Here is a 57,671-nt window from a genome sequence, read left to right on the forward strand (position 1 = left end):
GGGTGATCATCATCGCGTTCCTGATGTTCGAGCCTGACGGGCTCGCGCATCGCTGGCGACAGGTCAAGGCGTATTGGAAACTCTACCCGTTCTCGCATTGAGCGCGGGCAACTTCACTTAAACAATAAACAGGAGGAAACCCATGACGATGAAGTCCCTTTTGAGCACCGCATCGCTCGCGCTCGCGATCGCCGCATTTTCGGCCGGCGCGCAGGCGCAGATCGCGATCGGACACCTCGCCGACTATTCCGGCGGCACCTCCGACGTCGGCACGCCCTACGGCCAGGCCGTTGCCGACACCTTCGCCTGGGTCAACAAGAACGGCGGCGTCGGCGGCAAGCAGCTCAACGTCGACACCAACGACTATGGCTACCAGGTGCCGCGCGCAATCGCACTCTACAAGAAGTGGTCGGCGCCGGACAGCAAGGTCGCCGCGATCATGGGCTGGGGCACCGCCGACACCGAGGCGCTGACCGGCTTCCTCGCCCAGGACAAGATCCCCGACATGTCCGGCTCCTATGCCGCAGCACTCACCGATCCCGAAGGCGTCAGCGGCAAGGCCAAGCCCGCGCCCTACAATTTCTTCTATGGCCCGAGCTATTCGGACTCGCTGCGCGCCATGATGATGTGGGCGGCGGAGGACTGGAAGGCCAAGGGCAAGGGCGGCAAGCCGAAATTCGTGCACATGGGCGCCAACCACCCCTATCCGAACGCGCCGAAGGCTGCCGGCGAAGCCATGGCGCAAGAGCTCGGCTTCGAGGTGCTGCCGCCGCTGGTGTTCGCGCTCACACCGGGTGACTACAGCGCGCAATGCCTGAGCCTGAAATCCTCCGGCGCCAACTACGCCTATCTCGGCAACACCGCGGCTTCCAACATCTCCGTCCTGAAGGCCTGCAAGACGGCCGGCGTCGAGATCCAGTTCCTCGGCAATGTCTGGGGCATGGATGAGAACGCTGCCAAGACGGCCGGCGATGCCGCCAACGGCGTGATCTTCCCCTTGCGCACGGCGGTGAGCTGGGGCGGCGATGCGCCCGGCATGAAGACGGTCATGGAAATCTCGAAGATGTCCGACGCCAGCGGCAAGGTCTATCGTCCCGTCCACTACATCGCGGCCGTCTGCTCCGCGCTGTACATGAAGGAGGCGATCGACTGGGCTGCCAAGAATGGCGGCGCCACCGGCGACAACGTCGCCAAGGGCTTCTACCAGAAGAAGGATTGGGTGCCGGCCGGGATGGACGGCGTCTGCAATCCCTCGACCTGGACCGACAAGGACCATCGCGGCACGCTGAAGGTCGATCTCTATCGCACCAAGATCTCGGGCGCGACCGACGGCGACCTCAACGACCTCATGGCCAAGGGCACGATCAAGCTCGAGAAGGTCAAGACCGTCGAGCTGCCGCGCAAGCCGGAGCTGCTGGGCTGGTGAGCGCAAACTCGGACGTCATGGCCGGGCTTGTCCCGGCCATCCACGCTGACCTCACGGCACGAAGTACGTGGATGCCCGGGACAAGCCCGGGCATGACGACCGTAGCAATCTGGTAGACACACCAATGACCGACACCCTCGACGCATCCCGCACCAAGCCGGCCGCAGTGCCGCCCGCCGCCCTCCTCGCCGTGCGCAACATCGAGGTCGTCTATGACGACGTCATCCTGGTGCTGCGCGGCCTCAGCCTCGACGTTCCCAAGGGCGCGATCGTGGCGCTGCTGGGCGCCAACGGCGCCGGCAAGTCGACGACGCTGAAGGCGATCTCCGGGCTGCTCAAGACCGAGGACGGCGAGGTCACCCGAGGAGAGATCCTGTTCGAAAACGAGCGCATCAACGGCATCGACCCCGACAAGATCGTCCGCCGCGGCATCTTCCAGGTGATGGAGGGCCGACGCATCGTCGCCGACATGACGTCGCTGGAGAACCTCAAGCTCGGCGCCTTCACCCGCAGGGACCGCGAGGTCGATTCCGATCTCGACATGGTCTTCAACTATTTCCCACGCCTGAAGGAGCGCACCGGCCTCGCCGGCTATCTCTCCGGCGGCGAGCAGCAGATGCTGGCGATCGGCCGTGCGCTGATGGCGCGCCCGAAAATGATCCTGATGGACGAGCCCTCGATGGGTCTGTCGCCGCTGCTGGTGAAAGAGGTGTTCTCGATCATCAAGAAGATCAACCGCGACCTCGGCGTCACCATCCTCCTCGTGGAGCAGAACGCACGCGCCGCGCTGTCAGTGGCAAGCCACGGCTACATCATGGAGCAGGGCAAGGTCGTGCTCGACGGCACCGCCGACGAATTGCGCGATAACGAGGACGTCAAGGAATTCTATCTCGGCGGTGCCGGCGACCAGCGCAAGAGCTTCAAGAACCTCAAGAGCTTCAAGCGGCGCAAGCGCTGGCTTTAACCCTCGAGCACCTGCTCCGCTTCCGTGACCGCGCAGAGAACATGATAGAACGACGACGCAGGAATGGTGTCGATCAGCGATTTGCCGTCGCGGTCGAACTGGTCGTACCAGCCGCCCCTCACGGGATGGCTGAGATAATGCCGTTCGAGCCGCACCAGCGCCGCGCGCGCTTCATCCGCCGCGCCGGCCTCGCCGGATTCGGCCTGCGCGATCCAGGCTTTCGCGATCTCGGTCTGCGGCCACAGCCGGCGCGTGCTGCGGCGAATGTTGCCGATATCGTCCCCCTCGTCGATCATGCAGCCCGTGGCCTCGTCGCGATAGCGCATCGCGGTCGCGAGGAGCTCGGCGCGCCGCTGCCCGGTCGGGCAGCCCGTGATGCGTTCGAAGCCCTTCAGCAGCCAGACCCATTCGGCCTGGTGGCCCGGCTCGACGCTGACCGGCTCGATCTTCGACCAGTCCTCCTCGAAATACTCCGTCAGGATGCGCTTCTGCTTGTCGTAGAGATTGGCCAGGAACAACGCGAAGAATTCGCCGGCTCGGTTCTGGAACGACAGATCGTGGGTCGCGTCGAAACAAGCGATCATCGCCTCGAACAGATGCATGTGCGAGTTCTGCCGTCGCGGCAACGAGACCGGAAGGCCTTCGTGCACGCCGCCATGCGGCGAACGGAGATGGCCGTCGAGGAAAGCGAGCAGCGCGTCGATCTCGGCTCGAACCTGCGCGTCCCGGTCGAGCGCGTAGACGGTCGCGAGAGCAAACAGGATGAAAGCGTGATCATAGGCGTCGCGCCGGCCGTCCAGCACCGTCCCCTCCGGCGTCAGCCGGTGCACGAAGCCCGGCCGGCCGTCGGGCGCTTTGGCTTTGGCCAGCAGATGTTCCAGTCCCTTCAGCGCGATGGCGCGCCCCTCGGGATACCAGCCCAGCTGCGCCGCCTTGGCGTAGCAATAGATCTGGCGGGCCTGCACGAACACGCGCCGCGGCGCAGCCGCATCCGCGATACCGTCCGGGTGCAGCCGGTCGATGAAGCCGCCCGTGGCCCGATCCCAGCCGACCGTCGACCACAGCGGCAGCGCCTCGTCGATCATGCGGCCCTTCAGGCGCACGACGACATCCGCAGCCTCATCCGCCGCAATGCTTCCCTTGTCCGCCATCGGGTCCTCTCTCGGCCTCACCAATGGCGGTCTGATACCCATGCCGGTGGCGGCGCGCAACGGATGCCAACACGGAAAGAACAACCATGACCGCCCATTACGACGCCCGCGAGACGCGCGAGCCGGCAGCTCGCGAGGCCGATCTGTTCTCCCGCCTGCCGGAGGTCCTGCGAGCCGCGATGGCCGCCCCGGCTTACGCCGAGCGGCTGAGAGGTCTTGATCCCGCCGCCGTGACCTCCAGAGCGGCTCTGGCGGCCCTGCCTGTGTTGCGCAAGTCGGAACTGCCCGCCCTGCACAAGGCCTCTGCGCCCTTCGGGGGCTTCGTGACGGCGGCCCCCGGCTCATTCGCCCGCCTCTTCACCTCGCCCGGCCCGATCTTCGAGCCGGAGGGGCGGCAGGCCGACCCCTGGCGCGGCGCGAGAGCCCTGTTCGCGGCCGGGTTCCGGCCCGATGACATCGTCCTCAACACCTTCAGTTACCATCTCACCCCCGGCGGCTTCATCTTCGACGCATCGGCGCGTGCGCTCGGCTGCGCCGTGATTCCCGCAGGCCCCGGTAATACCGAGCAGCAGTTCGAGCTGATCGAGGCCTACCGCCCGGTTGGCTACAGCGGCACGCCGGACTTTCTGAAGATCTTGCTCGATGCCGCAGAGAGTTCGGGCCGCGACGTCTCCTCGATCAAGCGGGCGCTGGTTTCGGGTGCAGCGTTCCCGCCCTCGCTCCAGGCTGAGATCAAGGCGCGCGGCATCGACGCCTACCAGGCCTTTGGCACCGCCGATCTCGGCCTCATTGCGTTCGAGACCGGGGCGCGCGAGGGCATGGTCGTGAACGAGGACCTGATCATGGAGATCGTCAAGCCCGGCACCGGGGATCCCGTGGCGCCCGGCGACGTCGGCGAGATCGTGGTGACCTCGCTCGACCCGCATCATCCCTGGATCCGCCTTGCGCTCGGCGACCTCACCGCCGCTCTGCCAGGTCCAAGCCGATGCGGGCGCACCAATATGCGCATCAAGGGCTGGATGGGCCGCGCCGACCAGACCACCAAGGTCAAGGGCATGTTCGTCCGTCCCGAGCAGGTCGCCGAGATCGGCAAGCGTCATTCCTCGCTTGGAAGACTGCGCCTCGTCGTCACACGAGAGGGCGCGACCGACGCGATGACGTTGCGAGCGGAAACGGCGAGCGCGAGCGAAGCGCTGCGCGAAGAGATCGCTGGCACCTTGCGCGCCGTGACGAAGCTCGGTGGCGCCGTCGAATTGGTCGGCCCCGGCGCGCTGCCGAATGACGGCAAGTTAATCGCGGACGAGCGCTGACTATGGCCTTGATCCCGCAACAGCATATTCACCAAACCGAGACTCATTCCGGTGCGACCTATGTCAGTTCAGCGGTCGGGCCGTCGGCCGTTGCAGACCTTCGGTCCTGCCTCATTGTGCCGGCTCGATGCGATCTTATCGAAGAGTTTAAGGCCTATTGTGCGGCGGCATTCATCTGTTAAATGGGTGATCCCCGTCTCAAGGCAGTCGCGTTCAATAGTATGATCAGGTATAAGCAGTATCACATCCAGCGAGTCGAGCACGGCCATGGGCGCTGGACGGCCCGTATCACACGGGCCGACGGCCAGAACGTCCGCACTATCCTTCCGGCTTCCGAACATACCTATCTTGATACGAAGCCAACCATGTCCGCCGAAGAGGCCGAGGAGTTCGCCAAGGAAGGCATCGACTTCGGCGGGATCGTCTAGCTAGGCCTCGCCGCCAACTGCTTATCTTTGCACGCCTTACCACCAGAAGCCGGCACAGCGCGCCGCAAGATCGTTCAACCGTCGTCGCGGCAAGTCTCCCGCGATTGCCGCGGCGGAGGAACTTGGCAGAACTAGGCGTTCACGAGCAGCGCCAATCAAACGGAAACACGGGTAGTTCCGGAGGGACCTCCTAGGGTAGCTGCAAAATTCCGTCGAGCTTAGCTGCTTCTATAAAGTCAGATAGCACCATCCGACAATGCCTTATGATCTCGATTGCGCCGATTGGCAACACAACTCAAGGTCGCAAATACCTCCTGTGCCTGTGAGCCTGCCGGTACCCCGCGTCTCTGCGAGACGACATCGGTCAACGAGAGGCTCCATGAGACCGAGCCGTCAGCAACGGAGTGAGAAACGTGCGGAGGTTGGTCCCATCAAACAGATAGGCCGCGATGCCAGCCGCCTGCGCTGCAGAAAGGTCGCTCTGCTTGTCTCCCACCATGAAACTGGCATCAATTTCGACTGAGTACCGCTCAAGCAGAGCTGTTATCATGCCCGGTTGCGGCTTGCGGCAGTTGCAGAGGACACGGTAATGCTCGATCAGGCCATCTGGGTGATGCGGGCAGAATTCGAACGCATCGATGTGCGCACCAACAACAGCGAGTTCGCGCGACATCCATTCGTGCAGATTGCGAACGTGCCGCTCCTCGAAAAACCCCCTCGCGATTCCTGATTGGTTGGTTACCACAAACGCAAAATAACCGGCATCATTGACTGCTTTTACGGCCTGCTTTGCCCCTTGCACCCACCGGATCTTGGCCGGATCAAAAGCGTAGCCGTTGTCCTCATTGAGGACGCCATCACGATCAAAGAAAACTGCCGGACGCATTAAAGCTCGCTGATGTGAATTGAAGGTGCACCGGCGATATTCCATTAATCAATTTCCATTTTCAAGATGTGCATTGGCGGCCCTTGGACGATGGAAATCGTCGGCCCTTCTCGCGCCCGGTCCAGCAATTCAGATATACCTCAAGTGGGGTGCGCTGCTCCAACGTGCCTGAAGCGCCCGCGGCTTGTCGCAGGGTGCAGAATCGAAGTCACATTGAGAACGCTGTCGGTTTCCGCTGGTGCACGCCATGCAGAGGCGACAGAATCGGTCTCGAGCAATTATCTCTCGCTTCGAAGGAGAAGCCGTGAAGCTCTTTCTCCGGGGACGATGATCGCATCCCGGTCGCACGAAAGATGCCGTGCAAAAGGCCAGCTTTGAAGGTTCCATCCCCGCTGTGGTCAAAACTCACGTTTTCGTCTATTGCAAAATTCGGTTGTTGTATCGGGATTGACACATTTTCGGCTGCGGCGGTTTAGTTGCACTTATTGACATTTCCCAATTCCCGCTCGGGGAGTCCTTTTCATGGCCAACACTGCGCCCCTCACTACGATTGCAGACCACAGCTTGCTGCATGATCAGTGGCAACGCTTAGTCCCCTGGATCACATACACAGATGCCGACCGCAATGCTGCTGCTAAGTATTAATTCTGGGACGGTGGAACAGCAAATACGAGTGCTTATTTTTGGACACCAGACAATTCGCATTGGGCGGCCAACACGACCATCGAAGTGGCCGCAGCTAACGTTTCTGACGCTTGGGTGCACGCCGGCTCGAGTGGGGGCTCTGAGACGTTATGGGTCAGGGCTTATGACGGCGCCGCTTGGAGCAATTGGGACTGATTTACGCTCACCACCGTTCCGAATACGCCTCCGGTCGTAACAGTCAATGACCAGGTATTGCACGTAGACCGCTGGGCCCAAGTATCCAATTGGATCAACTATTCCGATGCCAATGGGGACATCGCGACAAAGTACCAGTTTTGGGATGGCGGCGCCGCGGCAACCAGTGCTTTCTTTTGGACCCCCACAACTCTCATTGGGCAGCAAACACAACGATCGAGGTGTCAGCTGCCGATCTCTCAAGCGTTTGGGTCAAAGGTGGCAGCGCAACTGGAAGCGAAACATCATGGGTGCGAGCGTTTGACGGATCACATTGGGGTAATTGGTATTCGTTCAACGTGAACTCAACCAATACGTCGCCCGTTACAACAATTAGCGACCATTCAGCTCCTCACATTGATCAATGGTTGAAGATCGATAGCTGGCTCACATCCACAGATGCAGACGGCGATGCAATCACGGCGTATCAATTTTGGGACAGCGGAGCGTCGGCAACAAGCGGGTATTTTTGGGACTCAACCGAATTCTCATTGGTCGGCAAATACGCTGATCGATGTTTCCGCCTCCGACGCTAACAACGTGTGGATGCGCGGCGGCGCCACAGTAGGCTCGGAAACCCTTTGGGTCCGTGCGTTCGACGGCTACTCATGGGGGCTTGGGATACGTTCACTTGACAACCACGGCGAACACGCCGCCAGTTGCCGCCATCGGCGATCAAAGTCTTCACGTCAATCAGTGGGCTAAGCCCCAGAGTTGGCTGAGCACCACCGATGCAGAAGGCGATGCGATCACCAATTACCAGTTTTGGGTCGGCGGCACCGGAGCAACGGGCTCCTACTTCTGATCTCCGAATAATTCTCATTGGACAGTACCACAATCGACGTTACAGGGTCTGAGCTCTCGGACTTCCGGGTTCGGGCTGGCTCATCCACTGGCGGCGAGACGATGTACGTAAGGGCCTTCGATGGCGCCGCTTGGAGCAGTTGGGACAGTTTCACATTCAACTCGACAAACGCGGCTCCAATGGTAACCATAAACGACCACAGCTTGACTGCCAATCAGTGGGCACAAGTCGTAAATTGGACGTCCGTGTCTGACGCCGACAGCAACGCGATAGCGAATTTCAATTTTGGGACGGTAACGCCGCCGCCAACAGTGGATATTTCTGGACACCGGAAAACTCGCACTGGGCTGCCAGCACCGCGATCGACGTCAACGCCTCTGAACTCAACGACGTATGGGTCCGCGCAGGGACGACGTCAGGTTCTGAAACCATGTTCGTTCGAGGGTTCGATGGCACGGATTGGAGTGCTTGGCACTCGTTTTCCATTGTCGTTTGATGCGGTGTTCAACATCCGTGGCCACTAGGCTGCCTTCGCAGATGGATGTGATGACAGCGTCGGCGGCACGATCTGAGTCGCGATTTTGGCCGACATTTGGTGCCTTATTTACTTCGTCACTTAGCGACCATTGGCGAGTCGCTATGACTGCCAGCAGCTTTAGGAGGATAAAGCCCTGTAGATCGCGTTCAAATCCGCCAACTTGCGACGATGCTAGCGCAACCGGTCAACTGGGTCTTTCGTGCAGGGACCGGTAGCTCATGGTCTCTGACTTACCATCGATGAGTGAGCCGTTCCAAGATAGACGCCGAGCGCTTTTTTGAGAATCTGGTTTGCCGGACGAATTTTGTAAATCCGAATGAAAGCAGCGGAAGGCGACAATCCCACAAGCTTGCGACCTGCCTCAAATATCCGCATCGGCCTCCCGAAAGTACGCATAACGGTATCCGGCTTCGTCATCGGTGATATGCCATCCGTCCCGCTCCTGTCTGCCTGAGAGCTTTATTTCCCCGGAGCACAACATTCCAGCGCCGCTTCTCTCGATCAGGATCGAGTATGTATCGATCTTCGCGCCCATAAAGAGTACGAACCATCGCAGGAGCCGGTAGGCCATTTCGTCGACCACTGTCGAGACTCGAAGCTGGAAAGTGCTCGGCCGGGAGCCAAGCTCGCTCAGTTGCGTAATGTCGATGACAGACATTGCCTCCTCCCAACAACGAATCATGCTCCCAAAGTCTGTCGCCATTCATCTAATATATGGTTAACGCTACCTTGCGGTCGTGCAAATCGACGCTTGACGAAGCGAAGGAGCTGATCGGCTGCTTGAGGCTGCCCTGCGAGATCGGCTGACGACCCAAAGGTGAGCCGAACGAAACTTAGCATCGCGAAGGTTGTGAAAAACGTTATGCGCGTCTGTACTTCGAGCACCTAGATATCTGTAGATCATCGTTTACCGGAGAACAGGCACCCTCGCCATGCCGCCGCAAAAGCGCGCGTCGAGGCGGCTTATGGCCTGCGCCCGCGCCCCTCCAAGCCGGCCTCAGGACGCAGAACTGATCAACGTCAAAATCCATTCGGCGACTCGGCGCTCTGGCTTTGACCAATATTGGAGACCGAAGAGCGGGGTTGCTCTTCGGCTCGAATAGATCCGATTGACGATCGTACTGGTCATATCGTTGGTCTGGAAGGGCCCGGCAAGGTGCCTTGCCAAACTCGGCGGAGCTTCGCGATAAGTTCTTCCGAAACGGATGGAGCATTCTTGACGACCTCGGCCGTTACGGCTGTAAATCATCACTCTGCGACCGTGCATATTGGGCAACCGACCGTGCCACACCTCCCCGTTCGGAAAGAAATACAAGTCGCCTTGCTTTCCAAATGCACCCGTAACGTTGGCGAAGGATTTGGCGCGGGAGAATGTTGTTTAAGATGTTCCAACGCAGGAAAAAGTTCAATCCGCTGCGTGAGGGGTCTTTTGCCAATCGAAAAGGGGTTTCAAACAGAGTACCCCACCGCGAGTCAATCGTGGATGTGTGCGTTCCGGGCACCAACGCCGTCGCCGCATTCTCTCCGGGTTCGACGTCTGTCAGCATGATGCATAGGTTCATCGCGTACGGACCATCACGACGATGTTCATGAGCCGGCGGCGGATCGATCTCGCCTGTCATGTAACGGATGTTGCAACTCCAATCCTGAAATCAGAGCAGCTCCAAGCTGTCACAGCGCTTCTCACGCGAGGGTGCGTGAGCATTTCGGTTGTCCACATCCAGCGCCAAGTGGCTTGGCTTGGTCAAAATTGTAGCGCCAATGGGACCATTAGATCGGTAAGCTTCGGTCAGACCATGAGCGGAGCGAGACGTCACATCCTGCTCGAATAACGCTGCCAGCTCCTGTCGCGCTCGCTCCACCTGCTTAGCCGGGAGGACGCCATCCAACATGACAAAGCCATCGCGCTCAAGCCGAGCAATATCGTTTAGAGTCTGTTCCACCATCATCCCCCACCTCGGCATAGGCCGCCGAAACTATCATAGTTACCAAATGCAGACCGTTGTAATCGCGCACCCATCGATGGCGGTCTCGCGACGTGAACCGGCGGCCATTCGTCAAGTCATTCTTGGTGCGAGGGGTCGCGCCAGCTCTCACGCTTGCGGGGCAACTCGTCATCGGTGACGACCCTTGTCCTCCCAGAGTGTGGCGCAATTGCCCGCGGATAGCGCGGCCGCTATCCGCGACGCCACGTTTACCTATGAAAACCCAGTGGTATGGGCATAGGCAGATTTCACGAGCCAATACCAAGCCGGCCCCGCCGGGGCATGAAGCGCAGAGCGACCTCCTCTCCCGTCTCGATGGATTCATAAAGCGCCGAGATAAGCTCAAGGCTTTTCCGACCTTCAAGCCCATCGACGAGGGCTGCGTGGCGATTAGCAAGGCACTCGACGACGTGCTGATAGTAGGCTTGATGGCCAAAGCCGTAGACGTTCGGTGGGTTCACCGAAAACTTCTCTTTAACCTCATTGTCGGAAGGCATCTCATTCGTGAAGCGCCAGTGACGAATCTGATTCATCGCAAAGCCACCGACTTCGACGACTCCCCCTTCGCCCATAATCGAAAGCGAGCCTTCGAGGTCAACCGGACGCGCTGCCGTTGTCGCCTCGATTATGCCCAAGGCGCCGCATCGGAACTTCAGGGTCGCAACCGCAGTATCCTCCGTCTCCGTGTTCACCAGTGCCGTTATACTTCGGGCGTGAACACTGACGACATCACCGAAGAACCACTCCAGCATGTCGATGTGATGACTGGCTTGGTTGGTGAGCACGCCACCATCATATGCCCAAGTGCCGCGCCAGGCATCCTGATCATAGTAGGCTTGGTCCCGGCACCAACGCACCCTTACGGTGCCCAGCACAAGCTTTCCGAACCGACCGGCATTAAGGGCTTCGTGCGCCTTCATGATCGGGACGTTGAACCTGTTTTGCTTGACGACAAAAAGCTTCACCCCGGCCTCGTCGCAGGCGCGGATCATGTCGTCGGCATCCTGAAGACGCAGGGCCATCGGCTTCTCCACGACCACATGTTTTCCAGCGCGCGCACACGCGATGGCATGTTGAGGATGCAGGCCGCTCGGGGTTAGTACCGTAACGGCGTCTATGTCCCCGCGAGACAACAGCTGGTCGGGATCGTAATGAGCCGAAACACCAAATTTGGCGGCAATCGCGTCAGCACGCGCGCGTTCCGTGTCACACACAGCCACCAGCTTGGCGCCTGCAATTTGATTACTGCCAAGCAGGTCGGAATGACGCTTTGCAATGCGTCCACATCCCAGCAGGCCAAACCTGATCACGGCAATCTCCCCCGGAATCGTGATCCAAAGGGATCACCCTGGGCACTCTATCCGTCAAAGGCGCGTGGAATCAAGAATTTGAAAAATCGTCAAAAGACAATCCGACGACCTTGGATGTATCAAGTCCTGCACAATTTCCACCAGATTTGTTTGACCATCGTCTGCGGTCCTGAGGTAGCGGGCTCGGCGTCCGCCGCGTATCTCCGAGCTCGCTCCTGCAAGAAGCGCAGCCACCAGGTCGTCAGGCCGCGGTCGACCCGAATTCCGGCACCGCATCTTTCAGGATGGTCCTGATGGTGGCACGGTCCTCGCGCGCGACGGCCTGCTCCAGCGCGGTGATCCATTTGCGCAGCGTCTGCATCGGTGGTTCGTTCGGCTGCGCGGCCATGATGCCGGCAACGCCGATCTCGCGGGTCGGCTCCTCGGAGGCGAACAGGATCTCGTGCAGCCGTTCACCCGGCCGCATGCCCGTGAACACGATCTCGATGTCATAGCCGGGCTGCAGGCCCGAGAGACGGATCATGCGCTCGGCGAGATCGACGATCTTCACCGGCTGACCCATGTTGAGCACATAGACCGCAACGTCGGGACGCTGCGTGCCGAGCGCGTGCGTGGCCGCGGTGATGACGAGATCGCAGGCCTCGCGGATGGTCATGAAGTAGCGGACCATGTCGGGATGCGTCACCGTCACGGGGCCGCCGGCCTCGATCTGGGCCTTGAACTTCGGCACCACCGAGCCGTTCGACGCCAGCACGTTGCCGAACCGGACCGAGATCAATCGCATCGGTGGCCTGGCACCGCCGCTGGCCGCTGCGATGTCGTGATCGAGCGCCTGGCAGTACATCTCGGCGAAACGCTTGGTCAGGCCGAGCATCGACACCGGCTCGATCGCCTTGTCGGTCGAGATCATCACCATGGCTTCGGCGCCGGCACTGTGCGCGGCATCGGCGACATTGATCGAGCCGAAGATGTTGGTCTTGACGCCCTCGCTCCAGTCGCGCTCGAGGATCGGCACATGCTTGAGCGCGGCGGCATGGAACACGATATCGGGCTTGAACTCCGCCATCAGGCGCATGATGCGATCGCGATCCCGAATGTCGGCGATCCGCCCCTCGATCTCGGCAACCGCACCCCGGGCGGCGAGCGCTTCCGTGATCGCATAGAGCGCCGGCTCCGAGTTTTCGACGATCAGGAGCCGCGCGGCGCCGAAGGCGACGACGCGCTCGCAGATCTCCGAACCGATCGAGCCGCCGCCGCCGGTGACGATCACCGCCTTGCCGTTGATCAGGGCCTCCAGGCGGGCATAGTCGATCGTCTCGCTCGGCCGCAGCAGGAGATCCTCGACCGCGACAGCCGTGAGCCGCGGCGTGTCGCCGCTCTCGAGCGAAGGCATCCGGTTGACGATCACACCCAGCTTGCGCGCCCGCATCAGGATCGATTCCGGATGCGCCTCCGGCTCGAACGCCGACGGCGTCATCACGAGGCGCGCGATCGGCTTGTTGCGCTTGGCGAAGTCCGCAATGACGTCCTCGATATCGTCGATGCCGCCCAGCACCGGCAGATTGCGGATGAACTGGCCCCGGTCCGAAAGCGACGGCGACAAGACGCCGACCGGCCAGATGCGCTTGATCGCCCCGCTCTCGATGCCGCGCAGCAGCACCTCCGCATCCGCGGCGCGGCCGATCAGCAGCGTCGGCGCGGCCTCATCGGTCCGCGCATGACGCCGCACCCGCGTATAGCGGAAATAGCGATAGGCCATGCGCAGCGCGCTGAGGAAGGAGATCTCCAGGAACCAGTAGAGGACGATCGTCACCTTGCCGAGGAAGAAGGCGCCGCGAACGTTGGGGGCAACAAAGATGTAGTCGAGGACGAGCAGGGCAACCGTCAGCACGGTCGCAGCGCGAATGATATTCAGCGCGTCGGGCAGCGAGATGAAGCGCCATTTCGTCGTGGTCAGGTTCAAGACGAAGAACACGACCACGCTGAAGGCCAGAAAATAGGGCAGGATCTGGAACAGCAGCGGCAAACGGTCGAAGAAGCCGTCGCCCCCTTCGAATCGCACGTAAAAGGCGGCGAAGAGCGCTGCCGTGGTCGCCAGCAAATCGTGGAGCGCGATCAGGAAATTGCGCAAAGTGAGATGCGAAAGACGCGTCATCCGCCGACCGATGAAAACCCAGTTAGATGCAACCTGCTTGCGCTGATAGCCTATCTGGATCAGACTTGCCAGCCGCGCGGCCGGTCAGGAACCGCTTCCCCCATCTTCGCCTCGCCCCGTTCGGCCCGGATCACCATGCCGCCGGCAACGCCCTGCAACGCACAAAATTTGATCGACCACCGAAGCTCAGTGGCAACTACTGAAGACTGTCCGCCTCTGCCAACACCGCAGAGAAGGGGACGCAAAATGACAGACGAAACGCCGCTTACACTAAACGCCTGCCGATCTTCAACACTGCATCGGCGACTCTATCGACTTGTTGCATAGTGAGGTTGGAGCCCGATGGAAGGCAAATTCCACGCTCGAAGACGTCATCCGAAACAGAACTATTGCCATGGCGGAAAAAATCACAAGATGCGAAGACCGGTTGAAGATGCATCGGCTTCCAAATTGGACGCGCCTCGATAAATTCATCTGACAAATGCTGAACGAGCGACTGGCCAGTTATCCGAGAGCCGGGGGCCAAGCATGCTGCCGAAATCCAATGTGTGGAAAAACTCCATTCGGGCTCAGGCATGAGTTCAATCCAGCTTTCATTCGCAAATGCCTCGCTATACCGCCGAAAGATGTTGCGACGTGCCTGGACGCGCTCACCGAGAACCTTGAGCTGCCCTCGTCCGACACCGGCAAGAATATTGCTCATCCTATAATTGTAGCCGATTACGCTATGCTGATAGTGGAGAGCGGGATCGCGGGCCTGCGTCGCAAGAAAACGAGCCCGGTCAGCCAACTTCTTTTCGGAAGTAACCAGCATGCCTCCGCCAGAGGTCGTAATGATCTTGTTGCCGTTGAACGAATAGATCCCCAGTCGTCCAAAAGTTCCTGAATGCCTGTCCCGATATTTCGCACCAAGCGACTCCGCCGCATCCTCCACCATCGGCACACCATACTTGTCGCAGAGCGCCATTAACGGCTCCATATCTGCGCTCTGACCGTACAGATTGACCACAATGACAGCCTTCGGCAGCCGACCATTCTTGCGCGCGCTCTCCAGCGCCCGTTCAAGCGCGATCGGCGACATATTCCAACTGTTTGGTTCGGAGTCGATCAACACCGGCTCGGCGTTCTGATAGACGATCGGATTTACGCTCGCTGCAAAAGTCAGCGAAGAGCAGAAGACACAATCGCCTGCACCGACGCCCAGGAGCACAAGGGACAGATGGATCGCGGCGGTACCAGAGCTCAAGGCAACGGCGCTGTTCGCTCCGACCAGTCCCGCAAGCTCCGTCTCAAAGGCATCGACGTTCGGCCCCAGAGGCGCAATCCAATTGGTCCGGAACGCCTCTTCCACATAGTTTCTCTCGGTATCTCCCATGTGCGGTGTTGACAGCAGTATCTGCTCGTCGATGCCTCGGCGCTCGATGAGATCGACGACCCGACCTGAAGCGTCGACCACGGGAAGATGGTCGATGGTGTGCTTCTGCATCAATTCGAGCGCATCTCGTCGGGTCCGGTTTTCTGAAACTACTACGGACTGCCGCGCCGAGATGCTTGCGAGCGTCTGGTCGAGCGACGCGCCCTCGAGCAGGAGCCTGCGCAGATCCCCATCGGTCACCGTCCGCTCGAATTTGCGGTCATCCTCGATCAATAGCAGCACGCCGAGACCGCTACGATCGAGCATATCGAGCGCATCGCGCAGGGTGGACTGGCGTGTAATGCAAATTCCCGAAATATCCATGCGACAGTCCTCAGCGGATCTTGCGGGCTGGCACGCCCGCATAAGTCGTTCCAGGGGGAACATCTACCGTGACGACCGCACCCGCGCCGATTGTCGCGTCGTCGCCAACCGTGACACCCGGGAGTATATTCGCTCCAGCGCCGATGAAAACCCGCAATCCGAGCCGCACATTGCCAGCCAGCGTTGCGCCTGGAGCAACATGACAGTGGCTCCGAACCACGCATTCATGATCTACTACCGCACCATGGTTGACGATGACGCCTTCGCCGATGGTCGCCGCGGGTGCAATGACGGCTCGAGCGGCAACGAACGTACCGTCTGCAATGCCAACGTCTCGGGCGATTGTCGCGCTCGGATGAATGACGGTCGAGGGCAATCCACCGCGCGCCTTCAGGGCTTCGAACATTCTGGCCCGGACGTCGTTGCGGCCGATCGAAACATGAAAGCGCTGCGCGGTCCTGTTTACGGTCGGATCGAACCGCTCCACCGTCAAACCCTGAAACCTCTTGCCTATCCGGTTGTCGGATTCGTCCGCTACGCAGACGTCAATCTGCGGTTCGCACGACTGTAGCGCATCGAGAACCACCATGCCGTGGCCACCCGCGCCGAGCAGAAGATAACGTTCAATAGACATTGGTTTTCGCCGAAGAAGCGCCGGCAAGATCGATCCCGGCTAGAAGATTGATAATGCGTTCGCCGGCTCGGCCATCGCCATAGACGTTCGTCCCGTCGAACCGCGATGATGAGAGCGCGGCCTCGATCGCACGATCGAGGTCGTCGCGATCGGCAGAGCAGTCGAAGACGTTCAAATTGCGTTGACGCAAATTCTGTCGTGATCCGACGTTAACGACCGGCGTTCCAAAACTAGCGGCCTCGATGATGCCAGCACTTGAATTACCGGCCATCAGATTCGCCGCGGCCAACCACGACAGGAACTCTTCTCTAGGCAAATTGGTTGCAAGATGAATTTCACCCGCGGCGGCGCGCTCTTCCAGCATCCGCCTCACGCCCGCACTTCCTGCATCCGAATTTGGCCTGAGCGCGATGATCTGAAAGCCCCTGGCCAGCATCGCATCGACGACGCTATTCGCATATTCCTCGGACGACGCAGTCTCCTGCAGCACCGGGTGGTAGACGAAGAGGCCGACCAAGCCGTGCGGATCGAACCCGATCCGCCGGCAGAGGTCCTCGCGCCTGGCCAGCGAGACATTGGCGACATCGTCAAGTCCAGGCGCACCAACGACAGAAATGCGATCGGGCGCCTCGCCCATGCGGACCAGCCGCTCCCTGCTTTCGTCGGTCGCTACGAAATGGAAATGGGCTAGCTTCGAAATTGAGTGTCGTACCGGCTCGTCAACAGTGCCAGACCGCTCGCCGCCATGAATATGGGCGACTGGAATGTTGAGATGTATCGCGGCCAGCGCGCCGGCCAGCATTTCTCCGCGGTCGCCCAGCACGAGAACCACGTCCGGGTGGATCACCTGAAGCGCACTAACGAACCCGATAAGCATACGTCCTATGTTGCTAGCCATCAGTGCGCCGGATGGTGGGCCCTCCTCGACGGCAACCCGCGCTGAGATCGGCAGGCCCGCCTCCTCGACATGCCTAACGGTGAAGCCATATTCCACCATCAGGTGCATTCCGGTAACGACAAGGGAGAGTTCAAAGGCGTCTGATCTGTGAATACGTTGCAGGGTCGACTGCATCAGGCCAAAATCCGCGCGGGTGCCGGTGATGTAGCACACTTTGCGGGGTCTCATGCGAGGTCCGACCAGACGAGCGTCTCGCCTGCCGCGATGGCGCGCGCTGTCTTCCTTCCAATGACTTTGTCGAGATTGATTGGTGGGATCCCGGTCCCAGGGCGCATCAGGGCGACGTCTTCTCGGACAATTGGGGCGCCCGCATCGATCGCGCGAACGGCGGTAACGCTCCGGCGCACCAGATCACGTACCGGCAATTCGGAGGCGGTTGGAGCCTTGGTAGCAGACCCCAGGGCTTGCTCGACGTCGCGGATTTGTCGCACCAACGCTGCAAGTTGATCAGGCTCGAGGGAGGCCTTGTGGTCGGGTCCTGGCAGCCCGGAATTCAGCGTGAAATGTTTTTCGATGACTCTCGCCCCCAGCGCAACCGCGCCGGTCGAGACCGCAAGGCCAAGAGTGTGATCAGAGTAGCCGACCGGCAGGCCGGTGGCTCGGGCCAGGGTGTTCATGGCCCGCAGATTAACGTCGGTGCAAGCGGTCGGATAGTTCGAGGTGCAATGGAGGATGGTCACGACGTCCCCCAGCGGCTCGGTAAAACCGTGGCTCTCTCGCGCCAAGCGAATGATTTCAACGGCGGCGACGACTTCATCAAGCGCGGCCATCCCCGTTGAAACGATCAAGGGAACCCCCTTAGAAGCCATGTGCCGGAGCAACGGTGGATTAGTGATTTCGCCGGAAGGGACTTTGATACGCTTGATGCCGAGAGCGACCAAGAAGTCGAGAGATTGGTCATCGAATGCCGTCGACATGAACTCGATGCCGAGGTCGGCGCAGCGTGCGAACAGGCGCCGGTGCAGACTTTCCGACATCTCGAGCGCCTTGAGCATGCCGTGCTGGTCACCGTCGCCGGTCGCCTGTTTCTGATACTCGGCCTTTTCGGCGCCCTTGCGCGTCAGCTTGTCGGCGGAAAAGGTCTGGAACTTGACCGCATCGGCGCCGCTTTTGGCGGCGGCTTCGACCAGCTCCACGGCCATTTTCTCGTCGCCGTTATGATTGACGCCGGCCTCGGCGATGATGAAGGTCTTCATGGCGATTTGCCGTAATGCTTTGCCAGGGCCTCGGCGGCGACCCAGTCTGCCTCGGTATCGATATCGACCGCCTCGCAAGGCTGGTCGCAGAGCACCCCGACCGTGCGGGGAGGGAAAAATCCCCCGTGCGCTTCTAGCACAGTCGAGCGGATCAGGTACATGTTGCCGGCGACATAGACCACCGGCGGTAGGTCCTGCGACCGCAAGGTGATTTGCTTTCCATCGGCGAAGGGTCGCAGTTTGCCGCCCTGCTCCCAATGGAAGGCATGATTCGGATGCGGATGGGCCGGCGCGACACCGATCACGGCATCGGCGTCGCCGCCATCGACATGGGCGAAAGCCTCGGTCCAGCGTGACGGCTCGCGGACCGGCGAGGTCGGCTGCAGCAACGCGACCACATCGAAGCTGCTTCCGATTCGCTGCTCCCGGGCCAGGATGTCGAGCACGACCGCCGCGGAGGTTGCCGTGTCGGAGGCAAGGGCCGCCGGCCGCAGGTATGGCACATCGACGCCTTCGGCCCGGCTCGCGTCAGCGATCTCTTCGGAATCGGTCGAGACGACAACCTTGTCGAACCGCTGCTGCCGTTGGGCAAAGCGGATCGACCAGGCAATAAGCGGCACGCCGAGAAAGCGTTTCGTGTTCTTGCCGGGCAAGCGCTTCGAACCACCGCGCGCCGGAATGATAGCCAGCGTCTTCAAGGGCGAACCACGCTATTGCGAGAGGAATTCTTTCAGCATTCGCAACCCGACCGTGCCGCTACGCTCGGGATGAAATTGGGTCGCGGTGACGTTGTCGCGTTTGACCATCGCGCTGATCCGGTGACCGCCATAGTCGCAATCGGCAAGCCGGTCATCGTCGTTCGCGGGCTGAGCGGCGAACGAATGTACGAAATAGACCGCAGGGCCTTCCGTTCCGAAGGGCTCAAGCAGGGTTTTTTCCCAGCTGCGGCCGGCCTGCGGCTCGATTAGATGATTCCAGCCGATATGTGGTACGCGCTGCGGGACGCCATCGGTATTGGTGTTGGGAATCATCCGCACGCGTCCAGGCAGAACGCCGAGGCCCGGCGTCTCGCCGAACTCCTCACTGGCCTCGAACAGGATCTGCATGCCGACACAGATGCCGAGCATCGGACGGCCGGACCTGACGAATTGATGGATGGCTTCGCCGTGGCCGAGACGGTTGACCGCACGCATGCATTCGGAGAAGGCCCCGACCCCGGGAACCACGAGCCGCTCGGCGGCCACGGCATCCTTGGGATCTTCGGTAACATGGACGTCGGCGCCCGCGTGCTCCAGCGCGCGGGCAACGTTCAGCATGTTGCACATGCCGTAGTCGAGTAATGTGATCTTCGTGGCCATTAAACCTGCCTGACAGCCAATCCGGCCTTCAACGCGGCAGCCCGGATGTCCCCCAATTGCACACGCTTATAGTGCAAGGTGTCGGCCATAGAAATCCCGTCGGGCCGGGCCGATTCGGCCACTTTCAGGAAGTCCTCGATGCTGCCCATGCCGCCGCTGGCGATCACGGGAACGGTCGCCAGCCTGCTGACCTGGCTGATCAAATCGATGTCGAATCCCTTTCGGGTGCCTTCCCTGTCAACCGAGGTCAACAGAATCTCGCCGGCCCCCATTTCCACGCCGCGCTGGACCCATTGCAGGACATCCAGCCCGGTCCGTTCCCGGCCATTGTCGGTGTAGGCCTCCCACTTGCCCGGGGCGACCTGCTTGGCCTCAATCGACAAAACCATGGCCTGGGAGCCGAAATGGCGCGCAACTTCGCCAATGAGCTCCGGACGGGCGATGGCCGCCGTGTTGATGGCGACCTTGTCGGCCCCCGACCTCAGGATGTGCCGGGCATCATCGACCGAGCGAATCCCGCCTCCGACGGTTATGGGAATAAAGACCTGATCGGCGGCGCGCCGGATGATGTCGCTCAGATTGTTCCGCCCGTACAGGCTGGCGACGATGTCCATGTAGACCAGTTCGTCGGCGCCGGCGCGGTAATAGTCGAGCGCGAACTCCTGCGGGTCTCCCATCACGCGCAAGCCCTCGAGCTGGACGCCCTTGATGAGGTTTTTCCCCTTGATGTCCAGCCGAGGAATGATTCTGAGGTTGCTCACGTCGGATTACCCGCCAGATCCGGACCTATTCTTCCCACACCGCATGACGCAATTGCCAGTTGTTGCCGACCCATTTCCACAGATTGGGGGAACGGAAACTGTCGGCAAGGCGGGCAAAATACTGTTCGGTCATGATCGGGCTCTCGAACATCTTGCTCGCCTCCGGGAACTCCTTTTCGGGGATGCTTAGATAGCGGAAGATCTCCTCAGCAAAGCGTGATGGATATTCGTGATCGAAACGCTTCACCAGTGCGACGCCCTCCTCGCGGTCGATGTCGCCAGATCGAATCTCCTGCGAGGCGTCGTAGCTCGCGCGGCCGATGCCGAACTTCACCCCGGTGGTGTAATAGTGGAAGTCATCGATGCGATCATCGATGCTGTTGTACTTGCTGTAGGTGCCCGGCGTTCGCTCCGGGGAAGCCTGGAAACCGCCGTGCTCGACGGCGTAATAGTAACAGCTCTGCGGATGCCACTTCAGATAATAGCCGAGATAATGCACCTCGACCTTCTGCCGCTCGATCTCGTTGGGATCGGCGGGCAGATAGGGCAGCAAGTCCTGGTGCTCGACCCCGAACTGGTTTTTCAGGTCGGCAATCGAAACCCCGCCGAGATAGATTTTCGACTGGTCGTCGGAGGTGAAATAGGACCAGTCGCGCTTGGCGGAATCGGTATCGCCGATCGGATTGCCGTACTCGGCTTCGTTCTCGCCGTAGATCACCAGCGGTATCTTGTGCAGCAGCGCCATCTTGGGCGCCAGCGATTTCTGTCCGAACATGAAGGCCTGGAACGGATGGAACAAGAGATCGACCGCCAACCGCGTCAGCAGCCGGTGCACGCGGCCGTTGGGCGTCATCAGCATGTTGTCGTGGCCGGCGTGAATCCAGCTCTGGAAGTTCTTCCAGCCCCAGTCGGTATAGATATGCGGCGCCCAGGTGACCGTGAGCGGGTGCATGCCGTATTTGGTGCGCAGAATGTGGGAGGCGTAAAAGCTGTCCTTGCCTCCCGATCCCGGCAGGATGCAATCATACTTGCCGTCGCGGCTGCGGTGCTGGTCGAGCAGATCGCGCAGCTGGCGCTCGCGTTCATCCCAATCGATGGTCGCATTCTTCTTCTCGGCAAAGCGGCAGGCGTCGCAGATGCCCTCGGCGTCAAAAAAGATGGTCTTCTTCTGGGTTTCCTTGGTGTGGGCGTACTCGACCGCCGAATTCGGGCGCTGGTTGGAAATAACACAACGCTTGCAGAACACGACTTTCTTTGGGAGGCCGAAGCGGGTGGTCAGATTGGTCGCGTCCGGCGCAAAGAGCGACTTGTCGATGTCTTGGGGGGCCTGAATCTTTTCCATGCGGGAAACCTCTAACTCGCCAGCGTCGTGACCGTCTGTCCGCAGCCAACGACCAGGCCGGCCGCAAGCTCGATCAGATTTCGGGATTGAGCCGCTTCTTAAGCTATCGGAGGCGGAAAAACCAATGATTATTGCACAGCAAAATAGCCGATTTTGCTCAATGATCTAGGGCTTTAGGCGGCCTTTCGGTCGGCCGGCGGCAGAAAGCCGGGTGCCCTGTACGGCCGACAGTGCCACCCCAGATTCAGGCGCGAGACGCCCCGGTCACCCGCCGATAGACCTCCAGGAGCTTGGCCGCGTTCTTGACGGCCTGGAAATTGGATACGGCCATCTGGTAGGCCGCCTCGCCCATCCGCGCCGCCAGCGCCCGGTCGGACGCAACCGCGGCGATGGCATCCGCCAATGCTTGAGCATCATGCGGTGGAACCGCCAAGCCGGTCACGCCGTGGACCAACGTGTCCGCCAGCGGCTTCCTGACCGCCGCGATGCTGGGAACCCGCAGAAAGGCGGCCTCGAAGATCGGGCGACCCGGCGCATCGTAGTGCGACGGAAAACATAGAACGTCCATGCAGGCATAGGCCTGCGCAATATTCGCCATAAAGCCGACCATGTGCACGCGGTCAGCCAATCCATGCTCCTCGATTTTGGACTTGACCTCGGTCCCTACGTCCTGTCCGATTCCAAGTCGGTTCAGAATACGGGCCTTCAGCGTGTTGGAGCCGCTCGCATCACCGCCGACGATGACGAACTCGACATTGAGGCCGCGATCCCGCGTCAGGCGCGCGGCCTCGATCAGTTCGAAAATGCCTTTTACACGCAACAGATTGCCGACGAACCCAACCTTGAACGAGTCCGGTTTCAGCTTGAGCTGGTCTGCAAGCGTGGCAGCCGACTTCTCGGGAGCGTCCAGCGACAGCGAATTGTGAATGACATCGACCGGCAGATCCGGCGGCAGGCTGGCCCGCACGTTTTCATCGATGGCAATGACGGCGCTCGCCCGATCCCGCAACATCCGGGAGATCCAGCGAGTTCGGCGGGATTCGCGGTCATCCCTGACCACCGAACGCACGTGCACGACGACCGGCACCTTGAACAGCCGGCTGGCAAACAGCCACGGCAGCAAGCCGGTGATCTCGTTGATGTGAATCAGATCGACGGACTTCCATTGACGGCGGGCCCGCAGAAGCCCTGCGATTGTCGACGGCACGAAAGCGATCTCACGAAGCAACACCAGCCAGCGCAGTCCGCGATAGTAGCCGTACCGCGTGTTGTCGAACTGGCTGATCCCGGCCGTCTCAATCATGTCCCCGAGCTTCGACAGAAAGGCATGAACGCTGCCGCGCGGCGCGACGAATACTGGTTCAACGGCGCCCGTCGGCAACGCGCGCACGACCTCATAAAGGCTGCGGCAACCGCCGGCAAAGGCGCCCGTCATGTGAATATAGAGAACCCTCATGACTCGTTTTTCGCCATCGCCATCCCGCGCGCAGACGACCCGCGACAGGCGGCCCGATCAGCGTACCGTTTCGCAAACCCGAGCCTGTTCTGGAGGTCTTTCACGTTATCCGATCAATCGCCGCGACGAATTCACCAGCCGCTTGGCGAACGCAAACACGTCGCGGTTGTTTTTATAGTCCAGGAAGGTCTTGCGCGGCAGCGCCATGATCGCTTCGAACTGCTGCGCATCCAGATTGAGCTTCTTGATGACATATTGACGATCTTCCTCCAGAAGATCGGCGGGATAAACCGGCGCCTTCATGGCCTCGACCGCGTCGGGCCGCGTCATCTGGCCGGACAGGACGAGATTCGAATAGTGCGCCTTGCGCTTGTCGATATCGAATTTGCGCGGCAGCAAATAAGCCTGATAAAACCGCGTGTAGATCGATTCATAGTGCTTGCCGCCGTAATAGACCCAACCGAGCTCATTCTGCAGAATGTTCATCGCCTGGTTCTTGTTGTAGTCGATGAAATTGAGAACCGAGACCATGCGGATACGGCGGAGAAAGACGTAGTAGAACAGATCCAGCAAGGAGAAATGCGGATAGGTCGAAAGCCTCGCCGAACCAAAACGGCGGTGAACATCCTTCACATAGGACCAGTCGAAATATCCATAGCCCCATTTCTCCGGCAGGATCGCCTCCGATATCACGTTGGTGCCGGTGATGATATGCCTGAGCCCGTGTTTCGCGGCGATCCGGTACAGCAGCGCGAAAATCGCATGGTCCGTCGGCACCTCGCCGTCGGGCGTCGACGCCTTCAGAAATGAAATCTGCAAATTCTGAAACTCTTCCCAGTCGATGACATGGGTATAAAGATCGATGCCGAGCTTGTTGAGCGTCTTCTCGATATTGGCAACGGCAAGTTCGGAATTCCAGCCGTTGTCGAGATGGACCGCCAGGGGGCGCAATCCCAGGTTCTTGACCACCCACGCCACATAGGTGCTATCGACCCCGCCACTGACCCCGATGACGCAGTCATAGCGCTTTCCCTCGCCCGCCCGTTTCACTTCGGCAACCAGTTGCGCGAGACGCTCCTGGCGCTGTGCCGGCGGGATGATCCGCTGACGGGCGACCTCCTCGTAGCGGTGACAATGATTACAGACCCCCGCCGCATCGAAAGAGATGTCCGGATCGGTCGTATCCATGATGCATCTCGTGCAGACTGTCACACTCTCGGTCCCTCTTGAACACATCGCCGGATTTTCATGGCGGCTCGCCCTGATTAAAGCAAATCCGGTCGTTGGAGAAATACTGATTTTCGGCCTGCCTGCCGCAGACCGGACTGATCGTACGCAAGTCCTGCGCGGGTCCGTTTCAACCGAGGACCGCTGACAGTTCGGCATGGGAGGGATAGGTGATGAGCACGGCGCGGTGGGGGCCGTGAAACACGAACATCGCTCCCGCGGCGACCGCCGCGGCGCCTCCCTGTTTCGACGCCACGCCGAAATCGGCGATCGTGCCCGCGCCGCCGGAGGCAATCACGGGAATGCCGACCGCCGAAGCGACCTTCGACACCAGTTCGATGTCGTAACCTTTCATGGTCCCGTCGCGATCGATCGCGGTGAGGAGAATTTCACCGGCGCCAAGCTCCGCCATCATCCGGGCGTAGACCACCGGCTCGTGCCCCGTAGACCTGGTGCCGCTGTCGCCATAGACCTCGTAACGGCCCAGCAGCTTGCGTTTGACATCCATCGATACCACGATCGCCTGGCTGCCGAATTCATTGGCCGCCGCGCGCACGAATTGCGGATCGGCCAGCGCAGCGGCATTGACGACGATTTTCTCGACACCGAGCCCCAGTATCCTGCGCACCTGCTCGATAGTCGTTATTCCGCCGCCATAGGCGACCGGCATAAAACATTCGCTGGCGATGCTTTCGATGGTGCTGAATGCGGGCCCGCTGCCGGTGCGCGAGGCCGCAATATCGAGCAGCACGAGTTCGTCGACTTCCTTTTCGTTAAATATCCGGATCGCATTGATGGGATCACCAACGTAGACCGGATTCTTGAACGCGGTCGTCTTCACGAGGCCGGCGCCACGCAGCAGCAGCGCGGGAATGACGCGGGTCTTCAGCATCGCTCTACAAAATTCCTGAGGAACGCCATTCCGAAGCGGTGGCTCTTTTCCGGATGAAACTGCGCGCCGAACAAATTGCCGCGCTCGAATGCCGCCGTGAATGTACCTGACCCATAGGACACCCCGAGCAGGACGTCTTCCGCCACCTTGCACTTCACGTGATACGAATGGGCAAAATAGAACCGCGCATGGGCGGGGAAATTCGCGGTGAGCGCGGAAGCCTTGGCCGGAATAACTTCGTTCCAGCCCATATGCGGGACCTTGAGACCGGGATCTCCGTTCTGATCGAACCGGACGGCTTCGGCCTCGATCCAGCCGAGACCGGAGAGCGCCCCCTCCTCGCTGCTCCGCGCCATCAATTGCATCCCGAGGCAGACCCCGAGGGTCGGAACCCTGTCGACCAACGCCTTTTGATTCAGCACCGGGATCATGCCGGATTCCCGCAATTTGCCCATGCCTGCATCGAACGAACCCACTCCGGGCACGATGATCTTGCTGGCCCCGTCAAGGTCATCCGGCGATGACGCAATCCTGGAGGCTGCACCAATCTTCTTGAGCATGTTTTGCATCGATCCCAGGTTGCTGGTCCCATAATCGACGATCGTAATCACTTGATCTTCCCCATGTTGCCGCATTCGGCAAGAAGCGCCCGGATGTTCTCGATGTGGCCTCGACGGAAATATTGGTCCGAAACACGATTTGATACCGTGGGCCAGGCGCGGTTCTCGATCAACGTGGCCAACGCAGAGGGATTATCCACCAAGGCGGCGTCGTTGCGTCTCACAAGGTCGAGCACCAGTTCGTGTCCGGGCAACGCCAGAACCCCGGTCGGCGTGCCGATCCCAAGCGCCTCGTAATGGCACGCCGAGGAGACACTCAGATGTAGATCGGACATGGCGATCATCTCGAACGTATCCGGCCTGGAATTGCCCGGCCACAGCTTTACCCGGTCATCTCCGGAAAATCTGCTCTCATAGTGGCTTGTACCGATCTCATAGCCCGGATGCAGCCGGATATTGAATTGCAGGGGGCCCGGACAGAGTTTGAGGAACGCCGCTACGAAATCAGCCAATTGCTCCACGCCAGTTCCCTGTGATGTCAGGGTCACCACGGGCCGGTCCGGATCGGTCGAGAACTGACGCTGACGCAGCGCCCGGGCGGACTCGATCCACGAGGCGCCGACCTCGCGAATCCGGCCGAGCCGGCCCAGCGCCGAGTCCTTCAATAGGTCGCCCCACCACGAACCATAGACCGTCAGGAAATCCGGCAGCAGCATCGCACCTTGATCGAATTCGAGCGCCGCAGCGGGAAGTGAATCTGGATGGTTTTCGCTGAAGATGCCGTGCTGCATTTCGACAAAGGGAATGCCGAGCGCGCGCGCCGCCAGAAACAGCGCAAACTGTCCGGAGTTCGGGATCATGACGCAACCAGGCCGGAGCCGCCGCAGAACGATGCGATAGAGCCAGCTGCGCCAGATCAGGACGCTGTATTTGCGGCGAATTCGTTCTGCCGTAAATTCAGGCAGGTCGAGATCGTTGATGATGGTTTGTGACAGCTTCTGGAAAACATCAACATGGCCGCGCACCCCGAAGATGCGCCCTAGAACGGCGCTCAGCGCCACCACCGAGGTGTCGTTGAAGACCGGCTGACGAACTGCGCCCCTGGCATGTTGCTCAAAGCCGGGCGCATCGACATACAGCATCTTTCCGCCACCACCGATCCCGTCGATGATTGGATCAAAGTAGATGTCGCGCCATCCACGTCCATCGAATGTGCGCAGGGCCGAACTCATGGTGGCGCCGAGATATTGGATGCCGCGCGGCGCGACGATTAATTGTCTGACGGCGGAAAACATGCTCGCCAGTATTTCGCGCCTGGAAGCCATCGGGCGCGACAGCCCGAGATTTTGCATGGTGAAGGAAATCTCGAAGCGGAGAATCCGCCACAGCGATATCCCACCGATCGTCAGTTCGAACACCCGGTGACGCTGCTCAAACTCCTCCAGAACAGCGGTGACTTCAGCTTCCGACCGGGGTGACGGGAATGACGCCATTCATCTCAGGCCAAAGATATCCGAAACCAGCTTCATGGAGTGCCAGGAATCCCCAATGGTAGCCAGGTTGGCCGGCTGGCCGCGCGTCGCCGCTATCGCCTGCACGGCCTGATAACGCAATCCCGGCTTGTAGGCGGTATCGTCGGCATCGATCTCCCGCGTGGTAACGGCCCGGCTACCCCGCAGCTGGACGGACACCCGCTCAAGCGGTCGCAGCTCGATGCGTTGCTCCGGCGTGTTGACGGTGACGATCCAGGGGCCGGGACCATCCCAGATCCCCTCATAGAGCCCGACGTCGCCGCTGCTGAAGTTGATTTTCGCCAAAACCAGTCCGGGCCGTCCCGGCTTCCAGGGCACGATCGGCTCGACGCTCGCGACTTCGCCGCGGCCAAGAACGCGGAAGTAATCAATCAGGTGGATCGAGTTCGCGAACATGTAGTTCCGCGCCACAAGTTCCGGCTGCTTGTTCACCAGCATGGCGGATTGCTGATCTTGCTGATCGATGACCTTGATGAATCGCTCCGACGAGCTGCCCTTGAGCATCTCGAGCGCCTGCCGCGTACTGGAATAGGCCCTGCGATTGAAGGCCACGAATGCCCGACGTCCGCTGCGGTCGGCCGCGTCCCGGATCCGCGTGGCATCGGCAAGATCGTAGCCGGCGGGCTTCTCGAGCAGAACGGTCCATGGATGTTCGAAACAGGCGGCCGCGACGTCCGCCATCGAGAGTTCGATGACCGTCACGACGACCAGATCTGCCTGCGTCCTGCTGTAGAGATCGGAAACGGAATCGTAGACCTTGGTGCCGTGAACGGCTGCAAGCTTCTCGGCGCGTTCGCGGGTACGGCTGTAGATACCGGCAATGGTCACGTCGGGCAGACCGGCGAAGGCCCGCATGTGCTCTTCGGCCATATAGCCCGCGCCGACGAAGGCGACTTTCAATCCTGAAGCCAAATCCAGTCTCCTCAGGCCCACATGAATTTGCGTTCGATCGGCAATCCGTTTCCGAGGGCGACCATGCGGCCGGCGTTTTCACCCGAAAGGTTTGCCGCCACCAGCGCAGCGACAGCGTGCCGCCCGTCCTCGCCGGTGGGGTATGCGCCACCCGAAAGCATCGCGCGCCAAAGGTGTTCCGTCGGCTTGGTCACGTCGGCCTGGGCGATCTTGCGTTGAAATTCGTTTGCCCCCATGCCGTACCGGGTGGTCGGAAGGTCGCGGTATTCGGGCAATCGATGGATGCCGCGAACAAATCCAGCCAGCTCGTCGACCAGGATCTGCCCGTTGCGGCATCCGTAAATAACCTCGATGCCATGCCCGAGGTCGGCCCCAAGCTCGATGATCAGCCGTACCCCGGACGCCGTGATGCCGCGCAATTGCCCTGAGCGGTCGACATACTGGGGACCTCTCGGATTGGGCACATTGTTCGGGTCGAACCAGCAGGATATTTCGGCCACCTCTTCGTTGGTCAAATAGCGAAAGGCCTCGAAGTAATGACAACCGTTCATGGCGAGACCGAAATTGCTCGCGGTGACGACCATGGACCGCAATCCGCCGAATTCTGCCGTCTCCGTCAGCGCCTTGATATCGGTGTATTGCTCCATGAACCGCATCTGGTGGTTAGCCGCGAGCTTTGCTCCGGCCGCACGGCACTCGGCGATCATGCGGTCGCACTCTTCCAACGAGCAGGCCATCGGCTTCTCGCACAGGATATAGCGCACGCCGGCGCCGGCGGCCGCGCAAACGAACTCGCAATGGCTGGGCGCCGTGGTCGAAATCACCACGGCATCGGGCCGCACCGTCTGGAGCATTTGGGTCGCGTCGTCGAACGCTAAGGCCTTGTCGACATTGCATTCCGTCAGCGTCGTCGCGAGTGCCTCGGCGGACTGGTCGAAAATGCCGGCGAGCTCAAATCCGGCATTGCGGGCGGCGGTAATATGTCGGCGGCCCATACGCCCGACCCCAATCACACAAACTCTCATTCTGGTCTCCAATAGCGGCGCATATCCGAACCGTGCCGAGATCGGTTTCGGTCGCCGAAGGTCTGTGATTCAAGCCCGTTGCTACGACGATTGTGCCGTCAAGGCAACCGGCGGGGCAGACAGCCGTCAGTCCCGATACGGGCCCAATCGCCGTCATTCAGTCGATCGAGGGTCCATGATGCCATGCAGGCAGCTTGGGAAGGTGGCCCGGGTAAAGGGACACGTCCAGCACCTCGTTTGTGATGATCTTCCTCATCACCCGTGCGGGACGGATTCAACGGCTTCCGCGCTGTCGGTCGGCTCCGTGTCGTCGACGATATCGAGCGATTGCGATTCGATCATGCGGGCATAGATCCCGCCCTTGGCGAGCAGGTCGTTATGGCTGCCAATTTCGGCCACGCGCCCCTGATCCAGCACGACGATCGAATCAGCCCGGCGCACCGTCGACAACCTGTGGGCAATCGCAATGATCGTCTTGCGTCGCCCCAGCGCCATCAATTGCTTTTGAATCGTTCGTTCGGTGAGCGTATCGAGCGCGCTGGTCGCCTCGTCCAGAATGATGACCTCGGGATCGCGCAGGAACGCTCGCGCCAGCGCAAGACGCTGTCGCTGACCGCCGGACAGCCTCGACCCGCGGTCACCGAGCACCGTGCCGTATCCCTCCGGCAGCGATACAATCCAGTCATCAACCGCCGCCAGGCTTGCGGCGGCTCGAATTTGCTCGATCGGCGGCTCCTTCCGGAGGCCAAAGCACAGATTGGCGCTGATGCTATCGTTGGTCATGACGATGTCTTGAGTGACCACGCCCAGCCTGCGCCACCACGAATTGACCGACAGGCTATTGAGGTCTTCTCCATCTATCGAAATCCGGCCTGAATTCGGCCGGTACAATCTCGCGATCAGATTGACGATCGTCGACTTGCCGGAGCCGGAGCTGCCGACGATGGCCACCATGTGGCCCCGCGGCACGGTAAAGCTGAGATTCTTGAGAACTTCCGGTCCGCCCGAAGTGTAACTGAAGGACACATTCTGGAGCTCTATGCCGCCGGAAAATGATTCCAACTCCTTCGAACCGTCCACTTCACGCGCATTTTCGCAAGCATTCAGGAACGCCTCGTACTCGCGAAATGCATCGAGATGGACGATGATATTATTGCGGGAAATACTGAGAATGCTAAGTGGCGAAAGGATGCGAAACAGCAGGACAAAGAATATCACGAGGACGCCTACCGCCCGGGCGGCGACGGCGGGATCCAATACCCCGATGACCATGACGGTCAGGCAAATCAGAATCCCGCCGATCGTGCTGAAAAACGGGACGATCATATTTTCGACAGCGACCGTCTTGTCGCGCGCGCGCTCCAACCTCGCCACCGATATCTCGACATCGCGTTTGACGACGCCAGAAGCGCCGGCAAGGCGAATGAGCTTGGCGCCATTCAGCGTCTCAAAAAACGCCTGGGCAAACTGCTGATTGGCCTGGGACGTTTCCGTGCCCACATTGTGCACCAGCCTGGTCGTCAACGCCCTGAACAACAGCGTCGCGCCGATCACGTACACACTGGCAATGATAAACAGAAACGGCGAGACGGCGGTGAGGACGACGATATAACTCGCGAGCACGAGAATGCTCGAGACAAGCGTTGCAAAGAAGCGGATGGCAATTCCCATTCGGGCCGGATGGCTCACCGTCACATTTGAAATCTGGCCCGCGCCGATCGAGTCGATGAACTGCATGCTTGTGGAGATCAAGGCATCGAACGCCTTCAATCGAAGCGCGAAGTCGACGCGGTGCGGAATCGCGTAACCCAAATACTCCTGGGTGAATTGCAGAATACCACGCAAGAGCACCACAATGAGCATCAGGGCGCCCGCCCAGATCAGGCGTGTCTCCACCGGCAGCGCCTCGAACAAGCCCGAAATGCTCCCCAGCAGCGGAACGCTGGAAAAAATATTGCTGCGGCCCATCGTCTCGAGCAGCGGCACGAGCAGGAACACGCCAAAGCTCTCGGTCAGAACGCCTAACACGGCCAAAACCACAAACAGTACGATGGTGCGCCCATGACCAGCCCGATATCGCCAGCCGAGCGAAAACAGCGCGCGATAGTCCCTCAGTCTCTGCGCGATCATCGCGAAACCTTCGATATGCGCCCGCGGGTCGCTTGCTCAGCTGTCAAGAAAACTCTCACTGTATTTCATAGAACGACGAGATTGCCACTCAACTGAAAAGCCGTACGACGCTTTGACGCGATCGAAGTCCACGCTTTCAGGAGGCAAAACCGCCTATAGATTGATCGAGCGACTCGAGAATATCGTTCATGGCAATTTTAGAAGTTATGTCAAGGATATTCCGACACTTCTGATCTGACGATCCTTAACGGTTACCCAGCTCCCAAGCTAGATGGGCCGATATTAATTGGCGATATTCGATTGAGGTAAGGCAGGACGTCGGCGCAAGCCAGGGCGTCGTCTGATCTTAGCAAAAGCTGGGACGACGTGGCCGTTGTTAGTATGTCTGGATACGCGTGACCTCGAAGTCGGTTTTCGTGCATCTCCGGGGACGGAGTGCCCTTCCCACCAAAAAATAATAAAAACTGCAGTCTACAACCGGTGGGCAAGTGATCGAGAGCAACTCATGCCTCGCTGGAGCGTCGTTCCTCTACGGGTTGATTGATCGAGAGCGGTAATGATAGTCTTCGTCCTCCCCAGCAGACTGGTAACCCCTATGTCGCGACGTTCTATTTTTTTGATCGAGTGCTCCGCGCCGCACTGGGTCGATGTCGTAAGGCTGTTGGAGCAATCCGGCGTCACCGTCACTAAATGGACGGCGTGGACCCATGCCAAGGGCAATATTCCCGCGTCCATCTTTCACGACACGATCGACGCAAAGCGCGGGCTCGACCAATACGGACGCAAACCAACGTCCCTCGAATTTGACGAGGCTTGCGAGAAGGTGTGGCGCGAAGATGCCCAAACCATCTACGACATGATGAACAAATTTGATCCCAATCGGGATCAGTCATTTCTAGAACGCAGCGCGCTGTTTGTTGATCATCTCTGCCTGTGGCGCGATGAACTTTCTCGCGCGCGGCCCGATCTCGTGGTGTTTCCGGCCCCGCCTCATGTCGTCTATGACTACATCCTGCTGGCGCTATGCAGGGCACTATCAATTCCGACACTGATGTTCGAAGAAATCACAATCCTGCCGCCCTATTCGCTGGCAATGCCGGACTACCGGATTGGGCCGAAAATCACCCTCGGCCATTATCCGATATCTGACGAAACCAAGACCATCGTTGCGAGACTTCGAGGCGACTATGCAATGGCGAAGCCCGCGCGCGAGGTCGCCGCCGAACGCGAGAAGCGTGAAACGATGAAAAACAATCGAGAAGCCATTGCCAAACTGGTCAATGAAACCAAAATTGCGGATCAGAAGCATCGCGGCAAGTACGGTGACAATCAAAAATTGATCAACATCACCTCGCTGGTGAAGGAGCGCAACGTCCCCTTGCGGAATTCGTTCAGCGGCGATTTTGCTAACACCCGCTATATCGACCAACTTGCCGCAAACATTGAAGACGTCGAGCATCTTCGCGGCATTTATGAAAGCCTGCAGACTTCCGAGCTTCCGCGGAACTTTATTTATGTGCCGCTGGCAGGACAGCCAGAGCGGACAAGCAATCCCCAAGCCGATATTCACGCTAACCAGTTGCTGATGATACGCCATATCGCAGCAGGAAAGCCCAAAGATTGGGGCATTGTCGTCAAGGAGCATCCCAACCAATTCAGCCCGCACTTTGCCGGCGGCACTTGCCGAGACGCTGAATATTATCCGGCCATCGCCGCGATGGGCGCCACCATCGTCAGCACGTCCACTGATCCTTTTACCTTGATCGACCGCGCCGGCGTGGTAGCCACAACCGGTGGAACCGTGGCGCTTGAGGCTACGGCACGCGGAAAACGTTCTATGCTATTCGGCGACGCCTGGTATCGCGACTGCCCAGGCGTGACGCGGGTTCGGACACAGGCTGACGTGCGAACGTTCTTCTCAGGGATAATCGGTAAGCCTGATATAATTCCTGGAGACCATACCGATCTGGCTGACGATGGAAAGCGGTCGACTTCTATGATCGGGGCAGCCGAACATGTTAGAGGACCGACATCAGAACAGTTCGAAGACTACATTGAGTCGCTTCGTCACTTCGGCTTTGAAGGCATCGCCGACTATCCGCCACAGGACTATCCCATGGATCCGCAGAAGAATGTCGAAAATCTGACCCGTGAGGTTTTAAAGCGGATTCAGTCCAACCCATCCATTGAGGAAAAAAAGACTTCTTCCTAATATGGCACGTCAGGGAACAACACGCTCACTCAGTCCGAAATTGAAATTCAGCAATATCGCGGAACTGCCCGGAGGCGGGCACGCCTGCGCGGTGCAAGCACTGCGTCACGTTGGTAAACATCACCGAGCCCACCGGACCAGTAAACTTGACGAGATACGCCGGATCTTCGATTTTCTCGAGTGGGATGCCAGTATCGTCCCTGTTCTTGAATCCCTCTCTTAGGAGTTGGCGGGTGCGCTTTCGACTGAGCAAATGGAGAGGACCACTGACATCTGTGATATCGTTCAGGGCGACGAACATTTTCAATCGATCACTTGGCTCATTGTCGCAATGCCATGAATTGGAATAGATGTCATATTCGCGGGCGATAGCAGGTGGAACATGCTCCGTCCGCCGCGCACATGACATGATTATTTTCGGCTCGCCGCCAAAATAAGACTCCACGAGCGTTTTGACTTCAGCGGTAATCAACTGCCGAAGTTCGGGAACATCTTTGTCTTCAACAGCCCGGCAGTAAACGTCGAGCCCATCCTGTTGCGCCCTCAAGCTCATCACGGCGGCCGACCGGGTGGAGTCTGCCAACGCCGCCCGGTAGATTTCGACGACACCGATCATGACGTGAGATGAAAGCGGCTCCGGCAACTGATAAAATCCGTCCCTGGCCATCGAGCCTAGAAACTCGGCCGCGGCTGCCGAAGGGCGGGGGCCGTCAGCGCGCAAACGTCGCAAATTGCGCCGGCCTTCGAAGTTATAGGAAAAAGAGCATAGATTGCCGTACAACGCGCGCCCAAGTCGCGCGTCGAGTTTGGGTTTGCGCCTGATGATACTGGAGAGAGCCATTCACGATTATCCGCTAGTTAAGGCCAGTACAGGCCGATGAGCTATCAGACTTCTGAACAAGAGCAGCACCCATGTCACGGTATTTTTTGACGTGCAGATCGCGCCATGCTTCCGCCCTTCAGGAATACCTCAAAAAGAAGCGATAACGCAACAGGGCCCAAAAAAACGGTTATGGTTTAACCAGCACGTGACTGGCCTCATCCGTGCACGGATAGTTTCTCTATGCCAGGAAGTTCCACATCGCATCCACGACGACGTCAACGTCGTCCATTGTCATGTGCTCTCCGATCGGAAGGCTCAGCAGTTGCGCGTCGCTGCGGTTGACAAAGAGGTCTTCGTTGGCCTGGCCAAACGATGCGTAAGCCTGAAGTTTCGGCAGCGCGATCGGATAGTGAACGCCGGTCTGGATTCCTCTCGCTTGCAAATGCGCCGCCAGCGCATCGCGCGCTTTCGTTCGCACTACGAACAGATGATAGACCTGCCGCGCCCAGTTCTTGCGCACGGGAAGCGTGAGATCGGGGATGTCGCGCAGACCATTGAGATAGCGATTTGCAATCGCGATTCGCTGTTCCGTCCAGCGATCGAGATGTCGCAGCTTGACGCTTAGGATCGCAGCCTGCAGCCCGTCGAGGCGCGAACTGCGACCCTCGAATTCATGGTCATATTTGGCGATCCGCCCGTGATTGGCGATCATCCGCATCTTCCGCGCCAGAAGCTCGTCATTGGTCACGATAGCCCCGGCATCTCCGTAGGCGCCGAGATTTTTCCCGGGATAAAAGCTGAAAGTCCCGACGTCGCCGATCGTGCCGACCCGGCGGCCGTTGAACTCGGCCCCATGGGCCTGAGCGCAATCCTCGATAATCCGCAAACCCCGTTCCAGCGCGATCTGCTCCAGTGAGGCCATGTCACAGGGATGCCCATACAGATGGACCGGAATGATGGCCGCCGTTCGCGCCGTCAGCTTGGCGCGGACACTTTCGGCATTGAGCGTGTAACAGTCCGGGTCGACGTCGGCGAAGATCACGCGGTGACCGCAGCGGCTAACGGCCTCCGAGGTCGCGATAAAGCTGTTGCCTGGCACGATGATGTCGGACCCTGCCGGCAGATCCAGGGCTTCAATGGCAATTTCCAAAGCATCGGTGCCGTTGCCAACGCCGATGCAGTATGACGCTGTCATCCATTTCGCAAAGTCCTGTTCGAATGCCGGGACGAACGGGCCTCCGACGAAGGCTGAACTCTGGATGACCGCGGCAACCGCGGCGTCAAGCTCGTCCTTGATGGAAAGATACTGCGCCTGAAGATCGAGAAACTTGATCACGAGATGTTCCGGATTTTGCGAGCAGGGTTTCCGGCATAGATTGCCCGTTCGGTGATATCGCGCGTGACAACGGCGCCGGCACCGATCACGGCGCCGTCGCAAATCGTGACCGGCAAGATAGTGGCATTCGAACCAATCGAGACGTTGTTGCCGATGCTGGTCTGCTTCCAGAGCGATTTGTCGCCTCGAGCCGGACCGCCGTCACTGAATTCGTCGTTGATAAACATGACGCCATGACCGATGAAGCAATCCTCGCCGATGGTGACGAGTTCACAGACGAACGAATGCGATTGAATACGCGACCGCGCGCCGATGATCACCTGCTTCTGGACCTCTACGAAGGGACCGACGAAAACGTCGTCACCCAGCGTGCAGCCATAAAGATTGCAAGGTTCGGTCACCACGACCCGTGCGCCGGACGTCACATCCACAATTCCTATTCGGCGGGTCTCAAGTCCCATTGCCTCTCCTTATTTGGGTTGATGCGGCCGGCACCGGCAACGGCATCCAAGACCAAAGCCGACAACCGTCGACCGGTCCCGTCATCCAACTGCCCCCAATAATTCATGACGCCGCGCTGGCGCTCCTTCAGCTCGGCCGCAAATATCTCGTCGTCGACAAAACGTGTCATCAGCGACCGAAATTCTCCCAGATGTTCTACACCAATAACCCCTTTAGCGGAGGCGTAGTCGTCGTAGCGGTAGCGGTACGTATCGTAATTTATCACAGGAACACCACATGCGATGGCCCATCGAATCGTCGCAGATATCGATGCGACATAGAGGTCGCAGAGAGGAATTAATTCAGCGGTGGGCTGAAGCGAGATTTTGACATTCGGGCCCTCGAAGCCCGAGAGGCGTTCCAGGGGAATACGCGGATGCGGCCTGATCAGAATGTTTGCCCGTTTGCCGAGAAGTTTAAAGCTTGTCATCCAGGCCGCGATGAGCGCATTATAATCGCGAAATTCAAATCTGCTTGTATCGGTGCCTTCATACTGATCGGGCGGAAAACCACAAAGGATCAGCGGCCGATACGATTGCCATCCGTATCTTGAGCAAATTTCTTCGACAAATCGCTGCTTGTGCTTCCTGACGCGATGAAACATTGCCCCGTTCATATCACCGATGACTTTGAGCTGTTCGCCGGGGAATCCCAATTTTATGTAAAGATCACGCTGCGCCTCGCTATCAAGAGCTATGCTGACCGCATAACCGCGGTTCAAAACCCATGGAGCAGGAGACGATAATCCAAGAAGCTCTTGACATGATGCCTTGATAGCAGGCTGTCGAAGCAAATCCCTGCCCTCGTGATGGAATCGCCACTTGGGATGCCGCTCGACAAGGCGCCGTGCAACTGGCCCACGCGCTTGATATAGGGGATTATCATAATAGTAGCGTGCTGGCTCAAGCGGATTCGGAATGGTGAATGGAATGATCATACTGGGAATATTTAGTTCTCGGCCTTTGGCTACAAAGATTGTCGACAGCGTTTCGACATTGTCCTCCGGAAGCACGATCAAATCTGGCTGTACGACTTGGAGAAATTTTTCCACGCCTCTCGCGGCCAGAAGCATTCGCAGCAGTTGCTGGAGCGACTGCCCCACTTGGGTCTTTCGCAACAGGCCAAACAACACGTCTCGCAGCCCCGTTCGTGCGCGTTGCACAGGTTTTTGGATCCACTCTATTCCATCGCGCAGAAAGAGAATGAGGAGCACGAGCAATGAGCGCAGCGCGCCGTGGAACGTCACATACGACGATGCAATGCGCGGGTCTCTTGACAAGCTCCACAATGCTTTCCTCACGTGAAATTCTTGACGCACTCGGCGCCGCGTATTTCGCGCCAGTCTGAGGAGTCGAAAAGCCATCATCAATACAAACAGCCCGGGCAAGAGGACCACCTGGACGGTCTTTGGGCGACTCCCCATTTTTCTGAGCGCCGACTGCAGGGATCGGCTTCTCAGCAAGTTGCGAAGACGATTTCCGAAGCCTCTGCTTGTTTTTCTCGGCCAGACTCGAGCAAATCCGCGACCAATCCTGAATAGACTTGAATAGTCATAGATTTGGTAGTCTTTCATCGCCTCATCGAGATACTTGCCCGCATCAACGATCATGAACGTGATATCTGCGGCAAGCTGCTCTCTAATCAGCTCAGCGGCAGTCAGGCAATGAGCCCGCATCGCCCCTGAATCTATGTAGAAAAGGATTTTAAGCCTTCGCGTCTGGCCTCGAGAAATAGAACTGTTGCTCGTCGTCATATTTGCCCCAGGAACTCGTTCGCCGAGTGAATCATTTGAAGTAGGCCCAGCTGCGGCATGAGTGGCAAGTGCAGTTTGTCTCCTGTATTTGTCGGCTCCCGACATCGAAGCGCTCGCGCTTGAACCGCCGTCAGCCCTTGCCCGAATAGCCGCAGACGTTCTTTCAGCCTGGCCTCCTGCCGGGCGTGCGACGCTTCGGCCGTTTCGCACCGTTGGACTAGATGGGCGTGGTGGATCGTTCGGCCGGTCGGCAAGGCCTTGGCTGATCGGGTCGACCATGCGGGCCCCATGGCAATCCTTGATGACTTCAATCATGAAGCTGACCGGCGGTCGAGCCTCGCCGTCGCGAAACGAGCGCTTGCCTTGCGCCGCGGATTGTGGGCAGGCCGTTTTCTTGCACCTCTGCCGCCCAATGCGGCCTTCAGCCTCTTAGCCCTGTCATGGGAAACGCGGGGCGCGTAGTCCGTCATCTAGCTCGCCCTTCAACAAAGAACTCGCACTCACTGAGGGTAAAACTAGATGGCCGGCTTGCTACTCATGCCTCGTGAGCTGGAGCCTTACAATCCCGGGGTCCGGCCGCCATGTTCAAACGTATACGATCGTACCCGCATGAGCAATGCTCACCAAATGCCCGTCAGCTGCGTAATTATAGACCGTTGTGTCCGCCCCTGAATACTTCGTGTAGGCTGATGTCCCATCGTATTTTTCAACGGTGACGTATTCAAGTTGTCCAGCTGCGTTATAGCCGGAGATCGCGTCTTTCCAGCTCTGCACATGCTGCGGATCATAGGTGGTCACGAAAAGCGAGTGATTTGCATCATTGCTGGGATAAATGGACACCGATGTCAGATGATCTGCGCCGTCGTACTGCGACACCGCCATTCTGAAGTTATGCATCTGCGCAGAGTTGTAGTCTGTAACGGTCGAAGTACCGTTGTCGTTCTTTACGGTGAGGTGATTCAGCCGGTCCTCAAAATCGTAGCCGAAGACCTGATAAGTCCATGCCTGGCTATTATTGGTATCGTAGATCATAACTTCGCGATCGGGCATAGCTTGGGCCGCCAATGTGTCACTTGATATGCGGCTATCGGCGAACTGAAAATTCTCTACGCCTGTTACGGTGTCTATGCCGTCGGGTCCCCCGGGACGCTGATCGGCGATGGTGAAGGTCTGTGTCGTCAAATTGTAGGAGATTGTGTAGTTGGCTTGGCTGCCCGAGTACACTGCCATGTCGGCGCCGGATCCGCCGACGATGGTGTCGTTGCCCGCGCCGCCCGTGATCGTGTCGTTGCCGTCGCCGCCGTTCAGTGTATTGGCGATGGCGTTGCCGAGGATGATGTCGTTGCCGGACCCGCCGATGGCATTGTCGATATAGGAGCGCGCGTCGCCGTTGTAGAGATAGGCGTTGTAGACGTTGCCCAAGGCGTAATGGCCATCGCCAAGATAGGCCAACTGCGTCGAGGAAAAGACCGACGAGGCACCCGGATTGAGGTTGATGCTCAGGGTCGTCGTGTAGTTCGACAGGTCGTAGGTATCGACGCCGCCACCGTCCCAGACGGTCTCGTAGATGCGGTTGGCCGAGCCGCCGACGCCTCCGCCCGGTGCGAGCTGGCCGACGCCGTTGATGAACTCCTGCCCCGTGGTGGGATTCCAGGTGTAGACGGTGTTGCCGCTCTGTGTCGTGTAGTCCGCGCCGTACATGGTCTGGAGTGCGAGGATATCGTTGGCCATATAGGTCTGCGAATATCCGTAGGCTTCATTGGTATAGCCGCCCGTGGTCGAAGCGCCGACATAGCTGCGATAGCTCATGACGGTGTATTCGCTGTCGTCATGCGCGCTCGGCAAGGCGACGTTGGCGGGGCCGCCGGCCTCCTGGCTGTGCTTGAGGCCAAAGGCATGGCCGAGCTCGTGCAGCGCGGTCGTGAAGTAATAATTGCCGAGCTTGGCCAGCGAGAAATTGTATTGAGTGCCGAACCAGACGTCGCCGCCGGGCGCATAATTGCCGGGATAGTAGGCGTAGGCAGTCGGGCTGGCCTTCGGCGACTGCGCGATCATGATGTCGGCGCCGTTGGTGCCCGCGTACTGGACGTCCGCGTTGGTGTAGCTGAGGATCAATCCAATCGAGTAGTTGATCGCAGCCTGTATCTGGCTAGGCACCGGAGCGAAGCCCGATGTGGTCGGCTCACTGTCGCCGCCGCTGTAGGGATTGGCATAGTCGCTCGGCGCGTCGGGAAAGCTGTAGGTGATCGTGCCTGTCCATTTGTAGCCCGACAGCAGACCGTCGATCTCGGCGTTATTGGTGGCACTGACGTTCACAGCGGTAGCCAATTGAATCTCCAAAGCAACGCGTCGGTTGATTCGCCGCGGGGACACATGATTCTAGCTAGAGAGTTAAACGTTTGGTTTAAATGGGGCAGCGGCTTTCGCGCCGCCCCCCATAAGGCTATATTAGCCATCAATTCCGTAGTCATACGGGAGACGAACATCGGGTTTCGTTTCCGGAACACCGGTTATTGGCAGGGTTTTCATGAAACGACGTTCACTCAAGGCCGGCCTGATGGGCGCCCTGATGGCGCTTGCGGGACTGTCCCAGGAAGCCCTCGGAGGACTGCTTGTCATGGTGGAGAAGGCCAAGGCGGACCATAGCGGCATGACGTCGCGTGCGCCCTCCATGCCGATGGCCCGCGATCCCGTCGCTGCGGTGGCAGAGGAATACGAAGCTGCCCACCGCAAGGGAACGCGGGAGGCCCTTGAGCTTTTCATCGCGCGCCACGGCGACGATCCCTTGGCGGACCAAGCCCGCAGGGAACTCAATCGGGTCGCAAAGTAGCAGCGCAAAACTTGTAACTTTGGCTGCAGATGATTGGTAAGAGGTGGCGATCAGATCAGCCGCTTCTCGGAAATTTGTTACTGCGGAAAGCACAAGCCATGACGGGCGTGAAAGTCGAAGCCTTGAGGACACACGGCGGAACCTGCACGATTCCAACGAGGAGGAATACCGTTGCGTGGTCCATCGGAATAGTAATTCCCACCGTAATGACGAGTACCATAGCCCCGGGCAATACACAGCCCCTGGTAAGCATGGAAGTCAAAGCCCTCGGGACACACTGCTGATCCCTGATAGTTCCAGCGTGGCGGCACCGCCTGAGCAGTGGCTTCTGTTGCAAAAATGACGCCAACGAGGGCGACAACGAACAACCTTACCAAGGAATCTCTCCATCTCTAAACGGTTAGGATGTCATTTTCCTGCTTAACGTTCGCTGAACAAGGAGTTTGTCAGAATGCCCTTTCCGCATGCCTCGGAAGCCCTGTCGCGCTTCACCGTGCTCGATCTGACCCGTGTCCGATCTGGGCCAACCTGCGTGCGGCAACTGGCGGACTGGGGCGCGAATGTGGTCAAGATCGACGCGCTTACTGAGGATGCCGGCGGCGAGCAGCCGGGCGGCCCCCGGCGGGGTTCCGACTTTCAGAATCTGCACCGCAACAAGCGGGCCATGACGCTGAACTTGAAGGACGAGCGCGGGCTCGCCGTATTCACGCGCCTCGCCGCCAAGGCAGACGTCGTGGTCGAGAATTTCCGACCCGACGTGAAGGAGAAGCTCGGCATTGACTATGACAGCCTAGCCAAGATCAACCCTCGCATCGTCTATGGCAGCATCTCCGGGTTCGGCCAGGATGGCCCCTATCACAAGCGGCCGGGCTTCGATCAGATCGCGCAAGGGATGGGCGGGCTGATGTCGATCACGGGGGCACCGGGCCAAGGCCCGATGCGGGTCGGCATCCCCGTCGCCGACCTAACGGCCGGCCTGTTCTGCGCCATGGGCATCCTCACCGCGCTGCTCGAACGAGAGGTCTCGGGCAAGGGCCAGTGGGTGCAGACCTCGCTGCTCCAGGCCCAGATCTTCATGCTCGACTTCCAGGCAGCGCGCTGGCTGATGGAAAAGGAGGTCGCCAAGCAGGCCGGCAACAACCATCCGACCAGCATCCCGACCGGCGTGTTCAAGACTTCGGACGGCTACATCAACATCGCCACGACAGGCGGGCGGATCTGGGAACGTTGCGCGCATGCGATCGGCGCACCGGAGCTTTACGACCATCCCGACTATGCGACCGCCCCCTCCCGCTCAAAGAACCGCGACGCGCTCAACGCCGAGATTGAGAAGCGCACCGTCACGAAGTCGACTGAGACATGGGTCCGCGAGCTCAACGAGGCCGGGGTGCCCTGCGGGCCGATCTACGCCATCGACCAGATGTTCGAGGACGCCCAGGTCAAGCATCTCGGCATCGCCCAGGACATGCCGAACGAGGAAGACCGCCATATCCGCCTGGTGGGCCAGCCCGTGACGCTGTCACGCACGCCGAGCAGGATGGTGGCGCGGCCGCCGGAATTCGGCGAGCAGACCGACGAGGTCTTGAAGGAATTCGGACTCAGTGCGGACGAGATTGCGGAGCTCAGGGACGCCAAGGTGGTGTGACCTAGGCTAGAAACGACAATGCCCGGCAGGATTGCCGGGCATCGAAGGCAGGCCGTGCTGGACAGCTCAGTATTTTGCAACGACGGGCGTTGGCGTGAACGCATAGTTGAAGCCGGCACGCAGCACGTGGTCGTGGAAGCTGACATCCGCCTGGTTGGCGGTCCCGACGAAGTAAGTCTTGCTCCCGAAATCCATGTAGAGATATTCGAGCTTGGCCGACCAACGCCGGGTGAACTTGCGCTCGACACCCGCGCCCACCGTCCAACCGACCCGGGTATCGGTGCTGCTCGCCCCCGCCCCGATCGGAAAGTTGAAGCCGCCAAGCGGGGTGGTGCCGCCGAGACCCGGTCCGAAGACCCGGATTCCAAGGGTTGTCGCGGACGAATATTTGAACTCGCCGACAGCGAGACCACCGGTCGCATACCAGAGGGTCTGCGGATCCGACAGGACGCCAACGCGTCCGCGAAACGTCGCGAACCACTGCAGGTCATAAGAAAGATTGGCGGTCAATGTTGCAATCGAATTGAAATCGGTACCACCCGGGATACCGATGATGTTCGACCCGTAACGCGCGCTTGTCGTGGTCACCGTCCGCGACGACCGCTCGCCGGTCGCCTGAATGTCGCCTTCGAGGCCGACGACCCATTTCGGATCGACCTGCCAATTGTAACCAAGCTGACCGCCGGCCAGCCAACCATCGACATTCTGGCCAAACGCGCCGAATTGCGTGGCCGGAAACGGCAGTGCAATCGGCGCCACAGTCGTCTCCGCGCGGCCCCAGCTGTATCCGGCGTTCAATCCGGCATAAAAGCCTGTCCAGCTCCAGACCGGATCGACGAGCGCCGGAGCCTTCACGTAGGGCTTCGGTGCCAGATCAGCGGCCAATGCGCTGGTCCCAACCAGCGATGCCGCTACAATTCCCATCACGATCCGCCTCATGACAATACCCCATAAAAACAAGAAATCCATGAGGGAGCATAAGCGGCAGAGCCAGCCCAGGCTGTCGCGCAACGGCAACATTTGGGAACAACCACTAGGCGTGAGCGACTGGACTACGGCGACACAATGACTCTAAGACGCTGATCAAATTCGCCTTTCATTGAGCCGCCATCTTGGCCCGTCGCTCCTTCCGGCAAGGCCGAGCGAGCGGACAATCACCGGCCAGAACCGCCGCACGATCGCCAACGTCGTGCTTCGAACCGACCGGGGGCATTCGACCAAAGCACCTTCAGCATCGCGCCGGAACCGGCCCTCGACAGGTGAAAGGCATCCTCGGCACGGTTGCTGCCTTACTCGCAAGAGGCATCCATTGAACGGCAGCACCAGCGACCGCGTATGCGCTTTCCCAGAAACGACGATGACTGGCGTTAGCAGCGAGACGGACGCATAGAACAAGCGACGGAACAGCCGAAATATTGAACGCCTTCTCGGGTTGCTATAGCGTCGCCCAAATGCCTTTCAAGAGAAGACAGCACCATGGCCGATGAAAGTGTCTGACATGGTCTGCCCGGTGTGCCGATCCATCTACCTGCGTGGGGTAAGGGTATGTCCCAAGCCGGAAGCGGGGCAGTTCTCGTGTACCACGTGTGGCGAGATCATCGCTCGTTGGCATACGGCATATGTGCCCATCTACACCAAAAGCGAACGGCCCGCCTTGGTGGCAACCAAGCCCGTCGAGCCCCCGCGTAACACAAAATTCGGGTTTGCGGAGGCCATAGTGAATGAGATTTTTGGATCATAACCGAAGCGCTGCTTCTGACCAAGCGTGGTAGCGTCCCTTCATATCGAACATAGAAGACCGACTAAGAACTCGAGCTCACCCCCCTAAGCAAACCACCTTTCGATGGCAAGCCTGAAACAATGTCGAGCGTTATTTCCCGGGGTTCGTGCCCTTAGCCCTATCGCCTTAGCCTTAGGCGGTTGAGAAGCTGATCGATCACCGGCCAGAACAGCAGCACGATCGCCAGCGTCGTGATCGAGCCGACCAGGCCGTTCGACCAGAACACCTTCAGCGTCCCGCCGGAGCCGATCATTGACAGGCGGAAGGCATCCTCGGCGCGGTTGCCGAGCACAAGCGCCAGGGTGAACGGTGCCAAGGGAATGCCGATCTTCTTGAAGACGTAGCCGACGACGCCGAAGCCGAGCATCAGCCAGATGTCGAACATCGCGTTCTGAATCGCATAGGCGCCGATGGCGCAGGACACCACGATCATCGGCGCCACCGCGGCGAACGGCACGCGCAGGATCGAGGCGAAGATCGGCACCGTCGTCAGCACCAGAACCAGGCCGACGACGTTGCCGAGATACATCGAAGCGATCAGGCCCCAGACGAAGTCCTTGTGCTCGACGAACAGCAGCGGTCCCGGGTTGAGCCCCCACACCATCAGCCCGCCGAGCAGTATCGCCGCGGTGCCCGAGCCGGGAATGCCGAGCGCCAGCATCGGCAGCAGCGCCGAGGTGCCGGAGGCATGCGCCGCCGTCTCCGGCGCGAACACGCCTTCGATGCGGCCCTTGCCGAAGCTCTCGGGCTCCTTGGCGAAACGCTTGGCGAGGTTGTAGCCCATGAAGGAAGCCGCGATCGCCCCGCCCGGGGTGATGCCGAGCCAGCAGCCGATGAAGGAGGAGCGCAGCAGCGTCACCCAATATTTCGGCAAGTCCTTCCAGACGCTGAGCAGGACGCGCAGCGAAATACTCGCCGCATGTCCGCGCAGCGCCAGGCGTTCCTCCATCGTCAGCAGGATCTCGCTGATGCCGAACAGGCCGATGACGGCGACCAGGAAGTTGATGCCGCGGAGCAACTCCGGCGAGCCGAAGGTCATGCGCAGATTGCCCGACACGGTATCCATGCCGATGCCGGCGAGCAGCAGCCCCAGCGACATCGAGATGACTGTCTTGTGCTTGGCCTCGCGTCCCAATCCGACGAAGGAGCAGAAGGTGAGCAAATACACCGCGAAGAACTCGGGCGGACCGAACTTCAGCGCAAAGGACGAGATCATCGGCGCAAGGAAGGTGATCAGCAGCACCGCGACCAGCGAGCCGATAAAGGAGGAGGTGAACGCCGCGGTCAGCGCCTCCGCCGCCCGGCCCTGCTGCGCCATCGGATAGCCGTCGAAGGTGGTCGCGACCGACCAGGCTTCGCCGGGAATGTTGAACAGGATCGAGGTGATGGCGCCACCGAACAGCGCGCCCCAATAGATGCAGGACAGCATCACGATCGCCGAGGTCGGATCCATCGTAAAGGTCAGCGGCAACAGGATGGCGACGCCGTTGGGACCGCCGAGGCCCGGCAGCACGCCAACGAAGATACCAAGCACCAGCCCGACCATCATCAGGACGAGCGTCTTCCACGTCAGCAGGACGGCAAAGCCGTGAAGCAGGAGACCGAAGGCTTCCATCGCGAATCCCGCCTAGCGGCCGAAGGCCGCTTCGAGCGGCCCTTTCGGCATAATGACGTCGAAGGCGACGTCGAAGGTGACGAACATGATCGCCGTGAATAGGACCGCGGTGAGCAGCGACTTCCACAGCGCGATCTTGCCGACCAAGCGCATAAAGCCCGCGATCAGGAGGAAGCTCGCGACATAGAGGCCGAGGAACTGCATCACCAGGCAGAACAGCAGCGTCGGCACGAACACTGCCATCACGCGACGCGCCTGCGCGTGCGTGACGAAGGTCTCGGCCGCCTTGCGGGGGGCGACCAGCGCCACGATCAGGCCGTAGAGGCTGCCGCTACCGAGGATGATGGAGAGATAGAACGGGAAATAGCCGGGCTCGGGCCCGGTTGCGTCCCAGGACGCGCCGGTGCGCCAATTGTCGGTGCCGAGCGTGACGGCCAGCGCGAGCAGCAGGAGGCAGACGACGATCTCGATCGTGCCGGAGGACACGACGGAAGGGGAGTCGTCTTCAGGCGCGGTCGGATCGTCGACGACGATTTCAAGATCGGCTTGGGACATGGGCTAACAACGCTGCGGCTGATCCCCCCTCCCCGCTTGCGGGGCCGCACGAGCTTCGCTCGCGCTGAGAGGGTTGGGGTGAGGGGGAGTCTCCACGGGGACGGTGAGAATTGGACTCGTGGAGAGTCCCCCTCACCCGGATCGCATCTTACGATGCGATCCGACCTCTCCCCGCAAGCGGGGCGAGGTGTAGAAGACGATTACTTCGCGACGAAACCGGCTTCGGTCATCAGCGACTTGTTCTGCGCGTCGTCCTCCTCGAGGAACTGCACCATGTCCTTGCCGGTGAGGAAGATGGGCTTCAGCGCCTGCTTCTCCATGTAGTCCTTGTATTCGGCAGTCTGGGTCACCTTGTGGAACAGCTCGACATAGAACGCCTGCTGCTCGGCGGTCACCTTGCCGGGCAGGAACATCGCGCGCAGCATCAGATATTGCACGTCGACGCCTTCCTCCTTGCAGGTCGGGATGTCGGCCCAGGACTGGGTCTCCGTCACCTTGATGGTGTAAGAGATGCGCTCCTTGTCGAACACGCAGAGCGGACGCACCTGGCCCGCGCGCCAGACCTCGAGATTTTCGGAAGGGTTGTTGACGTTGGCTTCGGTGTGGTTGCCGACCAGCTGGGTCGCGGCCTCGCCGCCGGACTTGTAGGGAAGGTAGGAGAACTTCGCGCCGGTCTTCTGCTCCAGGAAGACGGTCAGCACGTGATCCTCGCGCTTGGAGCCGGTGCCGCCCATCTTGAACGGCGCGCTCGCCGCCTTGGCGGCCGCGACGAACTCCTTCACCGTCTTGGGGCCTGCGCTGTTGTCCCACAGCACGAACTGGTCGAGCGCGACCACCGAGACCGGGGTCAGCTCACGCCAGTTGAAGGGGATCTTCGCCGACAGCGGCAGCATGTAGATCAACGAATAGGCGATCAGAACCTTGTTCGGATCGCCCTCGCTGGACTTCATGTACATCAGTGCTTCCGCACCCGAGGCGCCGCCCTTGAGCGAGACGATGATCGGCTGCTTCATCAGATTGTTCTTTTGGATCGCGGCTTGCATCATCCGCGCCATCTGGTCCGAGGCACCGCCCGCGCCGGCCGCGACCACGATCTCGACCGGCTTTGCCGGCTCCCAGCCGGCAAAGGCCGGCGTGCCGCACAGCGCGGCCGTCAGCGCAAGCGCGGCCTTCATTCCATGTCCCACGCGCGTCTTCCCTACGTTCTTGCTCGGATTGGAAATTCAGATGAATTCGGCGCCCCATTGTGCTGGCGAATCCAACCGAGTTCAAGCGATCCGTCGTCACCTCCTTTATGACTTTGGAATGAGATCTGAAGTAAGACACGCCTCGCGTAACTGAGTTACAAGCAAGCCGCGGGTCTCAGAACCGGCGAAGGCAACCAAGGGCCCCGACGAGGTCACAGCCCCCTCAAAGAGGGTTGGCAGCATCGATTATGCGGAATTACCGAATGAAAGAAGAAGCTAGAGAGATGAAGCAATGCCACGCCTGCTCTACATCAACGAAAAATTCGGTCACGATGCGACTATCATATTGGACAGCGGAGACGCCTGCTGGATATCCGTAGGCAAAAAGGGCGTCTTAGTCCGTTCGCACAAGCACAACTTCTGGGGCGGATTGCTGGGGAGCATAATTGGTCCGAAGCTCTATCAGGAGCGCAACATCTACCACGCACTCAGCGTTGCTCAGGCTCTCGCCGCCACATTCCGGCCGGTTCCACAAATCAAGTGCAGAGACATGATGCTGAAAGCTTTTTGTACAGCTGCCTGGCAGTGCTCGTCGCCGGAACGGGTGAAGGCCGTACTCAATGATCCGGAGTTGCTCGCCGCGTAAATTGCGGCGCTTCACCAAGCCATTTTGCTACAACGCGGCGCTTGCAATTTTCTGATCTGACCATATTCGTGAGGAATGAGTACGCGCAGAAAAGCAGTTTTGAACCACGTCCATGAACGGCGGAGAACGCGGTGGAAGGTGCAGTGGGGAGTTCCAGCCCGAGCTGCTGGGGGCACTGCAAGGGCAGCCGCTCTTTCAGGTGACCAGCGACGGGAGATTGCGCGGAAGGCCGCCGAGGCCCGTTGGGCGAGACGCTTGCCACAGGCAACTTATCAAGGCGTCCTTCGATTTGAGGACATTGAAATCGAAGTTGCCATCCTTGAGGACGGACAGCGTGTGATTACTCAAAGCGGCTTCATGGTAGGTCTTGGTCGCACTCGTCCGCCTAAAGGACGGCCATATTACAAGAGCGGCACCAACCTTCCTGCTTTTTTGAAAGTGCAGAATCTGGAGCCCTTTATTGTCGAAGACCTTGTTACGGCAGCCCATCAGATCGAGTTCCGCACCAAATCGGGCGCCAAGGCGTTCGGATACACGCCAGAATTCCTCCCAGAGGTCTGTAGGGCTTTTGCGCGCGCCCAACATGCAGGAGTCCTAAAGGCCGCTCAGCACAAGATTGCCAACCGCGCCAAAACTATCGCCGAGCAGTTGGAACGCTCGTTCACTATGCGTCTGATACATGAAGCGACAAATTACCAAGAATGTCGCGAGAAACAGACGCAGCGGAATCCTTGTCGGTATGAGGAATGAATAGCAGGCTTCTTCCACGTGTTCGTTGATGCAGTATCAATCTAGGAGCCGGCCTATCAGCGCCGAGCCAGAGGCTGATTGGGCGAGCTGAAGGCGAGATATTTGCTGCGGTTTAGGGACCACGCATGAGCTTCCTTCAGAGTGCCCTGCTTAGCTTGTTGCTGCTCGGCACCGGTCCGACCGTGCTTGCCAAGGGCCTACCGCAGGAGCCGAAACCTCAATCGCAATGCCTGGTGAATGCGTCTGAACTGCCCCCGGGCACGCCAAAGGTCATGTGCCCAACTCGCAGCTCGCCGGGAAGCTTTTGCGTTTGTCCCAGATTCACGAAGGACGGCGGGGCAGACGGATACTTTGTTGGGACGGCGAGATAGCCGCCCCCTAACCTACCTGCCCTTCCAGACGGGCGCGCGCTTGTTGAGGAAGGCGTCCATGCCCTCGCGGAAATCCTCGCTCATATAGGCCTTCAGGATCAGGTCCTCGCCCTCTTCGCGCGACAGCGTGCGGCGGATGCGGCGCACGGCTTCCTTGGTCGCTTCCAGCGTGAGCGGGGCGTGGCTCGCGACGAGCTTCGCGGTCTCGTCCGCGCGGCGCTGCAGCGTCTCGACGTCAGGCACAATCTCGTTGAGCAGGCCGAGCGACAGCGCTTCCTGCGCTTCGACGAGGCGCGCCTTGAAGATCAGATCCTTGGTGCGGGCCGGACCGACCAGCGCGACGACGCGGCTGATGTTGGACATCGACAGGCAGTTTCCGAGCGTGCGCGCGATCGGAAAGCCCATCCGCGTCGTCTCGGTGCCGATGCGCAAGTCGCAGCAGGCTGCGATCCCGGCGCCGCCGCCGGTGCAGGCCCCGGCGATAGCCGCGATCACGGGCACGCGGCACTGCTCGAGCGTGCCAAGCACGCGGTCGATGCGCGCCTCGTAGTCGAGTGCGTCCTGTGCGGTCTTGAACGCACGGAACTGGGAAATGTCGGTGCCGGAGGCGAACGCCTTGTCGCCGGCCCCGGTCAGGATCAGCGCCTTGATCGAACGGTCGGCGTTGATCTCAAGGCAGATCTCCGCCATGCGGTCATACATGGCGAAGGTCATGGCGTTGCGCGCCTGGGGGCGGTTGAAGGTGATCCGCGCGATGCCGTCCGTGACGGAGTAGAGCAGGTCTTCGTTCGTCGTCGTCGGTGCGTTCATCGCGCGCTCACTTTCAAGGTTAGTTCAGGCCACCTGAGCCTTGGTCATCGGGACCACGTCGCGTCCCTTCAGGACGTCCATGGCCGCCAGCACGCCGCCGCTCCGGTGCGGAATCTTTGCAAGATCGAGGCCCATCTCGACGCCGGCGAGCGTCCCCATCAGCATCAGATCGTTGAAATGGCCGATATGGCCGATGCGGAACACCTTGCCCTTGACCTTGTTCAGGCCGGTGCCGAGCGACATGTCGAAGGCTTCCAGCACGACCTTACGGAACGCGTCGGCGTCGTGTCCATCTGGCACGCGCACGCCGGTTAGCGCCGGCGAGTGCGCAGCGGGGTCGGAGCACTGCGTCTCCAGGCCCCAGACTTTGACCGCGGCGCGCGTGGCGGCGCTGTGGCGCTTGTGGCGGGACCAGACATTCTCCAGCCCCTCCTCTTCCAGCATCTTGACCGCTTCGCGCAGGCCGTAGAGCAGGTTGGTGGCGGGCGTGTAGGGGAAGGTGCCGAGCTTGTTGAAGGTGATGACTTCCTGCCAGTCCCAATAGGAGCGCATGCCGGGATTGGCCTTGGCGACGGCGAGCGCCTTTTCCGAGACGGCGTTGAAACCGAGGCCCGGCGGCAACATCAGGCCCTTCTGCGAGCCGGCGACCGAGACGTCGATGCCCCAGGCATCGTGTTCGTATTCCATCGAACCGAGGCCGGAGATGGTGTCGACCATCAGCAGCGCCGGATGCTTGACGCGGTCGAGCAGCTTGCGCACCTCCAGCGGCGGCGTCACGCAGCCGGTCGAGGTCTCGTTGTGGACGACGCAGACCGCCTTGATCGCGTGCTGCTTGTCGGCGGTCAGGCGCTTTTCGATCTCGGCGAGGTCGGCGCCATGGCGCCAGTCACTCGGGATGAAATCGACGTCGAGCTTGAACTTGTCGGCAATGCCGCGCCACAGCACGGCGAACTGACCGGTCTCGCACATCAAGAGCTTGTCGCCGGGCGAGAACACATTGACCATCGCCGCTTCCCAGGCGCCGGTGCCGGACGAGGGGAAGATGATCACGGGCTGCTTGGTCCGGAACACGCGCTGCATCGCGGCAAGGACGGCGAAACCGAGCTCAGCGAACTCCGGACCGCGATGGTCCAGCGTCGGCATGTCCATCGCCCGCAGCACCCGGTCGGGCACATTGGTCGGTCCTGGAATCTGTAGGAAATGCCTTCCAGTATGCACGGTCATCGGCGTCCTTCCCGGTTGTGCCTTGATCTTGATGGCCGCCGAATAGCACCATTTGACCGGCTTGTCCCCTCTCCTAAAGACACCTTCCATGCATAAGCGATGGACCTCCGCCGCCCCCGTCGCCAGGGCGTATGACATCACGGATTTTGGACACCGAAGCCTGCTACTCCCGTCGTGGCCGGGCTTGTCCCGGCCATTTGCCCGGGACAAGCCCGGACATGACTGAAAGTCGTAAAGCGCCCTACTCCGCGGCCACCATCTTTTCGGATGGCCCCCTCCCCGCGGCCTCCGTGAACGGCCGCTCCGGATGCATCAGGAAGGCGGAGAAGCCCCCGAGCAGCAGCAAGCCCATCGACATCAGGAACGGCAGATACCAGTTGCCGGTCACGTCGATCACGAAACCGGCGACCAGCGGGGACACGATGGCGGCGAAGGCCGAGCCGGTGTTCATGATTCCCGAGGCGGTCCCGGAATATTTCGGGGCGATGTCCATCGGGATCGACCACATCGGGCCGATCACCAGCTCGGCGCAGACGAAGCCGGCTGACAGGCACAGCGCCACCACGGTGATGTCGTGGACGAACAGGATCGGCAGCAGCGACAAGAGCGCGCCCGCAAATCCCGCGACCGTGACGCTCAATCGTGCCAGGCGGACATTACCGGTGCGCTCGAGGATCTTGTCCGAGAGCACGCCGCCGACGCTGTCGCCGACCACGCCGGCGAAGAACACGCCCGAGGCGAACAGCGCCGAGTTTTTGATGTCGAGATTGTAGTTGTTCTTGAAGAACAGCGGCAGCCAGTTCAGGTACAGCCACAGGCACCAGCCGTAGCAGAAATGGTCAGCGTCACCGGCCACATGCGGCCAAAGAGCAGTCCCCAGGGCACGCGCGGCCGTTCGCCGGTCGGGCGCGGCGGCAGCGCCGCGAGCTCCGCCTCGGTGATGGAGGCATGGTCCTTCGGCTCGTTGCGGAAGTACCAGACCCAGATGACGCCCCAGACGAGGCTGACGAGGCCGAGCACCACGAAGGCGCCGCGCCAGGTCAGCCACACGATCAGCAGCGCCACCACCGGCGGCGTCACCGCATTGCCGAGCCGGGCGAAGGAATGCGTGAGCCCTTGCGCAAATCCGCGGCGGCTCGCCGGCGTCCAGTATTGCATCGCGCGCGTCGCGGTCGGGAACGTCGCGCCCTCGCCGAAGCCGAGCGCGAAGCGGGCAATGAACAGCGCGACGAGGCCGTGCACGAAGCCGGTCATGATAGTGGCGACCGCCCAGATCATGCCGCACCAGAACAGCGTCTTGCGCGGCCCGAAACGGTCGCCGACCCAGCCGCCGATCACCTGGAACAGCAGATAAGGATAGGCAAAGGCGGAGAAGACGAGGCCGAGCTGGGTGTTCGAGAGGCCAAGCTCCCTCTGAATTTCGCTCGCCGCCGTGCCGATGTTGACCCGGTCGACATAGGTGATGAAGTACATCGCGCAGAGCATCGCCAGCACGACATGCGTGGCCTTGAACCGAACTCCCATCTCGCCCTCCCTGATCGCTTTTTTTGTGATTTCCAGCCACGCGTCCGGCGCCGCCTAAGTGCCCACCACTTTCAGATGAGGCGATGCATTGCCCTGCGGGCGCTGCTCCAGAAGCTTCATCGCGACATCGACACCGCCGGAGCGATGCCGCACGCCCGCGACCGACAGGCCCATCTCGACGCCGGTGAGCGCGCCGAGCAGCGTCAGCGCGTTGCATTCGCCGAGATGGCCGATACGGAAGACTTTTCCGGCGACCTTCGACAGGCCGGAGCCGAGCGACATGTTGTAATTGTCGAGCACCACCTTCCGGAACTGGTCGGCGTCGTGGCCGGGCGGCATCAGCACGGCGGTGAGCACCGGCGAGAATTCCGACGGCTCCTGGCAGAGCACCTCGAGGCCCCAATGATTGACGGCAGCGCGGGTCGCGGCGGCAAGCCGCTGATGCCGCGCAAACACGTTGTCGAGACCCTCCTCGAGCAGCATCGCGATCGCCTCGCGCAGGCCGTAGAGCAGATTGGTTGCGGGCGTGTAGGGGAAGAAGCCTTTTGCGTTGGGCTTGAGCATCTCCTCCCAGTCGAAATAGGAGCGCGGCATCTTGTTGCTCTTCGCCGCAGCAAGCGCCTTCTGCGAGATCGCATTGAAGCCGAGGCCGGGCGGCAGCATGAAACCCTTCTGCGAGCAGCTGACGCTGACATCGACCTTCCACTCGTCGTGGCGGTAGTCGACCGAGCCGAGCGAGGAAATGGTGTCGACCATCAAGAGCGCCGGATGGCCTGTGCGGTCGATCGCGGCACGGATCTCGGCGATGCGGCTGGTCGAGGTCTCGTTGTGCACGACCATGACGGCCTTGATCGCCTGCGCAGTGTCCTCAGTGAGCCTTGCCTCGATCAATGCGGGATCGGCGCCGCGGCGCCAGTCGCCTGGGACGAAGTCGACCTCGATGCCGAAGCGACCCGCCATCTGCCGCCACAGCGTCGCGAAATGGCCGGTCTCGACCATCAGCACCTTGTCCCCCGGCGACAGCGTGTTGACGATCGCGGCCTCCCAGGCGCCGGTGCCCGAGGAGGGGAAGATCACGACCGGCCCTTTGGTCTGGAAGATCTTCTGGCTGCCTTCGAGCACGATGCGGCCGAGCTCGCCGAACTCCGCGCTGCGGTGGTCGATGACCGGCATGTCCATGGCGCGCAGGACGCGCTCGGGGACCGGGCTCGGGCCCGGAATCTGAAGGAAATGGCGTCCCTGATGCATGAAAACCTCCCTGGCGGCGGATCTTGGCCGGCTTTGGAGACTATTTTGCATTCATTTTTTGTCCTTTCAATCTAAATTTGGTATTCGATTGTGGACGTCGACGCGACCAAACGGGCAAACTATTGTGCTGCAAATGAAATCCACGATTTCCGACACCGGGGTTCCGATCGCGCCGCCCGGCGCAGATGGCGGCGACCGCCAGGAAAACCGTCCCGAGGCCTCGCTCCATGGCGAGATCCTGCTGCGGCTGCGCGACTACGTGGTCGAGGGCAACATCCCGGAAGGAGCCCGCGTTCCCGAGCGGCAACTCTGCGAGATGCTCGGCATCTCCCGCACGCCGCTGCGCGAGGCGCTGAAAGTGCTTGCCGCCGAGGGCCTGATCGAGCTCTTGCCGAACCGCGGCGCACGGGTGCGCCAGCTCAGCCAGCGCGACATCGAGGAGCTATTCGACGTCATGGCAGGACTGGAGAGCCTTGCCGGACGGCTCGCCTGCGAGGCCATTACGGATGCGGAAATCGTCGCGGTCGAGCAATTGCATTACGAGATGTACGGCCACTACCTGCACCGCGACATGCACGGCTATTTCCAGACCAACCAGCGCATCCACGAGAGCATCGTCGCGGCCGCGCGCAACGAGACGTTGAAGACCGCCTACTCGAATTTCGCGGGGAGAATTCGCCGCGTCCGCTACTCCGCCAATTTTGCCCGCAAGCGGCAACGCTGGGCGGAGGCGATGCGCGAGCACGAGGCCATCCTCGATGCGCTGCGTCGCCGCGCCGCCAGCGAGCTCAGCGACATCCTGTTCCAGCACCTGCGCAACAAGCGGACGGCCGCGATCGAGCACCTGATCGAGCCCCACGAAGATGCACCGGCGGCGCCTTAAGGGCAGCCGGCTTGCTCATTTTGAATTCATAATATAATCGATCAGGGACGATAATGAATAACTCAGCAAGGCTGAGCCTTAACTGGATCAGTCCGGGATCAGGGATGACAAACGCCTCCTCGCTCGAACGGCGCCTGCGGTCAGAATTGACCGGCGACGTCCTGTTCGACCCCTTCAGCCGCGGCCGCTACGCCACCGACGCCTCGTTCTACCAGATCGTGCCGTCGGGCGTGGTGGTGCCCAGGACCATGGAGGAGGCCCTGCGGGCGCTGGCGATTGCCCGCGACGCGGGGCTGAAGGTTACCCCGCGCGGCGGCGGCACCTCGCAATGCGGCCAGACCGTCAATGACGGGCTCGTGGTCGATCTCTCAAAACACCTCAACCGCATCCTGTCGCTCGACGTCGAGGGCCGCACCTGCGTGGTGGAGCCCGGCATCGTCCTCGACGACCTCAATCGGCAACTGAAAAAGCACGGCCTGTGGTTTCCGGTCGACGTCTCCACGGCTTCCCGCGCCACCATCGGCGGCATGGCCGGCAACAATTCCTGCGGCGGCCGCTCGCTTCGCTACGGCACCATGCGCGACAACACGCTGTCGATGGAAGCCTCGCTCGCCGACGGCACGCTGAGCCGTTTTGGCGAGGTCTCGCGCGACCTCTCCGATCTCGATGCGAGCGACAGCGCACGCGCCCTGTTCCGCGACATGCTCGATCTCGGGTCCCGCGAGGCCGAAGAGATCGCGGCGCGCTTTCCGAAGGTGCAGCGCCGGGTCGGCGGCTACAATCTCGATGCGCTCACGCCGCGCAACGCGCGCAACAACATGGCGCATCTTCTGGTCGGCTCCGAGGGCACCCTCGCCTTCACCACCAAGGTCGAGCTGAAGCTGTGGCCTGTGATCCGCAACAAGGCGCTCGGCGTCTGCCATTTCGGCAGTTTCTACGAGGCGATGGACGCGGCCCAGCATCTGGTCAAGCTGAAGCCGATCGCGGTCGAGCTGGTCGACCGCACCATGATCGCGCTCGGCCGCGATATCGCGATGTTCAAGCCGATCATCAATGCCGCGATCAAGGACGATCCGGACGCGGTGCTCGTCGTGGAATTCGCCGAGGAGAACCAGGCCGACAATCTGGCGCGCCTGAAGCAGCTCGGCGAATTGATGGGCGATCTCGGCTTCGGCTGGACCAACGACACGCGCAAATGGGGCGGCGTGGTCGAGATCACCGAGCCCGCGCTGCAGAGCGGCATCGCCGATTTCCGCGCTGCCGGCCTCAATGTCATGATGTCGATGAAGCAGGAGGGCAAGCCGGTCTCCTTCGTCGAGGACTGCGCGGTGCCGCTGCCGCATCTGGCCGACTACACGCAGCGCCTGAACGAGGTGTTTGCCAAGCACGGCACCAGCGGCACCATGTATGCGCACGCCTCCGAGGGCTGCCTGCATGTGCGGCCCGTGCTGAATTTGAAGCTGGAGAGGGACGTCAAGGCGATGCGCGCCATCGCCGAGGAGGCTTTCGCGCTGGTGCGCGAATACAAGGGCTCGCATTCCGGCGAGCACGGCGACGGCCTGGTGCGTTCCGAATTCCACGAGACGATGTTCGGCGAGCGCCTCGTCGCGGACTTCAAGGAAGTGAAGCAGCGCTTCGATCCTGAGGGCGTGCTCAATCCCGGCAAGATCGTCGATGCGCCCAAAATGGACGACCGCTCGCTGTTCCGCTTCAATCCGGACTATCGCGTCGGTGAGTTGAAGACAAAACTCGACTGGTCTGCCTATCCCGGCGCCGGCGGCGGTTTCCAGGGCGCGGTCGAGATGTGCAACAACAACGGCGCCTGCCGCAAGCTCGAGGGCGGCGTGATGTGCCCGTCCTATCGCGCCACGCGCAACGAGAAGGACGTCACGCGAGGTCGCGCCAACACGCTGCGCCTTGCGATCTCCGGCCAGCTCGGGCCCGATGCGCTGTCTTCCGACGAGATGATGGAGACGCTGAAGCTCTGCGTCTCCTGCAAGGCCTGCCGCCATGAATGCCCTGTTGGCGTCGACATGGCCAAGATGAAGATCGAAGTGCTCGCCGCGCGCGCGGCCTCTCGCGGACTGACGCTGCGCGACCGCCTGGTCGGCTATCTCCCGCGCTATGCCGGCCTCGCCGCGCGCTTCGCGCCGCTGGCGAATTTGCGCAACCGCAGCCCGCTGCTGCGAAAGCTGTTCGAACGCTTTGCCGGCATCAGCGCCCGCCGCGCCCTGCCCGCCTTCCGGAGCGACGTGTTCGTGCCGCCGGCGGACGCGGTCGGGCCGGAGAACGGACGCGAGGTCGTGCTGTTCGCCGACACCTTCAATCGCATCTACGAGCGCGAGAACCTCGACGCGGCGCTACGCGTGCTCGCAGCCGGCGGCTATCGCGTTCATCTGCCGAAGCCGGCCAAGGGCAGC

General features: G+C 60.4%; 46 protein-coding genes and 2 pseudogenes (2 of these 48 running past the window's edge). 13 read left to right on the top strand and 35 right to left on the bottom strand.

Translation table 11 applies throughout. The annotated features are described in order from the left end of the window. The 3 genes from ML401_RS24050 to ML401_RS24060 all read left to right on the top strand — a co-directional run. On the top strand, positions 1-101 hold the final stretch of the coding sequence (locus tag ML401_RS24050; RefSeq protein WP_194403353.1) for a branched-chain amino acid ABC transporter permease. 973 nt of this gene lie to the left of the window's left edge; 101 of the gene's 1,074 nt are visible here — the last part of the coding sequence; its start codon lies beyond the left edge, outside the window; its stop codon occupies positions 99-101. A gap of 41 nt (positions 102-142) precedes the next feature. Then, entirely contained in the window at positions 143-1,426 is a 1,284-nt protein-coding gene (locus tag ML401_RS24055) for an ABC transporter substrate-binding protein (protein ID WP_259214424.1), read from the top strand. A 124-nt stretch (positions 1,427-1,550) separates the two neighbouring features. Beyond that, entirely contained in the window at positions 1,551-2,390 is an 840-nt protein-coding gene (locus tag ML401_RS24060; protein ID WP_285807131.1) for an ABC transporter ATP-binding protein, read from the top strand. On the opposite strand, the gene ML401_RS24065 is transcribed toward ML401_RS24060, so the two are convergent. Further along, entirely contained in the window at positions 2,387-3,541 is a 1,155-nt protein-coding gene (locus ML401_RS24065) for an AGE family epimerase/isomerase (protein ID WP_285807132.1), read from the bottom strand. The two genes, ML401_RS24060 and ML401_RS24065, sit on opposite strands and share 4 nt — an antisense overlap. Before the next feature lie 86 nt (positions 3,542-3,627). Between ML401_RS24065 and ML401_RS24070 the strand changes: the two genes are divergently transcribed. Both ML401_RS24070 and ML401_RS24075 read left to right on the top strand, forming a co-directional pair. After that, the gene (locus ML401_RS24070) at positions 3,628-4,851 is read left to right on the top strand and encodes a phenylacetate--CoA ligase family protein (protein WP_285807133.1); all 1,224 of its coding nucleotides are present in this window, start codon (positions 3,628-3,630) and stop codon (positions 4,849-4,851) included. A 221-nt stretch (positions 4,852-5,072) separates the two neighbouring features. Further along, positions 5,073-5,279: a hypothetical protein gene (locus ML401_RS24075; RefSeq protein ID WP_285807134.1), complete on the top strand. Its 207-nt coding sequence runs from the start codon at positions 5,073-5,075 to the stop codon at positions 5,277-5,279. Between the two features lie 364 nt (positions 5,280-5,643). Here ML401_RS24075 and ML401_RS24080 read toward each other — a convergent pair whose 3' ends face one another. Continuing rightward, complete coding sequence (locus ML401_RS24080) at positions 5,644-6,210, bottom strand: HAD family hydrolase (RefSeq protein ID WP_285807135.1); 567 nt, start codon at positions 6,208-6,210, stop codon at positions 5,644-5,646. A gap of 1,465 nt (positions 6,211-7,675) precedes the next feature. On the opposite strand from ML401_RS24080, the gene ML401_RS24085 reads away from it, so the two are divergent. Then, positions 7,676-7,849 (top strand): hypothetical protein, encoded by a 174-nt coding sequence (locus ML401_RS24085; protein WP_285807136.1) that lies wholly within the window; start codon positions 7,676-7,678, stop codon positions 7,847-7,849. Positions 7,850-8,748: 899 nt separating this feature from the next. Here the strand turns inward: ML401_RS24085 and ML401_RS24090 are convergent. The 20 genes from ML401_RS24090 to ML401_RS24185 all read right to left on the bottom strand — a co-directional run bounded on the left by ML401_RS24090 (position 8,749) and on the right by ML401_RS24185 (position 31,558). Then, positions 8,749-9,045, bottom strand: a complete 297-nt coding sequence (locus ML401_RS24090; RefSeq protein WP_285807137.1) for a hypothetical protein — start codon at positions 9,043-9,045, stop codon at positions 8,749-8,751. A 994-nt stretch (positions 9,046-10,039) separates the two neighbouring features. After that, on the bottom strand, positions 10,040-10,336 hold the full coding sequence (locus ML401_RS24095; RefSeq protein WP_285807138.1) for a hypothetical protein: 297 nt from the start codon (positions 10,334-10,336) through the stop codon (positions 10,040-10,042). Positions 10,337-10,620: 284 nt separating this feature from the next. Beyond that, positions 10,621-11,682, bottom strand: a complete 1,062-nt coding sequence (locus tag ML401_RS24100; protein ID WP_285807139.1) for a Gfo/Idh/MocA family protein — start codon at positions 11,680-11,682, stop codon at positions 10,621-10,623. Positions 11,683-11,923: 241 nt separating this feature from the next. Continuing rightward, complete coding sequence (locus ML401_RS24105) at positions 11,924-13,837, bottom strand: nucleoside-diphosphate sugar epimerase/dehydratase (protein WP_194403322.1); 1,914 nt, start codon at positions 13,835-13,837, stop codon at positions 11,924-11,926. A 265-nt stretch (positions 13,838-14,102) separates the two neighbouring features. Beyond that, positions 14,103-15,575 carry an aminotransferase class I/II-fold pyridoxal phosphate-dependent enzyme gene (locus ML401_RS24110; protein ID WP_285807140.1) on the bottom strand — a complete coding sequence of 491 codons (1,473 nt, stop codon included), beginning with the start codon at positions 15,573-15,575 and terminating at the stop codon, positions 14,103-14,105. A 10-nt stretch (positions 15,576-15,585) separates the two neighbouring features. Then, complete coding sequence (locus ML401_RS24115) at positions 15,586-16,209, bottom strand: acetyltransferase (protein ID WP_285807141.1); 624 nt, start codon at positions 16,207-16,209, stop codon at positions 15,586-15,588. Continuing rightward, positions 16,199-17,335, bottom strand: coding sequence for a UDP-N-acetylglucosamine 2-epimerase (neuC, locus tag ML401_RS24120; RefSeq protein WP_376717292.1), 1,137 nt, complete (start codon positions 17,333-17,335; stop codon positions 16,199-16,201). The genes ML401_RS24115 and neuC overlap by 11 nt, the downstream gene beginning before the upstream one ends. Then, entirely contained in the window at positions 17,332-18,363 is a 1,032-nt protein-coding gene (neuB, locus tag ML401_RS24125) for an N-acetylneuraminate synthase (protein ID WP_285807143.1), read from the bottom strand. The genes neuC and neuB overlap by 4 nt, the downstream gene beginning before the upstream one ends. Then, positions 18,360-19,061, bottom strand: a complete 702-nt coding sequence (locus ML401_RS24130; protein WP_285807144.1) for a cytidylyltransferase domain-containing protein — start codon at positions 19,059-19,061, stop codon at positions 18,360-18,362. The genes neuB and ML401_RS24130 overlap by 4 nt, the downstream gene beginning before the upstream one ends. A gap of 12 nt (positions 19,062-19,073) precedes the next feature. After that, positions 19,074-19,721, bottom strand: coding sequence for an imidazole glycerol phosphate synthase subunit HisH (gene hisH, locus ML401_RS24135; protein ID WP_285807145.1), 648 nt, complete (start codon positions 19,719-19,721; stop codon positions 19,074-19,076). Next, positions 19,721-20,482, bottom strand: coding sequence for an imidazole glycerol phosphate synthase subunit HisF (gene hisF, locus ML401_RS24140; RefSeq protein ID WP_285807146.1), 762 nt, complete (start codon positions 20,480-20,482; stop codon positions 19,721-19,723). The genes hisH (ML401_RS24135) and hisF overlap by 1 nt, the downstream gene beginning before the upstream one ends. 25 nt (positions 20,483-20,507) lie before the next feature. Next, the gene (locus ML401_RS24145; RefSeq protein WP_285807147.1) at positions 20,508-21,824 is read right to left on the bottom strand and encodes an N-acetyl sugar amidotransferase; all 1,317 of its coding nucleotides are present in this window, start codon (positions 21,822-21,824) and stop codon (positions 20,508-20,510) included. 244 nt (positions 21,825-22,068) lie between these two features. Beyond that, a complete protein-coding gene (locus tag ML401_RS24150; RefSeq protein ID WP_285807148.1) occupies positions 22,069-23,280 on the bottom strand; it encodes a glycosyltransferase family 4 protein in 1,212 nt (403 codons plus the stop codon). 105 nt (positions 23,281-23,385) lie between these two features. After that, positions 23,386-24,468, bottom strand: a complete 1,083-nt coding sequence (locus ML401_RS24155; protein ID WP_376717293.1) for an N-acetyl sugar amidotransferase — start codon at positions 24,466-24,468, stop codon at positions 23,386-23,388. A gap of 169 nt (positions 24,469-24,637) precedes the next feature. Next, a complete protein-coding gene (locus tag ML401_RS24160; RefSeq protein WP_376717294.1) occupies positions 24,638-25,348 on the bottom strand; it encodes an AglZ/HisF2 family acetamidino modification protein in 711 nt (236 codons plus the stop codon). Between the two features lie 44 nt (positions 25,349-25,392). After that, entirely contained in the window at positions 25,393-26,010 is a 618-nt protein-coding gene (gene hisH / locus ML401_RS24165) for an imidazole glycerol phosphate synthase subunit HisH (protein ID WP_285807150.1), read from the bottom strand. Then, positions 26,007-27,452, bottom strand: coding sequence for a hypothetical protein (locus ML401_RS24170; protein ID WP_285807151.1), 1,446 nt, complete (start codon positions 27,450-27,452; stop codon positions 26,007-26,009). Before ML401_RS24170 ends, hisH (ML401_RS24165) begins: the two co-directional genes overlap by 4 nt. Next, complete coding sequence (locus ML401_RS24175) at positions 27,453-28,403, bottom strand: Gfo/Idh/MocA family protein (RefSeq protein WP_285807152.1); 951 nt, start codon at positions 28,401-28,403, stop codon at positions 27,453-27,455. It abuts the gene before it with no gap. A gap of 11 nt (positions 28,404-28,414) precedes the next feature. Continuing rightward, positions 28,415-29,416: a Gfo/Idh/MocA family protein gene (locus ML401_RS24180; RefSeq protein WP_285807153.1), complete on the bottom strand. Its 1,002-nt coding sequence runs from the start codon at positions 29,414-29,416 to the stop codon at positions 28,415-28,417. Between the two features lie 267 nt (positions 29,417-29,683). Then, positions 29,684-31,558, bottom strand: coding sequence for an ABC transporter ATP-binding protein (locus ML401_RS24185; RefSeq protein WP_285807154.1), 1,875 nt, complete (start codon positions 31,556-31,558; stop codon positions 29,684-29,686). A gap of 595 nt (positions 31,559-32,153) precedes the next feature. Between ML401_RS24185 and ML401_RS24190 the strand changes: the two genes are divergently transcribed. Continuing rightward, entirely contained in the window at positions 32,154-33,770 is a 1,617-nt protein-coding gene (locus ML401_RS24190) for a hypothetical protein (RefSeq protein WP_285807155.1), read from the top strand. Between the two features lie 25 nt (positions 33,771-33,795). Here ML401_RS24190 and ML401_RS24195 read toward each other — a convergent pair whose 3' ends face one another. From ML401_RS24195 to ML401_RS24215, 5 genes and pseudogenes are all read right to left on the bottom strand, one after another. Continuing rightward, the gene (locus tag ML401_RS24195) at positions 33,796-34,611 is read right to left on the bottom strand and encodes a hypothetical protein (protein ID WP_285807156.1); all 816 of its coding nucleotides are present in this window, start codon (positions 34,609-34,611) and stop codon (positions 33,796-33,798) included. Between the two features lie 220 nt (positions 34,612-34,831). After that, the gene (locus ML401_RS24200) at positions 34,832-35,929 is read right to left on the bottom strand and encodes a DegT/DnrJ/EryC1/StrS aminotransferase family protein (RefSeq protein ID WP_285807157.1); all 1,098 of its coding nucleotides are present in this window, start codon (positions 35,927-35,929) and stop codon (positions 34,832-34,834) included. Next, entirely contained in the window at positions 35,926-36,390 is a 465-nt protein-coding gene (locus ML401_RS24205) for an acyltransferase (RefSeq protein ID WP_285807158.1), read from the bottom strand. Before ML401_RS24205 ends, ML401_RS24200 begins: the two co-directional genes overlap by 4 nt. Beyond that, the gene (locus ML401_RS24210; protein WP_285807159.1) at positions 36,366-38,498 is read right to left on the bottom strand and encodes a hypothetical protein; all 2,133 of its coding nucleotides are present in this window, start codon (positions 38,496-38,498) and stop codon (positions 36,366-36,368) included. Before ML401_RS24210 ends, ML401_RS24205 begins: the two co-directional genes overlap by 25 nt. Positions 38,499-39,262: 764 nt before the next feature. Beyond that, positions 39,263-40,511, bottom strand: a pseudogene (locus ML401_RS24215) (M10 family metallopeptidase); the annotation flags it as partial. Positions 40,512-40,710: 199 nt separating this feature from the next. Here ML401_RS24215 and ML401_RS24220 point away from each other — a divergent pair. Further along, complete coding sequence (locus ML401_RS24220; protein WP_285807160.1) at positions 40,711-41,013, top strand: hypothetical protein; 303 nt, start codon at positions 40,711-40,713, stop codon at positions 41,011-41,013. A gap of 451 nt (positions 41,014-41,464) precedes the next feature. Next, on the top strand, positions 41,465-42,658 hold the full coding sequence (locus tag ML401_RS24225) for a CaiB/BaiF CoA-transferase family protein (protein ID WP_285807161.1): 1,194 nt from the start codon (positions 41,465-41,467) through the stop codon (positions 42,656-42,658). A 66-nt stretch (positions 42,659-42,724) separates the two neighbouring features. On the opposite strand, the gene ML401_RS24230 is transcribed toward ML401_RS24225, so the two are convergent. The 4 genes from ML401_RS24230 to ML401_RS24245 form a co-directional block, all read right to left on the bottom strand. Then, a complete protein-coding gene (locus ML401_RS24230; protein ID WP_285807162.1) occupies positions 42,725-43,627 on the bottom strand; it encodes an outer membrane protein in 903 nt (300 codons plus the stop codon). A 929-nt stretch (positions 43,628-44,556) separates the two neighbouring features. After that, entirely contained in the window at positions 44,557-46,053 is a 1,497-nt protein-coding gene (locus ML401_RS24235) for a tripartite tricarboxylate transporter permease (protein ID WP_285807163.1), read from the bottom strand. Positions 46,054-46,065: 12 nt separating this feature from the next. Continuing rightward, a complete protein-coding gene (locus tag ML401_RS24240) occupies positions 46,066-46,608 on the bottom strand; it encodes a tripartite tricarboxylate transporter TctB family protein (RefSeq protein WP_285807164.1) in 543 nt (180 codons plus the stop codon). A 200-nt stretch (positions 46,609-46,808) separates the two neighbouring features. Next, positions 46,809-47,783, bottom strand: coding sequence for a tripartite tricarboxylate transporter substrate binding protein (locus tag ML401_RS24245; protein WP_285807165.1), 975 nt, complete (start codon positions 47,781-47,783; stop codon positions 46,809-46,811). Between the two features lie 304 nt (positions 47,784-48,087). On the opposite strand from ML401_RS24245, the gene ML401_RS24250 reads away from it, so the two are divergent. Together ML401_RS24250 and ML401_RS24255 are read left to right on the top strand one after the other, a co-directional pair. Continuing rightward, positions 48,088-48,441, top strand: a complete 354-nt coding sequence (locus ML401_RS24250) for a hypothetical protein (RefSeq protein WP_285807166.1) — start codon at positions 48,088-48,090, stop codon at positions 48,439-48,441. Positions 48,442-48,696: 255 nt separating this feature from the next. Then, positions 48,697-49,191 (top strand): hypothetical protein, encoded by a 495-nt coding sequence (locus ML401_RS24255; protein ID WP_285807167.1) that lies wholly within the window; start codon positions 48,697-48,699, stop codon positions 49,189-49,191. Between the two features lie 383 nt (positions 49,192-49,574). Here ML401_RS24255 and ML401_RS24260 read toward each other — a convergent pair whose 3' ends face one another. The 4 genes and pseudogenes from ML401_RS24260 to ML401_RS24275 all read right to left on the bottom strand — a co-directional run bounded on the left by ML401_RS24260 (position 49,575) and on the right by ML401_RS24275 (position 54,368). Continuing rightward, positions 49,575-50,372, bottom strand: a complete 798-nt coding sequence (locus ML401_RS24260; protein ID WP_285807168.1) for an enoyl-CoA hydratase/isomerase family protein — start codon at positions 50,370-50,372, stop codon at positions 49,575-49,577. Positions 50,373-50,396: 24 nt separating this feature from the next. Further along, positions 50,397-51,596 (bottom strand): alanine--glyoxylate aminotransferase family protein, encoded by a 1,200-nt coding sequence (locus ML401_RS24265; protein ID WP_194403424.1) that lies wholly within the window; start codon positions 51,594-51,596, stop codon positions 50,397-50,399. 241 nt (positions 51,597-51,837) lie between these two features. Then, positions 51,838-53,036, bottom strand: a pseudogene (locus ML401_RS24270) (MFS transporter). Positions 53,037-53,174: 138 nt separating this feature from the next. After that, positions 53,175-54,368 (bottom strand): pyridoxal-phosphate-dependent aminotransferase family protein, encoded by a 1,194-nt coding sequence (locus tag ML401_RS24275; RefSeq protein WP_376717295.1) that lies wholly within the window; start codon positions 54,366-54,368, stop codon positions 53,175-53,177. Positions 54,369-54,501: 133 nt separating this feature from the next. On the opposite strand from ML401_RS24275, the gene ML401_RS24280 reads away from it, so the two are divergent. Together ML401_RS24280 and ML401_RS24285 are read left to right on the top strand one after the other, a co-directional pair. After that, positions 54,502-55,251, top strand: coding sequence for a GntR family transcriptional regulator (locus tag ML401_RS24280; protein WP_285807170.1), 750 nt, complete (start codon positions 54,502-54,504; stop codon positions 55,249-55,251). A gap of 104 nt (positions 55,252-55,355) precedes the next feature. Further along, positions 55,356-57,671, top strand: partial view of an FAD-binding and (Fe-S)-binding domain-containing protein gene (locus ML401_RS24285; RefSeq protein WP_285807171.1) — the 5' portion only. Its footprint extends 660 nt past the window's final position; only the first 2,316 of its 2,976 coding nucleotides appear in the window; its start codon is at positions 55,356-55,358; the stop codon falls past the right edge of the window.

The organism is Bradyrhizobium sp. 62B (genome assembly GCF_030272265.2).
Lineage (GTDB): Bacteria > Pseudomonadota > Alphaproteobacteria > Rhizobiales > Xanthobacteraceae > Bradyrhizobium.

What these genes read in the sequence shown, in the direction of transcription:
- ML401_RS24145 (WP_285807147.1), bottom strand. Translation starts at nt 21,824, where the DNA reads ATGGAAAAGATTCAGGCCCCCCAAGACATCGACAAGTCGCTCTTTGCG.
- ML401_RS24095 (WP_285807138.1), bottom strand. Translation starts at nt 10,336, where the DNA reads ATGATGGTGGAACAGACTCTAAACGATATTGCTCGGCTTGAGCGCGAT.
- ML401_RS24265 (WP_194403424.1), bottom strand. Translation starts at nt 51,596, where the DNA reads ATGACCGTGCATACTGGAAGGCATTTCCTACAGATTCCAGGACCGACC.
- ML401_RS24230 (WP_285807162.1), bottom strand. Translation starts at nt 43,627, where the DNA reads ATGGATTTCTTGTTTTTATGGGGTATTGTCATGAGGCGGATCGTGATG.
- neuC (WP_376717292.1), bottom strand. Translation starts at nt 17,335, where the DNA reads ATGAGACCCCGCAAAGTGTGCTACATCACCGGCACCCGCGCGGATTTT.
- ML401_RS24070 (WP_285807133.1), top strand. Translation starts at nt 3,628, where the DNA reads ATGACCGCCCATTACGACGCCCGCGAGACGCGCGAGCCGGCAGCTCGC.
- ML401_RS24195 (WP_285807156.1), bottom strand. Translation starts at nt 34,611, where the DNA reads ATGGCTCTCTCCAGTATCATCAGGCGCAAACCCAAACTCGACGCGCGA.
- ML401_RS24240 (WP_285807164.1), bottom strand. Translation starts at nt 46,608, where the DNA reads ATGTCCCAAGCCGATCTTGAAATCGTCGTCGACGATCCGACCGCGCCT.
- ML401_RS24235 (WP_285807163.1), bottom strand. Translation starts at nt 46,053, where the DNA reads ATGGAAGCCTTCGGTCTCCTGCTTCACGGCTTTGCCGTCCTGCTGACG.
- ML401_RS24090 (WP_285807137.1), bottom strand. Translation starts at nt 9,045, where the DNA reads ATGTCTGTCATCGACATTACGCAACTGAGCGAGCTTGGCTCCCGGCCG.
- ML401_RS24105 (WP_194403322.1), bottom strand. Translation starts at nt 13,837, where the DNA reads ATGACGCGTCTTTCGCATCTCACTTTGCGCAATTTCCTGATCGCGCTC.
- ML401_RS24155 (WP_376717293.1), bottom strand. Translation starts at nt 24,468, where the DNA reads ATGGATACGACCGATCCGGACATCTCTTTCGATGCGGCGGGGGTCTGT.
- ML401_RS24245 (WP_285807165.1), bottom strand. Translation starts at nt 47,783, where the DNA reads ATGAAGGCCGCGCTTGCGCTGACGGCCGCGCTGTGCGGCACGCCGGCC.
- ML401_RS24055 (WP_259214424.1), top strand. Translation starts at nt 143, where the DNA reads ATGACGATGAAGTCCCTTTTGAGCACCGCATCGCTCGCGCTCGCGATC.
- ML401_RS24150 (WP_285807148.1), bottom strand. Translation starts at nt 23,280, where the DNA reads ATGAGGGTTCTCTATATTCACATGACGGGCGCCTTTGCCGGCGGTTGC.
- ML401_RS24210 (WP_285807159.1), bottom strand. Translation starts at nt 38,498, where the DNA reads ATGATTGAAGTCATCAAGGATTGCCATGGGGCCCGCATGGTCGACCCG.
- ML401_RS24280 (WP_285807170.1), top strand. Translation starts at nt 54,502, where the DNA reads ATGAAATCCACGATTTCCGACACCGGGGTTCCGATCGCGCCGCCCGGC.
- ML401_RS24065 (WP_285807132.1), bottom strand. Translation starts at nt 3,541, where the DNA reads ATGGCGGACAAGGGAAGCATTGCGGCGGATGAGGCTGCGGATGTCGTC.
- ML401_RS24260 (WP_285807168.1), bottom strand. Translation starts at nt 50,372, where the DNA reads ATGAACGCACCGACGACGACGAACGAAGACCTGCTCTACTCCGTCACG.
- ML401_RS24075 (WP_285807134.1), top strand. Translation starts at nt 5,073, where the DNA reads ATGATCAGGTATAAGCAGTATCACATCCAGCGAGTCGAGCACGGCCAT.
- ML401_RS24110 (WP_285807140.1), bottom strand. Translation starts at nt 15,575, where the DNA reads ATGGATATTTCGGGAATTTGCATTACACGCCAGTCCACCCTGCGCGAT.
- ML401_RS24170 (WP_285807151.1), bottom strand. Translation starts at nt 27,452, where the DNA reads ATGGCGTCATTCCCGTCACCCCGGTCGGAAGCTGAAGTCACCGCTGTT.
- ML401_RS24060 (WP_285807131.1), top strand. Translation starts at nt 1,551, where the DNA reads ATGACCGACACCCTCGACGCATCCCGCACCAAGCCGGCCGCAGTGCCG.
- ML401_RS24250 (WP_285807166.1), top strand. Translation starts at nt 48,088, where the DNA reads ATGCCACGCCTGCTCTACATCAACGAAAAATTCGGTCACGATGCGACT.
- ML401_RS24115 (WP_285807141.1), bottom strand. Translation starts at nt 16,209, where the DNA reads ATGTCTATTGAACGTTATCTTCTGCTCGGCGCGGGTGGCCACGGCATG.
- ML401_RS24220 (WP_285807160.1), top strand. Translation starts at nt 40,711, where the DNA reads ATGAAACGACGTTCACTCAAGGCCGGCCTGATGGGCGCCCTGATGGCG.
- ML401_RS24080 (WP_285807135.1), bottom strand. Translation starts at nt 6,210, where the DNA reads ATGGAATATCGCCGGTGCACCTTCAATTCACATCAGCGAGCTTTAATG.
- ML401_RS24190 (WP_285807155.1), top strand. Translation starts at nt 32,154, where the DNA reads ATGTCGCGACGTTCTATTTTTTTGATCGAGTGCTCCGCGCCGCACTGG.
- ML401_RS24205 (WP_285807158.1), bottom strand. Translation starts at nt 36,390, where the DNA reads ATGGGACTTGAGACCCGCCGAATAGGAATTGTGGATGTGACGTCCGGC.
- hisH (WP_285807145.1), bottom strand. Translation starts at nt 19,721, where the DNA reads ATGGCCACGAAGATCACATTACTCGACTACGGCATGTGCAACATGCTG.
- ML401_RS24185 (WP_285807154.1), bottom strand. Translation starts at nt 31,558, where the DNA reads ATGATCGCGCAGAGACTGAGGGACTATCGCGCGCTGTTTTCGCTCGGC.
- ML401_RS24225 (WP_285807161.1), top strand. Translation starts at nt 41,465, where the DNA reads ATGCCCTTTCCGCATGCCTCGGAAGCCCTGTCGCGCTTCACCGTGCTC.
- ML401_RS24275 (WP_376717295.1), bottom strand. Translation starts at nt 54,368, where the DNA reads ATGCATCAGGGACGCCATTTCCTTCAGATTCCGGGCCCGAGCCCGGTC.
- neuB (WP_285807143.1), bottom strand. Translation starts at nt 18,363, where the DNA reads ATGAAGACCTTCATCATCGCCGAGGCCGGCGTCAATCATAACGGCGAC.